Raw genomic sequence first — 56,330 nt, forward strand, 5'->3', positions numbered from 1 at the left:
GCCCAGCCAACCCACGACTCGCCCCGCACCACACCCCCGCCCGCCAAACCGCCCAACACCACACCACCCACCAACCAGCGCCTCAACACTGGTCCAACAACACCCGCTGCACCAGCCCAGCCAACCCACGACTCGCCCCGCACCACACCCCCGCCCGCCAAACCGCCCAACACCACACCACCCACCAACCAGCGCCTCAACACTGGTCCAGCAGCATCTGCTGCGCCAGCCCGGCCAACTCCCGGCTGGCCGGCGACAGCACCTCAGCCCGCCGCCGGACCAGGGCGATGGTGTCGTAGAGGGGCTCGGCGAAGGGCACCGTGTGCACCCCCGCCGGGCAGTTGGAGCTGGTGGCCACCGCCCTCGAGACGATGGTGTCGCCGACTCCCCTGGCGGTCAGCGACAGCGCCGGTTCCACGTGCTCCACCTCGATCCACGGTGCCAGCCGCACCCCGGCCAGCTGCGCGCGCTCGGCCAGCTGCCGCCGGGTCGGGTCCTTCCAGCCGTAGTGGGCGTCGTAGAGGATCAGGCGGGCTTCGGCCAGGCGCTGGATGGTCATCGGCTCGGCCGCGCGTGCCGGGTCCGCGCTGGCGTAGAGCACCTCGTCCCGCAGCAGCGGCGTGACCACCAGGTCGTCGTGCTCCACCGGCAGCACCACCAGCCCGGCCTCCACCGTGCCCGCCGACACCGCCGCGGCCACCTCCACCGAGTTCAGCCCGATCAGCCGGATGCGCACGTCCGGATAACGCGAGTGGAACTGCTGCGCCAGATCCGACAGCAGGTAGTACGCCGCGTTGCGCAGCAGCCCGAAGGTGGCCACCCCACCCTGCAGCGACCGCACCGACCGCAACGCCTGCACCCCGCCGTCAGCCGCGGCCACCGCCTGCTCGGCGAACGGCAGCAGCGCCGTGCCCGCCGCGGTCAGCACCAGCCGCCGGGGCCCCCGGCTGAACACCGCCGCGCCGTGCTCGTCCTCCAGTTTCCGGATCAGCTCCGAGACCGACGCCTGCGCCACCCCCAGCGACCGCGCCGCCGCGCTGAACGAACCGAGGCGGGCGGCGGCCAGGAACGCCCGCAGCTGACGCAGAGTCATAGGGAAACCCTATAGCAAGCACGGGATCCACCGGCCTTGTCCTGTGCTCGAATCTCGCTTACGTTCGCCGCATGCGACTGAGTCCTTCCACTCCGGCCCAGCTCAGCGGCTCGTACCACGTGCTCAAGTCCGCTGTGGACAAACCGCCCGCCCAGCGCGACCCGGCGGTGGTCGAGCGCGTTTCGGCCATGCTGAGCGAGATCGAACGCGGTGGCATGGACGCCGTGCTGCGGTACGCGGCCGAACTCGACGGCACCGAGGGCGACAGCGTCGAACTCACCACCGCCGACCTCGACCGCGCCGCCCGCGGCCTGTCCGCCGAGCTGCGGGACGCGCTGAGCCTGGGTGCCGAGCGCACGGCCGCGTTCGCCCGCGAGCAGCGCTCCCGGCTCACCGACTTCGAGACCCGGCTGGCCCCCGGGCTGGTCACCGGCGTGCGGTACGTGCCGGTCGGCAGCGTCGGCGCCTACCTGCCCGCCGGGCGCTTCCCGCTGCTCGCCGGCGCGTTCATGACGGTGGGCGTGGCCAAGGTGGCCGGCGTGCCGACCGTGCTGGCCTGCACCCCGCCCAGCCGTGGCGGCGGCCCCGACCCGGCGGTCCTGCACGCCGCCCGGCTCTCCGGCGCCGATCGGGTGTTCGTGCTCGGCGGCGTCCAGGCGCTGGCCGCGCTGGCGTTCGGCCTGCTCGGCGACGCCCCGGTGGACATGCTCGTCGGCGCGGGCAACGCCTACGTGGCCGAGGCCAAGCGGCAGCTGTTCGGCAAGGTGGCGATCGACCTGCTCGCCGGGCCGTCGGAGGTGGCCGTGCTGGCCGACGACAGCGCCGATCCGGTGCTGGTGGCCGCCGACCTGCTCGGCCAGGCCGAGCACGGCACCGACTCCCCCGCCGCACTGGTCACCACCTCGCGGCGGCTCGGTGAAGCGGTGATCGAAGAGGCCGAGCGCCAGCTCAAGGACCTGCCGACGGCCGAAATCGCCGGACCGGCCTGGCGCGACCACGGTTCGGTGCTGTGGGCGGCCGACCAGGCCACCGCCGCGCGGCTGATGGACGACCTGGCCCCGGAGCACCTCGAACTGCAGACCGCCGACGACGACTACTACCTGAGCACCCTGCGCAACTACGGCTCGCTGTTCATCGGCCGCTGGAGCACGGTGGCCTACTCGGACAAGGGCATGGCGGGCACGAACCACGTGCTGCCCACCGCCGGCGGCGCCAAGCACAGCGCCGGGCTGTCGGTGTCCCGGTTCCTCAAGCCGCTGACCTACCAGCGGGTCGACCGGGAAGCCACGCGGGAACTGGCCGGTGCGGTGGACGTGATCTCCAGCTACGAGGGCATGGCCGCGCACCGGGCCACCGCGACCCTGCGCCTCGGCGCGCACCAGGAGGGAAAATGACCGAAGAGAACCGCGAGAAACCCACCGGCACGGGCAGTCCGGGTGGCGCGATGGCGCCGGGCAAGCGCACCATGCCCACCGACTTCACCATCTCGCTGCGCCCCGGTTGCGGCGCCGACGCGCCCAACGTCACACCGGGCACGCGGCGCCAGCCGATGCGCGGGTTCGAGGACACCTACACCGACATCGTCGACTACATCGTCCGGATCACCCACCGCATCTGGGAAGACCAGGACGTGGGCTACATCTACGACACCTACAGCCCCGGCTGCCGCCTCTACGACGACAGCGGGTACGCCTTCGGGGTGGAGCAGCTGGTCAGCGGCACGATGCAGAGCATCAACGCCTTCCCCGACTGCCGCCACTACGCCGACGACGTGATCTGGGCGGGCAACGAGGACGAAGGCTTCGTCACCTCGCACCGCGCGATCAACATCGGCCACCACACCGGGCCGTGGCGGTGGAGCCCGCCCACCGGCAAGCGGCTGCACACCTGGGTGATCGCCAACTGCGTGGTCCGCGAGAACGAGATCTACGAGGAGTGGGTGCTCTACAACCTGACCTCGAAGCTGCAGCAGATGGGGCTCGACGTGGTCGCCGCCGCGCGGGCGTTCGGCAACGACACCGCGTTCGTCCCGCTCACCGAGCGCGTGCACACCGAACCCGACCGGCTCACCGGCGGCCGCAAGCCCGCGCTCTACCCGGCGGCGGACCCGGCGGACATCGACCACCTGGTGCGGGCGTTGTTCCACGACACCTACAACCGCCGCGACCTGACCGCCATCGACCGGGCCTACGACCCGGCGGTGCGCTGGCACGGCACCTCCGACCGCACCGGTTACGGCCGGGGTGACGTGCGGGCCCAGGCCCGCAACCTGCTGGCCACCTTCCCCGATCTCGGGGTGCGGGTGGACGAGGTGTACTGGCAGGGCAATCCGGCCGACGGGTTCAGCGTGTCCGCGCGCTGGTCCGGCACCGGCACGCACCGCGGGTACGGCCTGTACGGCAAGCCGACCGGCCGCCGTGCCCACCTGTGGGGCATCACCCAGCTGTACCTGGTCAACGGCCGCATCGTCGAGGAGTGGAACCTGTTCAACGAGTTCGACGTGCTGGCCCAGCTGCTGCGTGACGACCCGCCACCGCGGCTGACGTGACGGTCGTGCACTGCGTCCCGGTGGCTCCGGTCATCGGCGAGCCCGAGGGCAACCGGCGGCGCGTGCTGGCCGCCATCGGCACCGCGGTGGCGGAAGGCGCGCAGGTGGTGGTGCTCCCCGAACTGGCCACCTGCGGTTACGCCTTCACCGACGTGGCCGAGGCACGGGCCGCCGGTGTCGCCGCCGATGACCCGCTGTTCGCCGGATGGGCCGCCGCGGCCGGTTCGGCGGTGGTCATCGGCGGCTTCGCCGAACTGGGTGCCGACGGGCACCTCTACAACAGCGCGGCCCTGGTCGACGGCTCCGGCGTGCGGGCCGTCTACCGGAAGACCCACCTGTGGGACCGCGAGAAGCTGTTGTTCACCCCCGGAGCCGCCGCGCCGCCGATCGTCCACACCGGACACGGCCGGATCGGCGTGCTCATCTGCTACGACCTGGAGTTCCCGGAGGTGACCAGGGACCTCGCCGAACGCGGCGCCGAACTGGTCGCCGCCCCGGTCAACTGGCCGCTGGTCGAGCCGATCGGCGGGCACCCACCGGAAACGGTGATCGCCATGGCCGCCGCCCGCACCAACCGCCTCTGCTTCGCCATCTGCGACCGCACCGGCGTGGAACGCGGGGTCGCCTGGACGGGCGGCAGCACGCTGATCGACGAACGCGGCAGGCCACTGGGGCCCACCGGCGAGCTGGATCTGAGCCGCACCAGGGACAAGTGGCTGTCCGAGCACAACCACGCCTTCGGCGACCGGCGGCCAGGACTGTCGCGGTGACGCCCGGGACGGCACTCGGTGAGCGCCGCCCAGGGCGGGGTGATTACCGGCGTGTGACGCCGTAGCGGGCGGTACCCTCTTCGGCGTCGACGCCGCACCGCTCGAACCCGGCCTTCTCCAGCACCCGGATCGACGGCGGGTTCGACAGCTCCACGTCCGCGCGCACGGTGTGGACCTCGGGTGCGCCGAGCGCGAACTCCGTCAGCACACGGGTGGCCTCGGCGGCATAACCCCGGCCCCGCCGCGACGGCACGATGCCGTAGCCGATCTCGACCGCGCCGTCGCTCGGCGGCCAGAACAGGCCGATGGACCCGGCCACCAGGCCAGTGGCGCGCTCGACGACCAGGCGGTGCCCGTACTGGCCCAGCCAGGCCGGGTTCGCCTCGAACAGGCCCGCGATGACGTGGTCGCCCTCGGCGGGGAAGTCCCCGGCCCAGCCCGGGAGCCGGGTGCCGTCCAGCACGGCGGTGACCGCGGCCGGTGCCCACAACCGCAGCACGAGGCGTTCGGTGGTCAAATCGGTGCTGTTGAGCGAAAAAGACATGGTTGTCTCCTGGTTTTCACAAGAAATGGGAATCCGGTCAGGCGGACCGGATGAGGGCAGGCCGAAGCAGGCTGTGGACAGCCATATTCATCAAGCTCCCTCTGAAACCAGGGTGATCAGCCACGGGACGGTAGCACGCAGACTCCCGCTTTCACCGGACCGGCGCCGGTTTCCAGCCACGAAGCACCTCCGGAACGAGAGCGCGACGGCGGTCGCGTCACCGTCCAGCGCGGAGACGGCCTGAGCGCGGTCGGTGGCGTGCCGCAGGGGCCGGACCGGGTCCCGGTCCCGGCCACACCCGAGGATCGAAGGTCCGCACACCGCCGAACCGCGACCCGGGCTGTCACCGCGGCAGGTGGCGGTGGCCGAGCTGGCGGTCACCGGCTGCGCGAGCCGCACGCAGCTCGCCCTGCGGTGGCGCGGTCAGGACCAGTCGGTCTGGTAGCCGTCGTGGCGCAGCAGGTCCAGGAGTTCGGCGTCGGTGGGCTGGTGCAGGTGGTCGAGGATCTCGCGCAGCCGGGCGGTGTCGGTCAGGTCGCCGCTGCGCACGCTGAGCACCCGGTCGCCGAGGTCGCGGTGGACCTCGAGGCCCGGGTCGCTGTTGTCGGTGTCGCGGACGACGACCTCGGTCAGGCCACCACCGAGGTCGGTGCACGTCCTGGCGATGGTGCCGCACCAGATGACGTCCTCCGTGGTGTCATCGGGCAACGGCTGGGTGATGGTGAACTGGACCACGGGCCCGTGCGCCGGATCGCCGCCGAGCCGGAAGCCGACGCCGAACTCCTGCGAGTTCGCCGAGCCCAGCGCGTCGCTCCCGGCTGCGTCCGGCACCAGGAGTTCGTGCCGGGGCCAGGGCAGCGGGGCGGTGAGGTCGTGCACGTCGCGCTGATCCTTGTCTTCCTGCAATTCGGCGGAGATCCACGCGTAGGCGGCCCAGCAGGCCGCCACCACCAGCACCAGAACCGCCACCATCCTCGACACCCGCACGTGACGATCATGCCAGTGGCGACCACCGACCCGGCCGTGCCGATCAGCCCGGCGGCGAGGCCACCTCACCCACCCGCTGCCGCGGCTGTGCCGCCTCGGGTGTTGGTGAAGCCCAGCAGCACCGGCCCGTCCGGCAGCCGAGTACGGCCGGGTGCCACCGGTACCACGTGCCGTCCGTCGGCGGCGAAGACCGAGGCCGTGCCCGGTTCAGCGGCGTAGAGCCAGCCGCCGCGGACGTGGACCGGGCGGGCCGGGGCCGCGGCGCCCGGCGGCAGGCCCAGCCGGATCGACTGCTCCAGGGTCTGCGGGGAGTCCACCGAAGCCAGTGCCTCCAGCGGCAGCACCGGTTCCGGCGGGTCGATCGGCCGGTCGGGTGGCGGGGTGTAACCGGCCACGGTGGCCCGGCCCCAGCGGTACGGGTCGCCCTGCACCCCGCCCCAGGTCGACCAGCCGATCCGCGTCTGTCCCGTTTTGTCCTGCGTGTCCGAGTCGTAGACCAGCACGTTCACGCCCAGCGCGGCGGGGTCCACCGCACCCGGCAACCGCTCCATCGGCACGGCGACCTCGACGGTGTAGCCGCCTTCACGCGGCGAAGCGGCCACCTCGACACCCGGCGCCGGCCCCTGGGCGTTGTCGGCGTCCCGGAACGCACACGGGCCACCGTCCGCTGTGGACGGAAGGACCGCCAGTTTGTAGGTGGTGGAGGTGTTCTCCGATCGGCCCCGCGGATCGAAGGTCAGTTCCACCGAGTCGGTCCGCCAGTGCCGCTTGCAGTCCGAGGCAGGCAGCTTCGTGCCCACCACGTCGTCGGTGACGTCGACCAGTGCGTACAGCGTGTCGTCGTGCCAGGACAACCGCGCGCTCCCGGAGCAGTCCGCTGCCGAGGTGCAGTTCTCGCCTTCCCAGCGCGCCGAGGTGTCCAGCGTGTCACCGGGGTACTCCCCCGAACCCGCCGCGCCGTCGACCACGGGCGCGGCCTGCGCCTCCGGGATCACCGTGGACGGCACCACTTCCAGCGCGGCCGTGGTGGTCCCCTGCGAGGTGACGAGCTGGTACGGGTGGTCCTTTCCGGGCGGCAGGGACGCGTCGGTGTTGCGGACGCCGAATTTCACCTGGTGCGCGGCACCCGGCGCGAGTTCCGGGTACGGCTGCGCCTCACCGCCGGTGAACCCGGCGGGCAGCGCCAGCGCCACCGTGCCGTGCTGCGGCACCGGGCTTTCGTTGCGCACGGTCACGGAAATGTCCCGGGTGCCACCGGACGGCACGGTCAGCACCGGCAGCACCTCGCCTGCCCGGTCGGGGAAGCCGGTTTCCCGTGCCCAGGCGTCGTACTGGGCCACCTGCGGCAGCGGCTCCGGTGCGGCGGCCACCGGCGGGACCACCTCGACGATCGCCTCCGTGCTGTCCCCGGTGGGCAGGACGGCGCCGATGCGGACCTTGCCGGGCTCGGCATCGGCGGGCACGGTCACCGTGCGGTCGTGCACGGCCCAGCCCTCGGGCGCGGTCAGTTCGACCGCACCGGGCGCCGAGGACCGCACGTCGATGCGCACCCGTTCACCCGGGGTGACCCGGTAGCGGTCGGCCGTGGCGGTCAGCGCCGGGCCCATCGGCACCGCGCCGTCCAGCAGTCCTCGTATCCCACGGGTTTCGGGGCGGTACGGCACCCTGGCGGCCACCTGGGTGAAGTAGTCGCAGCCGATCTGCCGGGGATCGGCCGGCGCGTCCGGGAAGCCCGCCCAGCCCTGGCTGGCGTACTCCCGCTGCGCCTCGCGCTCGATCTGCGCCCAGGTCTTGCCACCCGGCCCGGGGTTCCCGGCCCACACGCCCCACACCCGGTCGGCGGGCTCGGCGGGGGTGAACGCCGATTCGCAGTCCGGCCCGGTGTCCGCGGTGCCCGCCAGGCCGGTGGTGAACAACTTCGCCACCGCCCACGGCTGTCCGGCCGCCGGGAACCGCGCCGGGTCGGCGGCCGCGGTGTAGGCCTCGAAGGCCAGCCGGGCGGCGTACTGGTGGTTGCCGTGATTGCCCGGCGACGGCGCCGGGTTCATGGTGAAGACCAGTTCCGGCCGCGTCTGGCGCACCACCCGCACCAGCTTCTCCAGCGTCGACTCGTGCCCCCACGCCTGCTCGGTCAGCGGTGAGCTGACCGTGTAGTAGAAGTCGGCGCGATCGAGGTTGAACACGTCGGTGACCCCGGCCCGCCCGACGGCCCGGCGTTCCTCGGCTTCACGCAGCAGCCCGAGTGCGGGCCCCTCCTCCGGGCCGACGGCGTTGCCGCCGCCCTCCCCCCGGGTCACCGTCACCACCCCGGCGGTCAACCCCAGCTGCCCGATGGTGGACAACGTCGAGGCTTCGTCGTCGGGATGGGCGCCGACGAACAGCACGTCCAGGTCGGCCCGCGGCGGGTCCGCCGCCGCGGTCGGCTGGACCAGGCCCGCCACGAGAACCCCCAGCACCCCGGCCACCAGTGCGCGCACCACGCCTCCCGAGTGTCAGCCCTTCACCGAACCGTCCACCATGCCCCGGATGAAATGCCGCTGCAGGAACAAATACAGCACGACCACCGGCAGGGCCACCAGTACCGAGGCCGCCGCCAGCAACGGCACCGTGGTCGTCGCCGGACCGGAGAAGAACTGCAGTCCCAGCGGCGCGGTCCGCAGGTCTTCACTGGTGACCATCACCCTGGCCAGCAGGAACTCGTTCCAGGTCCACATGAACACCAGCACCGCGAGGGTGACCAGCGCCGGACGGCCCATCGGCACCAGGATCCGCCACAGCGTCTGCCAGTGCCCGGCACCGTCGAGCCGCGCGGCCTCGACCACACCGCGTGAGACCGAGCGGAAGTAGGTGCGCAGCCAGAACACGCCGAACGCCACCGACTGCGCCACCTGGGGGAAGACCAGCGACGCGTAGGTGTCGGTCAGCCCGAGGTCGCGCAGGTCGAAGTACAGCGGCACCACCACCGACTCGGCAGGCACGGTGATCCCGAGCAGCAGCAGGTAGAACAGCAGGCCGCTGCCGCGGAACCGCATGGTGCCGAAGGCGTAGGCGGCCAGGATCGACAGCAGCAGCGACAACGCGACCACGCAGACCGCCACCACCACGCTGTTGAGCAGGTAGCTGCCGAAACGGGCCTGGCTCCACGCCTCGGCGAGGTTCTCCCAGTGGATGCCGCCCTGCCCGGCGACCTCCGACCGCAGCGCGGTCACCAGGATGGCCACCACCGGGTACAGCGCGAACACGGTGAACACGCCGAGGACGAGGTAGGTGCCGATCCGTTCGGCGGCGGAGGCCCTCATCGGCGCTCCCCGCCCGAGATCCGGGTGATCACGAAGGTGACGGCGAAGGCGAGCAGGGTGATCGCCACCCCCATGGCCGCGGCCGAGCCGACCTGGCCGCCGTGGAAGGCGCGCTGGTAGATCTCGTAGGCGGGCACGGTGGTCGAGCCGCCCGGGCCGCCCTGCGGGGTCATCATGTACACCAGGTCGAAGGTGCGCAGGGCGGCGATCACGGTCAGCGTCAGCGCCACGCCGATCTCCGGGCGCAGCGACGGCAGGATCACCGTGCGGAACTCCCGCACCGGCCCGGCCCCGTCCACCCGGACCGCGTCGAACAGGTCACCGGAGATCTTGCCGATGCCGCCGAGGAACAGCACCATCGCCAGCCCCGTCTGCACCCAGGTGCCGACCACGCCGACCGCGAGCAGCGCGGTGCTCTCGTCACCGAGCCACGCCCGCCCCGGGGTGCCGAGCAGGGTGTTGAGCACCCCGTCCGGTGCGAAGATCCGCTGCCACGCCACCGCGACCACCACCATGGCCACCACCTGCGGCAGGAACAACGCGGTGCGGAAGAAGGGCAGCCCGCGCACCCGCGTCCGGTGCAGCGCGGTGGCCAGCACCAGCCCGATGCCCACCGGCAGCACAGCGAAGAACAGCACCAGCACCGCCACGTGGCCGAAGGCGGCCGCCGCGCCTTCCTCGGTGGCCAGTTCGACGTAGTTGTCCAGGCCGGTCCAGGTGCCCGGGCTCAGCCCGTCCCAGTCGAACAGCGAGAGCCAGCCGCTGTGCAGCAACGGGAACAGCAGGAACAGCCCGTACACCGCCAGCGCGGGCAGCACGTAGAGGTAGCCGGCCCGCCGGGGTTCACCGGCCACCACGGCTCGCATCCAGGTCGGCCTGCAGGGTGCCGAGGAACTCCTCCGGGTCGGCCGCGCCGCTGAGCAGCTGCTCCACCGCGCCGCTGACCACCTCGTAGGCGTTCGGCGTGGCGTAGTCGAGGTAGGGCACCAGACCGGGTGAGGTCGAGGCGGCCTGCCAGGCGTCGAGCACTTCCTTCTGCAGCCCGGTGGCGGGTTGCTGCCCGGCGTCGAGCACCGGCAGGTTCGCCGTTTCGCCGAGCACCTTCATCGCCTCGGGTGAGGTGATGAAGTTCAGGTAGGCGGCGGCCGCGTCGGGGTTCTTGCTCTTGCTGCTGATCGCCCACGGCAGGCCGGTGCCGCCGGTGATCGAACCACCCGGCGGGCGCAGGAAGCCGACCGAATCCCCCATCGCGGCCTTGAGGTCCGGCGTGAGCCAGGTGCCGTTGAGGTGGAAAACGCCTTCACCCTTGGCGAAGTCGGCCCACGAATCGTCGTTCTTGAGCCCGGCGAAGCCCGGGGTGAGATAGCCCTGGTCCGCCCAGTCGCGCACCTGCCGCGCCGCCGCGCGGTTCGCGTCGGTCGGCCAGCTGGCCTCCGGCCGCCCGGTGGCCAGCGCGGTTTCCGCGGCGGGTTCGGAGTGCCGGTGCATGGCCAGGCCGAACAGGTACGGCCCGGCGCTCTTCTCCAGGTTGCCGAACTGGATGGGCAGCTGCCCGGCGCCCTTGGCCGTGGCCAGCGCCGCGTCGAAGGCGGCCCAGTCCGCGGGCGGGGTCAGCCCCAGCTCCGCGAGCTTGGTCTTGTTGTAGAAGATGCCGACCAGCTCGCCGGTCTGCGGTACGCCGTACAGCTTGCCCTCGCCGAGGGTGTCCCCACCGTCCGGATAGGACGCCAGGCGGCGCACCGGTTCGGGGTAGCGGCTGGCCCAGCCGTACGCCTGGGCGTACCCGTCCAGCGGCACCAGCAGCCCGGCCTTGACGAACGCGCCCATGTCCTGCTTGCCGTTGTTGACCTGCGCGACGTCGGGTGCCTCGTTGCCGGTCAGCCCCAGCTTCACGGTGTTGCGCAGGTCGTCGAAGGACCGCGCCACCCGGTTGATCCTGATGTTCGGATAGGTGCGCTGGAACTGCTCGTTGAGCCGGGTGATCTGCTCCTCCTGCCCGGCCCGGGTCTCCTGGTCCCAGACGGTGAGGGTGACCTCGCCCAGTGCGGCGGCGTCGGTGCGGATCTCCCCGGCCGGCCGGTCGGCGGGCCGGTCGGCCGAACCGCCGGGGGTGCAGGCGGCCAGGGCGAGCAGCGCGGTGCCGACGGTCGCGAGACCGCGGGCGGCGGGGGAACGGCGTTTCACGATATGCCTCGCAATCCGATCGTGGCGCTGGCCCGGCGCACCTGGGTGTCGCCCCGGTCGGGCAGCAGCTCGTTGAGGAAGGCGTAGCCGCGCAGGTCGCGCTCGTCGCGGCGGCCGACCAGCCGCCACCACGCGGCGATGTCACCCCAGCCGGGGGCGGACTGGGAACCGCCGAAGTGCTGAACCGAGAGCGCGGCGCACAGGTTGGCGAAGTGCACCCGGTCGGCCAGCGGCCAGCCGGCCAGCGTGCCGAGCACGAACCCGGCGCCGAACACGTCACCGGCGCCGGTCGGGTCCAGCGCCGCCACGTTGAGCCCGCCGACGTCGGCTTCCTCCCCGGTGGCCGAGTCGACGGCGTAGGCCCCCTTGGAGCCCCGGGTGACCACCACGGCAGGCACGATCTCGGCGAGCTTGGCCGCCGCGGTGCGCACGTCGTCGGTGCGGGTGTAGCGGGTGGCTTCGACGCTGTTGGGCAGCACCACGTCGTAGCCGTCGAGCAGCTGGCGCAGCATCGCCGGTTCCCAGCGCTGCGTGGAGTCCCAGCCGACGTCGGCGAACAGCAGGGCGCCGTTGCGCTTGGCGGTGCGGACCCAGGCGTCGTCGTGCAGGTCGACGTGGACGAAGCAGGCGCGGGTGGGCGGGGGCGGGTTGAGCAGTTCGTCGGCGCTGATCGGGGCGGGGTGCCCGTGGGTGACCATGCTGCGGTCCTTCTCCACCGCCATCGACACGGTCAGCGGGGAGTGCCAGCCGTAGAACCGGCGCGAGTGCGACAGGTCCACGCCCTCCTGGTTGGCCAGCACGTCCCAGCAGAAGTCGCCGTAGGCGTCCTCGCCGAACGCCGCGGCCAGGCCGGTGCGCACCTGCAGCCGCGACAGCGCCACGGCCAGGTTCGCGATGCCGCCGGGGCTGGAGCCGAGGCCGGTCGCCCACACCTCGGTGCCCGGTTCGGGCAGTTCGGCGAGGCCGGTGAAGATGATGTCGAGGAACACCGTGCCGGAGAGCAGGATGTCCAGCCTCGGCGGATCGTCCGCGGCCGTTCTCGCCCCGGCGTCGAGATCGATCTTCACTTCCCCGACCAAACCGTCGTCGTTCCCGGGAGCCACCGCCGAGCCTCCTTCGCGCCAGTTCCGGCAGTCTGCACCCTTTTGCAGCCAACTGACAACTACTGCGCACTGCCGGTGCACGAGAATGATTGATAATGTCCTGTTCGTGCTTCCTCAGCGCCGGTACTCCGAGATCGTGCGGTGCCTGACCCGGGACGGGTCGGCCACGATCTCCGCGCTCGCCGAGCAGCTGCAGACCAGCGCCGCCACCATCCGGCGCGACCTGATCTCGCTGGAGCGCGACGGGGTGCTCTCCCGGGTGCACGGCGGGGCGGTGCTCAACCCGGCGGCCGAACTGCCGTTCGACTACGTCGCGGGCACCGGGCAGGACGGCAAGGCGGCGATCGCGGCGGGTGCGGCGGAACTGGTGCGCGACGGCGAGGTGCTGCTGCTCGACATCGGCACCACCGTGCACCAGCTGGCCAAGCACCTGCACGGGCGGCGGATCACCGTGGTCACCAGCAACCTGGCGGTCTACCACGAATTCGCCGACGACCACGCGATCGAACTGCTGCTGCTGGGCGGGCTGGTGCGGCGCAACTACCGGTCGATGGTCGGCTTCCTCACCGAGGACGCGCTGCGGCAGGTGCGCGCCGACCGGCTGTTCGTCTCCGCCTCCGGGGTCGGCCGGGACGGGTCGCTGATGGACGACACGGTGGTCGAGGTGCCGGGCAAGCGCGCCATGCTGGCCGCCGCCGAGCAGGTGGTGCTGCTGGTGGAGGCGCAGAAGTTCCCCGGCACCGGGATGGCGCGGGTGTGCGGGCCGGCCGAGATCGACGTGCTGGTGACCAACGCGGGGGCGAGCCCGGAGACGCTCGCCGTGATGCGGGACGCGGGTGTGGAGGTGCGCGAGGTATGAGGCTGGCGATCCTCGGCGGCGGCGGGTTCCGGGTGCCGCTGGTGCACGCCGCCCTGCTGGCCGATCCCGGGCACCTGGTCGACGAGCTGGTGCTGCACGACGTGCGGCCGGACCGGCTCGCCGCCATCGGTGCCGTGCTCGGCCAGCAGGCGGCGGGCGCGCCGTGGCGGCCACGGCTGACCACCACCACTTCGCTGGCCGAAGCAGTGTCCGATGTGGACTTCGTGTTCTCCGCGATCCGCGTCGGCGGGCTGGAGGGGCGCGCCGCGGACGAGCGGATTCCGCTGCGGCACGGGCTGCCCGGTCAGGAAACCGTCGGGCCGGGCGGGATCTGCTACGCGCTGCGGACCGTGCCGGTGGCGCTGGACATCGCCAGGACCGTGGCCGAACGGGCGCCCGGCGCGTGGGTCATCAACTTCACCAATCCGGCCGGGGTGGTCACCGAGGCGATGTCCGCGGTGCTGGGTGACCGGGTGGTCGGCATCTGCGACTCCCCGGTCGGGCTGTGCCGCCGGGTGGCCAACGCGCTGGGCGTCGACGCTTCGCGGGCTTCGTTCGACTACGTGGGGCTCAACCACCTCGGCTGGCTGCGGCGGGTGCTCGTCGACGGCCGGGACGTGCTGCCACGGCTGTTCGACTCCCCCGCGCTGACCTCGTTCGAGGAGGGCAAGCTCTTCGGCGCGCGGTGGCTGCGAACGCTCGGTGCGGTGCCCAACGAGTACCTGCACTACTACTACTTCGCCAGGGAAACGCTGGCACAGATGGGAAGGCAGGAAAGCACCCGCGGCGAATTCCTGCGGGAGCAGCAAAGCGCCTTCTACGCCGACGCGACCCGTGAGCCGGGGTCGGCGCTGAAGCGCTGGCAGGAAACCCGTGCCGAACGCGAACGCAGCTACCTGGCCGAAGGCCGGGCCGTGGCCGGTTCCGGGGAGCGCGACACCTGCGACACCGAGGGCGGCGGCTACGAGGAGGTCGCGTTGCGGTTGATGAACGCGATCGCGGGCAACCGGGACGCGTCGCTGATCCTGAACGTGCGCAACCGCGGTGCGGTGCCGGGCCTGGACGACGACGCCGTGGTCGAGGTTCCGTGCGCGGTGACCGGCAACGGGCCGCGGCCGCTGGCGGTGGGTGCGGTGCGTGCCGCGGAACTGGGGTTGATGCAGCAGGTCAAGGGGGTCGAGCGGGCCACCGTGGAAGCGGCGGTGACCCGGAGCCGGGCGTCGGCGTTGCGGGCGCTGGGCTCACACCCCCTGGTCGACTCGGTCGCCGCGGCCGCCGGGGTGCTCGACGACTACGCGGCGGCGTTCCCCGAACTGGCCGACCTCGCCTGAGTTCACCCGGACAGGGCGAGGGTGCCCAGCGTCACCAGCCCGGCGACCTTGACCACCTCGAGGGCGATGTAGACCAGGTGCGCGTGGCTGCGGGGGCCTTCTCCCCCGGCCAGCACCCGGTCCGACCGGCGGTTGAGCACCGGGCGCACGGCGAGCAGCTGGATCAGCAGCACCAGGGTGAGCCCGGCGGCGGCCACCAGCGACGCCACCGATCCGGAGCCGGCCAGCAGCGCGGCCCACACCGCCGCCGCGAGCAGCACCTCGACCCGGTTGAGCGCGGCGAACACCAGCCGCCCGATGCCCAGGCCCAGCGGCAGCGTGATGCCGGGAGCCCGGAACTTCAGCGGGGCTTCGAGGAAGGAGATGCCGAGCACCAGGCCGAGCCAGGTGAAGGTGATCGCGGCAGCCACCGTCATGCGTTCCTCCCGAGCCCGCTGGTCCGGTTCAACCTACCGCCCGCACCGCTGGCGGATGCCCGCCGCTCGGTCAGCTCCTGGGGTGGGTGGCCGTGGGGAGCGGACACGGAGCGTGGTGGGCGCCCTCACCGGGACCGGTCACCGGCGAGGGCCGGTTTCGCCGCAGTTACCCCGAATGGGCAGAAAGGAATGGTAATGCGTCACCGGATCCGGGGATAGCGCACGGTGCTCGGCCGGCCACCTCACCCGGTGATCTCGATGAGCAACTTCGCGGCCACCGTCGCGCCGTCGCCGCGGACCTTGCCCGCCACCGCCCCGGCGCGCTCCCGGGTTCCGGCGGTCAGCGCCGTGGTGAGCGCGGCGGACAGCGACTCGACGGTCGGCGCCGGGCCGTCGTGAGCGGCACCGATGCCCAGGTCGGCCACCCGCGACGCCCAGTACGGCTGGTCCGCGATCTGCGGCACGACCACCTGCGGGGCACCGGCCCGCGCCGCCGTGGTCGTGGTGCCCGCGCCACCGTGGTGCACGACGGCGGCCACCCGGCGGAACAGGGCCTGCTGGTTGACCTCACCGACGACGAAGCAGTCATCGGCGTCGTCGATCGAGGAAAGTCCGGCCCAGCCGCGGGCGAGCAGCACGCGGCGGCCCAGCCCGCGCACCGCCTCGATGGCCACCCTGGCGACGTCCTTCGGGGCGTGCGCGGCCATGCTGCCGAAGCCCGCGTACACCGGCGGTTCACCGGCGTCCAGGAACGCCACCAGGTCCGGGGCCAGCGGCCGGTCGTCGGGCAGGAGCCACGGCCCGGTCCGCACCAGGTCGTAGTTCGTCATGCCCTCCGACGGGCACAGCGTCTCGTCCGCCGCCAGCCACGGCCGGTCGGTGAACACGTGATCGCGCACGTTGTCCACCGGCGGCAGGTTCATCGCCGTCCGGTGGCGGTTGAGCGCCTCGCCGTACAGGGCGTTCACCCGCTGGGCGTCCTGCTGCCACAGCACCCGCAGATCGGTTTCCCCGTCGGCGGACGGGGTGCCCGGCCGCGTTCCGGGGCGGAAGTGCGGTGAAGGCAGGCCGAAGAGCTGGAAACACGCGTACACGTAGGGCAAGCCCAGTTCTTCGGCCACGTCCCGCGCACCGGCGGGCAGCAATCCGCTCGCCACCACCACGTCACAGCCTTCGGCCGCCTCGGTGAGCGTTTCGAACCGCGCGTCGACCAGTGCGGGTGCGAGCTGGAAGGCGTCCTCGCCCGTCGGTGGCCTCGGCCCGGCGACCACCGAGTGCACCGTCGGCCCCAACGGCACCAGCGGCACCCCCGCCCGCTCGGCCAGCCGCACGAATTCCCCGTCCGGTGGCGCGCACACCCGCGCCTCGGCCCCGAGTTCGCGCAACGCCACCGCGAGCCCCAACACGGGCTCGACGTCCCCGCGCGATCCCCAAGTCGTCAACAGCACACGCACTGGTGTTTCTCCATTTCCCCAGTTCCCGGTTTTACCGCGGGCAATTCTGGGGCCGGACCCCGGCCTTGCCGCAAGCCCCCCACTCCGCTATAAGTTGAAGGGGGCGGGGAAAGCCGGATTCCGGCGTTTCACCCGCCTGCTTCCGTTCAGCAGGTGATTCCGAAGCCGCCGCGACTTGCCTGCCGCTTCACTTTGTTGCCGGGCACGGAGTTCCGCGGGCCGCTGAAGCCGCCGATGGGTTCTCGCCGCGAGAGCGGTCCAACCGGTGGAGACCTACGGCAACGGCGTGCGCCACGCCGACTCGGTGGACCCGGACGGCAACAGCACCTCCCTCGCCGAAGCGCCGCCCAGGCCGACCGGAAAGGCTCAGGCGGTCAACGCACCCCGCCGCCGCACGAACAGGGAAGTGACCAGAGCCAGCACGCCGACGACCCCGGCCACCACGAACGCCGTGCGCAACCCGGCCGCATCCGGACCGGCCGCACCCACCGCACTGCCCAGCGTGGCCACGCTGACGAAAACCGCCGTGCCGAAAGCACCGGCGACCTGCTGCAGCGTCGCGAGGATCGCGCTGCCGTGGGAGTGGAGGTGTTCCGGCAGCACCCCGAGCGCCTCGGCCATCAGCGGCGTCATCATGAAGCCGAGGCCGCCCATCAGCAGCACGTTGCCGGCGATCACCACGGCCAGCGGCGTGTCCGGGCCGAGGGTGGCGAACAACCACAGCGACGCCGCCATCGCCGCCGCGCCGGGGATCACCAGCGGGCGGGCGCCGTAGCGGTCGAACAACGCGCCGACCGGGCGGCCCAGCAGGCCGAGCACCAGGCCGCCGGGCAGCACGGCGAGGCCGCTGACGAAGGTGCTGGTGTGCAGCACGGTCTGCAGGTACAGCGGCAGCATGATCGAGGCCACGCCGATCAGGCAGACGAACAGCAGCGCGGTCAGCAGCAGCGCCACCACGAAGCTGCGGTGGGTGAACGGGCGCAGGTCGAGCAGCGGCCGGTCCTCGCGCTGCAGCCGGGTCTGGCGCCAGGCGAACACCACGAGCGCGACCACCCCGGCGGTGATCGGGATCCACGGCGGCAGCGCGTGCCCGCCACCGCCTTCGCCGAACGACGCCAGCCCGTAGAGCACCCCGCCGAACCCGACCGCGGACAGCAGCACCGACGCCACGTCCAGCGGGACCTTCCGCGGGTGGCCGTCGAGGCGGAACCAGACCACCCCGGCGAGCAGGGCCAGCACCGCCAGCGGCAGCACGATCCAGAACATCCAGCGCCAGCCCAGCGAGGACAGCACCGCCCCGCCGACGGTCGGCCCGACGGCGGGCGCGACGGCGATGACGATGGTGATCGTGCCCATGGTGGCGCCCCGGCGCTCCGGCGGCACCAGCCGCATCACCGAGGTCATCAGCAGCGGCAGCATCACCGCGGTGCCGCAGGCCTGCACCACCCGCCCGGCCAGCAGCACCTCGAAACCGGGGGCCACCGCGCTGAGCAGCGTGCCCGAGCTGAACAGGACCAGCGACGCCAGCAGGACCCGGCGCGGGCTGAACCGCTCGAGCAGGAAGCCGGTGGTCGGGATGACCACCGCCATGGTCAGCAGGAATCCGCTGGTCAGCCACTGCACGGTGGTGGTGGACACGTTGAGGTCGACGGTCAGGGCACGCAGCGCGACGCTCAGGATCGTCTCGTTGAGGATCATCACGAAGGCGGCGGTGACCATCACGCCGATCAGCAGACCGGCGCGCGGTGGTGGCGGCGTGTCGTGGTCGGGACCTGCCGTGGCGGTCGCGGGGGCGGGCATGCGGAAGAGCACCTCACAGGGAGTCGGGATTTGCAGCACGCCACGATGCGGCCGGCGAAGAGCAGTTTATACGGCGGGCAACCGGCGCCGGTCCACCGTTTATTCCCCATTGAGCGATTCCGGTGCTGAATCCCCGCGGAACCAGGCGTTGGACCGGCGGCGCGGCGGTGGCGACCATGGAGCACGTGCCCGTGAACCCGCCCTCCCCCGAATTGGCCCGGCTGCTGCGGGCGTTCGGGGTGCGCCTCGCGGTCGCCGGGGCCGTGCTGTGCCTCGCGGACGCGCCCCTGTGGGGACTGGCGACGCTGGCGCTGGCCGGGTGGCTGGTCACGAAGGGGTCAGCTGGTGGAGCAGCGCCCGCGCGGCCGGATTGACCTGCTCGCGCCGCCGGCCCGCCAGGTGGATCGTCCTGGCCAGGCCCGGCTGGATCCGCGCGTGCGGCAGCCCGCTGCGCTCGGCGATCGGCTCGGGCACCACGCTCACGCCCAGCCCGGCCGCGATCAGCTCCACCAGCAACGGGATGTGCGTGGCCTCGCAGACCCGCTGGTACCGCACCCCCGCCTCGACGAAACCCCGGTCGACGAGCATTTCCAGGCCGCTGCCGGTGAAGCTGACGAACGGCTCACCGTCGCATTCGGCCAGTCGCACCCGGCGGCGCCGCGCCAGCCGGTGCCCGGGGTGGGTCAGCAGCACCATGCGCTGTTCCCACCGGGCGAAGCTGACCAGCTCACCCGGCAGCTCGCCCTCGGCGGCCAGGTAGGCCAGGTCCAGTTCCCCCTCGGTGACGGCGCGCGCCAGTTCGGGCACCAGCCCGTCCCGCACGTGGATGCGCACCCCGGGGTAGCGCCGCCGGAACTTCCCGAGTTCGCCCGGCAGGTCCACTTCGGTCAGCGTCTGGATGGTGCCGATGGCCACCCGGCCACCGGAGAGCCCGGCGACCGCGGCCACCTCCCCGCGTGCGGTGCCCACGTCGGCGGTGATCCGGTGCGCCACCGGCAGCAGCGCCCGGCCCGCCTCGGTCAGCAGGACCCGCCGCGTGGTGCGTTCGAACAGCGGCGCGCCGAGCGAGGATTCGAGCTTGCGCACCGACGCGCTCAACGCGGACTGCACGATGTGCACCTCCCGCGCGGCGGCGGTGAAGCTCCCGTGCCGCACCACGGCGAGGAAGTGCTCCAGCTGCCGCAGCTCCATCCGGTGATGGTAGCGATCCGGCTTCCCGCGGCGCCCGGTCGGCGTGCACCCGGACGGCGGGGCGGGTGACCACGGTGTCAACAAAGCCGTTCGCGCCACCGCAACGCGCCTGCCGCCACGGTGGGCGCCGTGAAACCAGCCAGATCGCTGCTCGCCGCGGCCGTCGTGACCGCGTTGCTCACCTCGACCTCCGCCGCCGCGGACCCGGAACCCGAAGCCACCGCCCGGCCACCGGCCTGCCAGCCACCGCCGGACACCGAGCCGCCACCGCCGGCCCCGGTCACCGGTACCGCCCGAGGTGCAGCGGCGGCTCGAGGAGGTGCCCGTGCTCATCGCGGCCTGGGCGGTGCCGGTCATGATCGCCGGCCAGTTCGCCGTGCTCGCGGTGCTCCCGGTCGCCGTCGTGCTCGTCGGCACCCTGCGCCACGGGGGGCTCGGCGCGGTCAAGTGGTGGGCCGCCGCCCTGGCCGCGGTCTACGCCGTACCGCTGGCGCTGCGGGCGATCGGCCCCGATCGGGCACCAGCCTGTCGAAGGACATGAGCCCGGCCCTCACCACGGTGGTCGCCGTCACCGGCGTCGTCGTGGCCGTCGCCTGCCACGTGCTGCGCGGACGGCGCTCCACCTGAGCGGCGCCGTCCGGCTCCACCGGTCTCAACGGCCGGTGGAGCCGTCGATCAGTTCACGCAGGATGTCGGCGTGACCCGCGTGCCTGCCGGTCTCCTCGATCAGGTGCACCAGCACCCAACGCAACGACGGACCCCCGTCCCGGATCGGCGCCCCGAGGTCGGCACCAGCCCCGGCCACCCGATTCGCCTGCACGAAGGCAGCCCGGTAGGCGGCCAGCACACCGTCCACTGTGTCCTCCGCCGACAAGCGGAACGTCTGCGCCCAGTCGGCCACCGGTTCTCCGAGCAGGTGGTACCGCTCCACGTGGGTCAGGTGCTTGACCAAGCCGAGCAGGCTGGTGCCCGAAGGCACCCCGGCGGTCCGGGCCTCCGGCTCCCCCACCCCGGAAACCTTCTCCGCGAGAGAACCACGCAGGTAGTCCAGGAAACCGAGCAGCGTCGCCTTTTCGCCGGCGCCGGTGGCCGGGGGTCCGAGGTCCTTCATGCGCGCCTTCCGCTGGATCAACAGCACGTTGTCGACGACGGTGGCCGTCTCGCCGCCGGGGCCGGTGGCCAGGCGCCGGGGTGCGTCGGCACGCCGGACGACCCACCGGCCCGGGTCGAGGGCCAGTTCGGCCGCGACCTCCTCCGGGCTCGGGAAATGCGCGTCCTGGTCCCACGACCACGGCGCGGTGGAACCGTGGTCCACGATCAGCAGCCTGCCACCGGGGCGGAGGGCACGGGCGGCGGTGCGCAGCACTTCGGCGCGGGGAAGGGCGAACGGGGTGTGGAAGTACTGCGCACTCACCAGGTCGAACCGCCCCGCGGGAAAGGTGCGTGACAGGTCGTGCCGTTCGGCGGTGACCCGCTCGCCGAAACCCAGCTCCCCGGCACGCGCCCGCAGCCGTTCGACGGCGGTGGCGGAGATGTCCACGGCCGTCACGCGCCAGCCGTTCCCGGCCAGCCACAACGCGTCCCCGCCCGCGCCGCAGCCCAGGTCCAGGACCTTCCCGGGCCGCAGGGCGCCGGCGGTTTCGGCGAGCACGGGATTGACCCGGGTCTCCCCCACCGGCCGGTCGGCGTACAGCTTTTCCCAGAACAGCGTGGCTTCATCGGTGGTCATTTCGGATTTCCCTTCAGCCGGCGAGGAAAGCCAGCAGCTCGTGGGTGACGAACGCCGGGTTCTCCTCCGGCAACCAGTGCCCCGCCCCCGGCACCTCGACCGCACGGGTCACGTTGCTCATCCGAGGCGCCGTCTGGGCACGCACGGCCTCGAGCGTGCCCTTGGCGGTCATCAGCATCGTCGGCACGCCGATCGGGGCCGCGGCGGTGTTGTCCCGTTCGTCCTCGGGCAGCGTCCGGTACAACTCGAACCCGCCGGTGAGCACCTGGGGCCGGTTGTGGGTGCGGGCGAACTCGTCGACCTGCTCGTCGGTGAACGGCGGTTCGGTCCGGGTGCCGCCGAAGCTTTCACCGCCGAAGGCGAGCTGGGGGTAGAAGTGCGCGAGGTATTCGCGCACCTGCCCGGTGACCACGGTCTCCGGGATCACCTCCTGCTCGTGGAAGGCGATGTGCCAGCTGTGGGTGCGCAGCCGCGCCGCCGGCAGGGCCGGCTCCGGCAGGCTGTAGTCCAGGTGCGCGTACCGGGAAACGTGGTGCGGGAACTGGGCGGCGTACTGGAACCCCACCCCCGCCGCGAGGTCGTGCGCGACCAGGTGAACCGCGGGCAGCCCCAGCTCAACCGCCAGCAGGCCGTGCACGTACCGAGCCAGGGTGGCCTTGTCGTAGCTGGGCGGCGCGCCTTCGCTGTCCCCGAGGCCGGGCAGGTCCACGGCGTGGACGGTGTGCCGCTCGGCCAGCGCGGGCATGATGCCGCGCCACTCGTACCAGGACTGGGGCCAGCCGTGCAGCAGCACCAGCGGGGCGCCCTCGCCGCCGGTGACGTAGTGCATCTTCACCCCGTCCACGTCGGCGAATCCGTGGCGGAACAGGCGGTTGAACTCGCTGTCGTCGGGCGTGACGGCCTCGCGACCGGGAACTTCGGCCGCCGACGGCGCGCACGCCGGGGTCAGCGCGAGCACCGCGCCGCGCTTCCGGAAATTTCTGCTCACTGTTTCAGCACCTCCTCGCCCAGCGTCGCCACCACCGTGCCGAACTTGCAAGAAAAGTTGCTGATCCGCACAATGACGCCATGACCGAGCAGGACGTACTGGCCGGGGTCGGACCGCACCTGCGGGCGCTGCGCCGGGCCCGCGGCACGACGCTGACCGATCTGGCCGCCGAAACCGGCCTCACCGCCAGCACCCTGTCCCGCCTGGAGAACGGCAAGCTCCGGCCGACGCTGGAGCAGCTGCTGCCGCTGGCCCGCGCCCACGGCGTGCCGCTCGACGACCTGGTCCAGGCCCCGCTGACCGGCGACCCGCGCATCCACCTGCGGCCGATGCGGCGCTTCGGCCTGGTCTTCGTTCCGCTGACCCGGCGGCCGGGCGGGATCCAGGCGTACAAGGTGATCTATCCGCCCGCCGGGCAGGAAGCCACCACCCAGCCCCAGACCCACCACGGTTACGAGTGGTTCTTCGTCCTCAATGGACGCGTCCGGCTCGTGCTCGGCGAGGAGGAGTTCGAACTCGGTGCCGGAGAAGCCGCCGAGTTCGACACCCGCGTGCCGCACTGGCTCGGCAGCGCCGGTCGCGAACCCGCGGAACTGCTCACCCTGTTCGGCCCGCAGGGGGAACGCGCCCACCTGTCCTGAGCGCCACCGCACGGGAAGGGGTGGCGCCGGTGAAGCTGTTGCCGCGCAATCGGTTCTGCGGCGGTGGGTGGGACGGGTGGCGGCGGGCTGGGGCGTGCTCAACGCGGCCGTCGCCGGGTACCGGGCGGCCGGTGGTGAACGGGGTTACCCTTCGGCCTGGCCATCGGCACGGTCGGCGCCCTCGCCACCGGATCGCTGGCCAGTCCGCCCGCCCTGCTGTACCAACTGTTCTCGCCAGCGGAGCGCACCACCACGCCCACGTGCCGGAGCTGCCCGGCCGCGCGGAGTTCGGCGGCACCGTGCTGCACTCCGATGACGTGCGAGCGGGGGCCTTCACCGGCAGGCGGGTGGTCGTGGTGGGCGGTGGCAAGTCCGCCCTTGACCTGATCACCCGCGCCGCGCGGACCGCGCGGTCCGCCGTGCTGGTGCAGCGCAGGGTGGACTGGATGATCCCGGAACGGCTCGTGCTCGGCTTGGTCGGGTACAAGTGGATCCTGTTCACCCGGCTCGGCGAAGCGCTGCTCCCGCGGTACCACGCGCCCGCTGCGTCCGGCCGATCGACCGCGTCGACGAACGGGTCAAACGCGTGCTGTGGCGGCTCGTCGAACGAGACATGCTGTTGTCCTCGGGGCTGTACCGGCTGCCGAAGCACCTGCGGCCCGCGCACCCGCTCCCCCACCACCTCGCCCACGCCGGGGTGCTGCCCCGCGGTTACGTCCAGGCCGTCCGCCGTGGGCGGATCACCGCGAAGCTCACCACCGTCGATGCGTTCACCGGCAGCGGCGGGCGCCTGGGCACGGGCGAGGAGCTGGCGGCGGAGGTGGTCGTGTTCGCCACCGGGCACCGCCGGGTCTTCCCGTTCCTGGACCCGGCGGTGCGCGTGCACGACTCCGCCGGGCGGCTGCGGCTCTACCGGGGCATCGTGCCGCCCGGCACCGGGCGGCTCGGGTTCGTCGGCTTCCGGCAGGTCTTCAACAACATCATGGGCGTCGAACTCACCGCGCACCGGCTGGCCCGCCACTTCCTCGGCACCCTGCGCACCAGCCCCGGCGCACGGGAGGTGCGAGACGCCGTCGACGCCCGCCTCGCCTGGCAGGAGCGGGTGCTGCCGGGCTCCGGCGGTTACGACTTCGGCCCGTACGGCATCCACTGCGCGGACGAACTCCTGCGGGACATGGGCCTGCCGGTTCGCCGTACGGCCAATCTTTTCGCCGGGTACCTGCTTCCCGGCGGAGTCGCGCACCGCTGTGCGGGCCTGAGCCACGCTGAATAGGGCGTTATACAACTGACGACCCGAATTTGTGGTTCGTCGCAACAAATTCGGGCGCCCTGTTTTCGCAGGTCAGCTGCGATTGAACGGGGTTACCCAGCGATCATCCGCCGTTACCGCGGGTTGACGCTGCGGTGAGCGGGTTGTTAAGAACTCACCAGGTAGCGCGCTCCCCTCCGACGTCCCCCACCCGTCAGGCAGGACCATGAGAAAACCCGGTTCCCCACCTCGCTGGTACGCGCTCGCCCTCGCCGCCGCCACCGCACTGGGCACGCTCGGTGCCGTCGGCACGACCGGCGCCGCCGAGATCGCGGTGCCCGTCACCGATCCGAGAAATCCCGACTTCGGCCCGAACACCTTCGTCTTCGACCCGTCGACGCCCCAGGCGGAGATCCAGAGCCGGGTGGACACGATCGCCGCCGGGCAGAAGACCAACCAATTCGGGCCGGAGCGCTATGCGGTCCTGTTCAAACCCGGCCAGTACCACGCCGACGTGAACCTGCGGTTCTTCACCCAGGTGGCCGGGCTCGGCCTGCACCCCGACGACGTCAACCTCAACGGCCACGTGCGCGTCGAGGCGGACTGGCTGCAGCAGGGCGACGACCCGGACAACCTCGGCAACGCCACGCAGAACTTCTGGCGGGCGGCGGAAAACCTGTCGGTGACCATCCCGCCGGGACAGATCGAACGCTGGGCCGTGTCGCAGGCCGCCCCCTACCGCCGCATGCACCTGCGTGGGCAGGTGCAGCTGTGGAACGGTTACGACGGCTGGGCTTCGGGCGGCCTGATCGCCGACTCCAAGATCGACGGTTTCACCGAATCCGGTTCCCAGCAGCAGTTCTACACCCGCAACAGCGAACTCGGCGGCGGCTGGGGCGGCTCGGTGTGGAACATGGTCTTCCAGGGCTCGACCGGCACCCCGGCGCAGCACTTCCCGAACCCGTCGCACACGGTGCTCGAAACGACGCCGAAGCTCCGCGAGAAGCCGTTCCTCTACGTCGATGGTTCGGGCAGCTACCACGTTTTCGTCCCGGCGCTGCGCACGGATTCCCGCGGCACCAGCTGGGGCAGCGGGCAGGCGGCCGGGGAGTCGATCTCGCTCAGCGAGTTCCTGGTGGTCCAGCCGGGCACCCCGGTCGCCACCATCAACGCCGCGCTGGAGCAGGGCAGGCACCTGCTGTTCACCCCCGGGGTGCACCACGTCGACGACACGATCCGCGTGACCAGGCCGAACACCGTGGTGCTCGGCCTCGGGCTGGCCACGCTGACCCCGGACACCGGCAGGACGCCGATGACCGTGGCCGACGTGGACGGCGTCAAGGTGGCGGGCCTGATGTTCGACGCCGGTCCGGTCAACGTGCCGTCGCTGATGGAGGTCGGCCAGGCGGGCGCCTCGGCCGGCCACGCGCAGAACCCGACCTCACTGCACGACGTGTTCTTCCGCATCGGCGGCCCCGGGGTCGGCAAGGCGACCACCAGCCTGCAGGTGCACTCGAACGACGTGCTCGGCGACCACATGTGGCTCTGGCGCGGGGACCACGGCGAGGGCATCGGCTGGAACGTCAACACCGCGCGCAACGGCCTGCTCGTCGAAGGCGACAACGTGTCGATGCACGGCTTGTTCGTCGAGCACTACCAGCAGTACAACACCATCTGGAACGGTGAGAACGGGCGGACCTACTTCTACCAGAACGAACTGCCCTACGACCCGCCGGACAACCAGACCTGGGGCAGCCCGGCGCCCGGCACCCAGGGCTGGGCGGCCTACAAGGTCGGCGACCAGGTGAACACGCACGAAGCCCACGGCGTGGGCAGCTACAGCTTCTTCAACGTCAACCCCTCGGTGGTGGCCAGCCGCGGGTTCGAGGTGCCGGACAAGCCGGGGGTGCGCTTCCAGGGCCTGGTCGCGGTGTCCCTCGGCGGCGTCGGCACGATCACCAACGTCATCAACACCACCGGGGCCACCGCGAACGAGCCGAACCAGGTTTCGTACGTGACGCGGTACCCCTGATCCGCGGGCCGGGCTCGTGCCCCCGCGGCACGGGCCCGGTCAGCGCGCCAGGGCGAGCGCGGTGCGGACGAACCGGCCGACGGCCGCCGAACGGCTGCCCGAAGGCCACAGCAGCAGCGTCCGGTACGGCGCCGCGTCGAGCACCGGGCGGTAGGTCACGTCCGGGCGGACGTTGCGTTCGGCCAGCGAACTCGGCACCAGCGCCACGGCCAGGCCCAGGGCCACCACCTCCAGCAGCTGGGCGCTGTCCCGGACCACCGGTCCACCGGCTCGGCGCTCCGGGCGGCCGGTCCACCGGGGCACCGGTTCACCCGCCAGGTCCGCGGTGGTCAGCGCCTCCCGCTCGGCCAGTGCGTGCCCCGGCGCGAGGGCGGCGACGCGGGCTTCGGTGGTCAGGGGTTCGCTGTCCAGGTCGTGGTCGTCGACGCAGGCGGCGATCGCCACGTCCGCGCGCCCGTCGCGGACCAGGTCGGCCTGCTCACCGAAACCGCTCAGCACCACCCGGACCGCCAGTTCCGCCCGGATCCGGTGCAGCAGTTCCGTGGCCACCCCCGGATACGCGGTGACCACCAGCTCACGGCCACGCCGGGTCCGGCGGATCGCCGCGTCGAAGGCGCCGAGCACGGTGGCCGTTTCCGCCAGCAGGACCTCCCCGGCCCCGGTCAGCTCCAGCCGGCTGCCGTCCCGGTCGAACAACGCGACCCCGAGCCGCCGTTCCAGCTGCCGCATCGCCCGGGACAGCGGCGGCTGGGCCATGCCGAGCCGGGCGGCCGCGCGCGTGATGTTCAGTTCCTCCGCGACCGCCTGGAAGTAACGCAGTTCGCGGAGCTCCGGATCAGGCATACCGCCACGGTATGCGGCGAGCACCCGATCGGTCTTGGCCTTCCGGCGACCGGCCCGCTGGACTGGGGGCATGACCGACACCGCACTCGTCACCGGCGCCAACAAGGGCATCGGCCGGGAGATCGCCCGCCTGCTCGCCGACCACGGCCTCACCGTCCACCTCGGCGCCCGCGACCCGGACCGGGGCCGCGCGGCCGCCCGGGAACTCGCCTCGCCGGAGCGGGACATCCGGTTCGTCCGGCTCGACGTGACCGATCCCGCCTCGGTCGAAGCGGCCGTCAGCACGATCGGCCGCCTCGACGTGCTCGTCAACAACGCCGGCGTGGTGAACGAATGGGGCACCCCGCTCACCGAGGTCACCGCCGCACAACTGCGAGAGGTGTACGAAGTCAACGTATTCGGCGTGGTGACGGTGACTTCGGCCTGCCTGCCCCTGCTGCGCCGCTCGGCCAACCCGCGGATCGTCAACATCTCCAGCGGGCTCGGCTCGCTCGGGGTGCTGAGCGAGCCGGGAAACCCGGTCGCGGCCAGGGGGATGCTCGCCTACGGCTCGTCCAAGGCGGCGCTGAACGCGCTGACCCTGCTCTACGCCAACGCCCTGCGCGCCGACGGGTTCAAGGTCAACGCCACCAGTCCCGGGCTGGTGCCGACCGACGGCAACGCCGATGCCGGCTTCCCGCGCGGGGACCGGACCACCGCCGACGGGGCCGTGGTCCCGGTCCAGCTCGCCACCCTGCCCGCCGACGGGCCGACCGGGGTGTTCCGCGGCCCCGATTCGCTGGACCAGGTCATTCCCTGGTGACCAGCGCGCACGCCCGGTCGAACCGGCTCACCTGCCACCCCCACCGGCGGATCGAGCTCGGCCACGGCTTCGCCGAGTGATTCGGCGGCCACCGGATCGCCTCACCGGAGGACAATGGCGGAGATGCAGCGGTTGGAAATTGCCCGACGCGGCCGTGAGCGAGAACCGAGCGGGCCACCAGCGCCGCCGGGTACCGTCGGTTCCGCCGGCTCGGTGCTGGAGCCTCCCACCCGGACCCAACGGGCCCCGACCGAGCCGGCTCGTTCCGTGCCAGGGTGGGGCGCATGAACGTCAACGACTACGACACCTTCGGTGAGGCGTACGCGGCCGACAACGAGACCAGCCTGATCAACGCCTACTACACCCGGCCGGCGATCCTGGACCTGGCCGGCGAGGTGTCCGGCAGGCGCATCCTCGACGCCGGTTGCGGTGCCGGGCCGATCTCGGCGGCGCTGCGCGACCGGGGCGCCGTCGTCAGCGGCTTCGACGCCAGCACGAAGATGGTGGAACTGGCCGCGGCGCGGCTCGGGGCCGGCGCGGACCTGCGGGTGGCCGACCTGGCCGAGCCGCTGCCGTACGCCGACGAGGCGTTCGACGACGTCATCGCCGCCCTGGTGCTGCACTACCTGCGGGACTGGACCGCCCCGCTGGCCGAACTGCGGCGGGTGCTCAAGCCCGGCGGCAGGCTGATCCTCGCCGTCAACCACCCGCTGCTCCACAAACTGGTCCACCCCGAGAGCGACTACTTCGCGGTCACGCAGTGGACCGACGAGTACACCTTCGGCGGCACGCGGGCCGTGCTCAGCTACTGGCACCGGCCGCTGCACGCGATGACCGACGCCTTCGCCGCGGCCGGGTTCCGGACGGCGGTGATCAGCGAACCGCCACCGGCACCGGGTGCGCACGAGCGGTTCCCCGACGAGCTCGCGGGCAAGTCGGCCTTCCTCTGCTTCCTGTTCTTCGTCCTGGAAGCCACCGGGCGTGATTGAGCCGCCGGACCCCCGGGAACCCGGACGCGACGATCTTCGACGCGGGAAGGGCGGGCATGAGCTTTCCGACGCTGCTGGCGTTCACCGGTGTGGTGCTGGTGGCCTACGTCGTGCCGGGGCCGGACTGGGTGGTCGTCCTGCGGCGGTCGGCCGGGGACCGCCGCCGCGGCTTCCTCGCCGCCGCCGGGGTGCAGTGCGGGCTGTGCGTGCACCTGGCCGCGGCGGCGCTCGGGGTGTCGACCGCGTTGCTGCACAGCCCGGTCGCCTTCACCGTGCTCAAGTTCGCCGGCGCCGCCTACCTGGTGTTCCTCGGCGCCCAGGCGTTGTGGCAGTCGTGGCGGGGGCGGCCCGGCGAAGCGGTGCCCGCCGAGCCCGTGGCCGACGCCGGGCCGGGGCGCGTGTTCCGGCAGGCATTTGTCTCGAATGTCCTGAATCCCAAGGCGGCGCTGTTCTTCGTCAGCGTGCTGCCCCAGTTCGTCGATCCCGCCGGTCCGGCCACCACGCAGGTGCTGGTGCTCGGCCTGCTGGACATCGCGCTCGGCGTGCTGTGGTGGGCGGCGTTCGTCCTGCTCACCGGACGGCTGTCCGGTCTCATGCGGCGCCCGCGCCCGCGGAAGGTGCTCGACCGCGTGACCGGTTCGGCGCTGGTCGGCCTCGGCGCCGGGCTGGTGGCCACCGGCTGATGCCCGAGCTGGTCTGGTACGCCACCTACGGCTCGAACATGTACGCCGCCCGCTTCGGCTGCTACCTCACCGGCGGCAGGCCACCCGGTGCCGCCCGCGGTTTCCCGGTGCCCGCGACCCGCGGCCGCCGCGGGCGAGCAGGCCGCTGCTGGTGCCCGGCGGCATCTTCTTCGCCACCGAATCACTGGTCTGGACCGGTGGCCGCGCCTTCTACGACCCCGCGCTGCCGGGCACCGCGGCGATGCGCGCCTACCTGATCACCCGCGGCCAGTTCGCCGACGTGGCCGCCCAGGAGATGTACCGCGCGCCCGGCACCGACCTCGATCTCGCCGGCGTGCTCGCGCTCGGCCGCGCCGCGCTCGGCCCCGGCCGGTACGAAACCCTGCTGCGCCTCCCCGGCCTCCCCGGCCTCCCCGGCCTCCCCGGCCCGCAGGACGGGGTGCAGGTGCCGGTGCTGACCTTCACCTGCCCGTGGGCCGCCGCCGACGAACCCCCGCTGGCACCGTCGGCGGCCTACCTCCGCATGCTCGCCGGCGGTCTGTGCGAAGCACACGGCTGGACCCCGCGGCAGGCCGGTGCCTACCTGGCGGCCGCACCCGGGGCGGCCGGGCACTGGGCCCCGGACGAGATCGCCGCCCTCGTCCAGCCCTGAGCACCCCGATCCCGGCGGACTGGCTACAGTTCCTGCTCGTCGCACGGGGATCCCATCCGGCCGTCACCCCCGTGCGGCGTCAGTCACCCGGCGCGGGGCCCCGGCTCACCGGCTCGCCACGACCGGCTGCCCGGCCACCGCGGCGCGCTGTCGCGTGGCGCTGACCAGCCGGGTTTCGGATTCCGGCGAACCGGGAAAAAGTGGCTGGACGCTGCGTTTCGAGCACCCCGGGAGGTGGGATCGGCGATGGACACCCCCGTGCTGGCCGGAGTGCTGGCCGAGATCGCCCGTGATCTGCAGGCCGAAGCCGATGTCGAAGCCACGCTGGCCGCCATCGTGAAGGCGGCGGTGGACCACGTCGAAGGCGCCGAGTACGCCGGGATCTGCCTGGCCGACCGGCGCTCCCGCTGCCGCACCGTCGCCCCGACCAGCGCCCTGGTCACCGACATCGACCAGTTGCAGTACCGCACCGGTGAGGGCCCGTGCCTCGACGCCCTCGCCAAGCGGGGGAGCTACCGGACCGGCGACCTGAGCCGGGAGACCCGCTGGCCGAAGTTCGCTCCCGCGGCCGCGGCGACCGGGGTGCGCTCGCTGCTGTCCTACCGGCTGTTCACCACCGACTCCACGCTCGGCACGCTCAACCTCTACTCCACCAGGGTCGGCGCCTTCGGCGACCGGACGGTCCAGGACGGTGAGGTGTTCGCCGCCCACGCCGCCATCGCGCTCGCGGACGCGCAGAACGAAGCCCGGCTGCAGGGGGCGCTGGAGCACCGGGACGTGATCGGCATGGCCAAGGGCATCCTGATGCAGCGCCACGACCTCGACCCCGCCCGCGCCTTCCGGATGCTCGTCGAGGCCTCGCAGGCCTCTCACCTGAAACTGCACCAGGTGGCCAACTGGCTGGTCGAGCACCGCCACGGACTGTGACCGCCGAAGGGGTGCGGGCGGGAACCGCCCACCCACACCCCCGGCCGGGTCAGGCGGAGGCCAGGAAGAACATCACGATGCCGATCAGCGCGAGCACCTCGACGATGGTGAAGGTGGCCCACGCCAGGCCGAGCAGTTTGCCCTGCGCTTCCGGCTGGCGGGCGGTGCCGTTGATCACCGCGGCGAAGATCAGCCCCACGCCGATGCCGGGGCCGACGGCCCCCAGCCCGTAACCGATGGCGGCGAGGCCGGGGTTGAGGTCGGCGGCTGCCTGGGCGAGAACCACGTTGCTCAGGGGATTTCCCTTCGCTCGGTTGATCGTCCTGCTTCCAGGGTGGCCGGGCCGCACCGGTGGAGCTACCTCCGAACCGGACTTCTTGTGGGTGTCCAGGTGACCGGGCCACCGACCCGCCGCGCACCGGGGAGTTGCCCAGCAGGAGGTGGTTTTCCTTGCCAGCGAAGGTTTTTCACGAATCGGGTGGCGCATCGATCGGTCGGGTGGAGTGGCCGCGCCGGGCGTTAGACGGCGGGTGCAGCGGAAAACCCCGGCACGTCAAGCAGAACTGGTGCGTCACCGATTCCGGCGAAGGAGGTGCAACACCGATGCGCAAGATCTCGATGAAGGCTCGCAAGGTCAAGCGGACCGACCGCAACGCGGCCCGCTGGATGTGGGAGCACTACAACAGCAAGTAGCGCTGCGGGTGTGCGGGGGCCGGGCGCCGATCCGGGTGCCCGGCCCCGTCCCGATCCCCGCCGGGAAGCCGACTTCCACCTCCCAGGAGTGCCGTCATGCGCCTTCGCCGCGCCAGCTGTGTGGTCTGCTATTGGTACGAGGGCGAGTTCGTCGCCCATCCCTATCCGGGGTCGGGGCCGGCCGCGGTGCACCCGGCGGCCGCGGAGGTCCTGTCCGCGTTCGGCGAGTGGGTCGAACCGGCGAAGGCCGCCGAACTGCTCGACCACCTCACGCCGGGCACCGTCGCCGAAGCGGTGGAAGCCCTGTCCGAGGCGGGGCTGCTGCTCGCCGAGGACAGCCCGGAGGCCATCCGTGACGCCGGAGTGGCCCAGCAGTGGGCCACCTGGGCGCCGGAGGCGTCGTTCTTCCACTACGCCACCCAGGACCTGCCCTACCCCACCGAGGAGGAGCGGCAGCGGCTGCTGGCCGAGGGCGTCGGCCAGGACTTCCCCGACCACGTGCTGTTCACCGGCTACCCCGGCGCCCCGCGGGTGCTGCTGCCGCGCCGTCCCGCCGACCTGCGGCTGCCGTACGACCAGGTGCTCTACGCCCGCCGCACCCACCGCGACTTCACCGCCGAACCCGTCGCGCTGGACACCCTGGCCACGCTGCTGGCCACCGTGTTCGGGCCGGTGGACTTCATCGACAGCGGGCACGAGGTGCTGTTCCGCCGCACCAGCCCCTCCGGCGGCGCGCGGCAGGAACTCGAGCCGTACGTGGCGATCCGCAACGTCGACGGCGTCGATCCGGGGACCTACCACTACAACCTGCGTGAGCACTCGCTGGAACTGCTCTCGCCGGGGTTGACCGGGGCGGAGACCGCGCACCTGTGCGCCGATCAGGAGTGGGCGGGCGGCGCGGCCTTCCTGGTCGTGCTCGCCGCGGTGATCGACCGCATGAGCAGCAAGTACCGCAACGCCCGGTGCTACCGGGTGAGCCTGCTCAACGCCGGGCACCTCGGGCAGACCTTCGCGCTGACCGCCACCGCCCTCGGCCTCGGCCCCGCGCAAACCGGCGCTTTCCACGACACCGCGGTCGCCGAACGCTGTGGTCTGGACAACGTCGGCCACACCCCGGTGTACGTGCTCGCCGCCGGGCACCCGCACCCCGAACCGGAGAACGGGCCGCCACCGGCACGGCTGGACACCTTCCGCGACAGCGTGCTGCAGCGATGACCGGGCTCGCCGCGGTGTGCCTCGTCCCGATGACCGAGGCCGGCTTCGCCGCCTACCGCGGCCGGGCAGTCGCCGACTACGCCGATGACCACGTCCGGACCGGCCATTGGCCACCGGACGGGGCGCGGCAGCGGGCGGAGGCCGAGTTCGCGGCCCTGCTGCCCCGGGGTGCCGCCACCCCGGGGCACCACCTGTGCACCGCGCACGGCGAAGGCGGCCGGATCGGCGTGGCCTGGTACGGCGACGCCCCGGACGGCTCGGGTGCCTGGCTCTACGACGTGCACGTCGACCCGGAGCTGCGGAGCCGGGGTCATGGCACCGCGATCCTGACGGCCATCGAACTCCGGCTGCGCGAGAGCGGCGTGCGCACCGTCCGCGGCCACATCCGCGCCGACAACGCCGCTTCACGGGCGCTGAGCCGCGCACTCGGCTACCGCGAAACCGAGGTGACCGGGTTCGGCGTCACCGTCCTGAAGCAGCTTTGAGCGCGCCGGTGAGCAGGGCGCGCTTGTCCGGTTTGCCGCTGGGCAGGGTGGGCACCTCGCCGACCACGGTGAGGGTGGCGGGGACGGCGGCTTCCCCCAGTTCCCGCCCCACGCGGGCGCGTAGCTCGTCCAGGTCGACCTCACCGCTGGTGACCACGAAGGCGTGGGCGGCCTCCCCCGTTCGCTCGTCCGGGGCGCCGACCACGTAGGACTCCGTCACCCCGGGGTGGCCGGCCAGCGCCCGTTCGATCGCGCCCGCGTAGTGCACGATCGCGTTGACGATGATCACGTCGCGCGCCCGGCCGGTCAGGTACAGGTAGCCGCGCTCGTCGAGGTGGCCCAGGTCCCGCGTCCGCACCCAGCCCTCTCGCAGCAGGTCCGCGGTTTCCGTTTCGTCCCGCCAATAACCGGCCGGCGCGCAGGCGGTGCGCACCCAGACCTCCCCGGTCTTCCCCGCGGGCAGCACGGTTCCCCCGGTGTCCCGGACCTCCAGGTCCACGCCGGACCGGGCCCGGCCGACCGAGGCCAGCGCGGGCGGCCAGGCGGCGACGTCGGCCGCGGTGAGCGCGGTCAGGAAGCCGGTTTCGGTCTGGCCGTACCCCTGCACGATCACCGGGCCGAGGCGGTCGACGGCTTCGGCCATCCGCTGCGGCGACAGCGGTGAACCCGCGACCAGCAGCACCCGGACCGCGCTCAGGTCGACCTCGGTGGTGCGCAGGGCGTCCAGCAGCTGGTGCAGGCGCGGCACGGTGAGCAGGCTCGCGGTGACGCGCAGCCGCTCGAGCACCCGCGGGAAGTCCGGCGGCCCCTCCGGGATCACCGCGGTACCACCGGAGAGCAGGCACAGGCCGAGGTGTTCCTGCATCACCGCGCTGGTGAGCGTGCCGAACAGCAGGAACCGGCCGTACCCGGCGGCGAGGTCCGCGGTTTCGGTGCTCCACTTCGCCGGTTGCCACGACCAGTGCGCGGTCATCGCCGCGTAGGTCAGCGCGACGCCCTTGGGCGCGCCGGTGCTGCCGCTGGTGAAGGTCACCGAGGCGATGTCGTCCGGGCGCCCGCGCACCACCGGTTCCTCCGGAGTGGACAGCAGTTCCGGGCCGATGCGCAGCACCCGGGCCCCGCGGGCGGCGGCGAGCAGTTCCGGACCGGGGTCGTCGGTCACCAGTGCGGCCACGTCCCGGCCGACCACGTGCGGCAGCTGCGCCTCGGTCAGTCCCGGCCGGACACCGACCACCCGGCAGCCGAGCGCCGCCGCGGCGAGCTGGGCGGCGAAGCCCTCCGGGGTGACCGCGGTCGCCAGCGCGACGCCGTCACCGGGGCCGAGCCCGGCAGCGGACAGGCCGCCGGTGAACCGCGCAACCAGGTCCAGCACCTCGGCCCTGGTCACCACCCGGGTGCCGTGTTCGAAAGCCGGAGTACCGGGATCGGCGGCGAACGAGTCGAGCATTGCCTGCGGGTACAGATCCGTCATGGCGTCATCACTACCACCCTTTCCGGTTTCCGGGAAAACCGATAGGAAACCGACAGGTTCACTCACCCCGATAGCGGATTCCCCGGTGTTTCAGTTTTCAACTAACCTCGGAAGCCCCACTGGATGTTGAGGAGTTTCCATTGTCTAGTGCCATTTCCGTCGATTACCTCGTACTCGGCGCCGGACCGGCCGGGCTACAGGCCGGTTACTATCTGGAGCAGGCCGGGCGGAGCTACCTGGTCCTCGAATCGGGCGAAGCGCCCGGCACCTTTTTCACCCGGTTCCCCCGGCACCGGAAGCTGATCTCGATCAACAAGGTCCACACCGGCTGGACCGACCCCGAGCTGCGCCTGCGCACCGACTGGAACTCGCTGCTGTCCAACGGGAACGAGCCGCTGTTCACCAGCTACAGCAAGCGCTACTTCCCACCGGCCGAAGACCTGCTGCGCTACCTGGCCGACTTCGCCGAGATCCACGGGCTGGCCGTGCGCTATGGCACCCGGGTGACCCGCGTCAGCCGTCCGGACGATTTCGAGGCGGTCGACGAGAACGGCAATGTGTTCCGCGCCCGGCGGCTCATCGTGGCCACCGGGGTGAGCAAACCGTTCATTCCGGACATCGACGGTATTGAGCACGCCGAATTCTACAACGACGTTTCGGTCGACCCGGATGACTTCACCGGCAAACGGGTGCTCATCATCGGCCGCGCGAACTCGGCTTTCGAAACCGCGGACAACCTCATCGAAACCGCCGCGGTCATTCACGTGGCGGGCCCCGGTTCGCTGAAGCTGGCCTGGCAAACGCACTTCGTCGGGCATTTGCGCGCGGTGAACAACAACTTCCTCGACACCTACCAGCTGAAGCTGCAGAACGCGCTGCTGGACGGTCACGTGCTCGGCATCCGCCAGGACGGAGACGGCTACCTGGTGCGGGTCAGCTTCTCGCGGGTGAACGAGGTGGTCAAGGAGATCCGGTACGACCGGGTGATCGCGGCCACCGGGTTCCGGTTCGACCCCTCGGTCTTCGCCCCGGAGTGCCGCCCGGAACTGACCATCAACGACCGCTTCCCGGCGCAGACCTCGGCGTGGGAGTCGGTCAACGTGCCGGGCATGCACTTCGCCGGCACGATCACGCAGGCCCGCGACTTCAAGCGGTCGACGAGCGGGTTCATCCACGGCTTCCGGTACGGGGTACGGGCGCTGCACCGGATCCTGGAACAGCGGCACCACGGCGTGCCGTGGCCCGGCCGCGAACTCACCGGGTCCACGGCGGACACCGTCACCGACGCGGTGATCGAGCGGGTCAACCGCACGTCGGCGTTGTTCCAGGTGTTCGGCTTCCTCGGCGACGCGGTGCTGTTCGGCGACTCCGCCCGCTACCTGGAGGAGCTGCCGGTCGACTACCTGCACGAAGCGGTGGCGGCCGGCGAGTTCGGCGACGTGGCGTCCTATCTGGTCGTCACGCTGGACTACGGCGAGGGCCACGACAAGGTCAACCCGTTCGACATCTCGGCGGGGCGCGCGTCGCAGGAGGACACCAGCGGGCTCGACGGCCGGTACCTGCACCCCGTGGTGCGCCTGTACCGCGGTGGCGAACTGGTCGCCGAGCACCACGTGACGGAGAACCTGGAGAACGAATGGGACAGCGAGAAGGTGCACCGCGCCCCGCTGCGCGAGTTCCTCCAGGCCCAGCTGGAAAGTTCCCGGGTGAGCCTCTGATGGACCTGGCCGAGCTGCACGAGCGGGCCAGGGAACGGCTCGATCCGGTGCACTACGACTACTTCGCCGGCGGCGCCGGGAGCGAGACCGTGCTCGCGGGAAACGAGCGAGCGTTCGACCGGCTCGCGCTGCTCCCCCGGGTGCTGCGCGGGCAGCCGCCCGAGGACCTCGCGGTGGACCTGCCCGGTGCCAGGGCGTCGATGCCGATCCTGGTCTCGCCCACCGCCTTCCACCGCCTCGCGCACCCCGATGGCGAGCTGGCCACGGCCAGGGCCACCGCGGCGGCGGGCACCGTGCTGGTCTCCGGCATGGCCGCCACGGTGGCCATCGGCGAGGTGACCGCGGCCGCCCGCGAGGTGGACCCGGACGCCGCCGTGTGGTTCCAGCTCTACCTCCAGCCGGACGCCAAGACCACCGAGTGCCTGGTGCGCCGGGCCGAGGACGCCGGCTGCCCGGCGCTGGTGGTCACCGTGGACTCGCCGGTGTTCGGCAGGCACGCCCGCGACCACCGCAACGGCTTCCACGACCTGCCACCGGGGTTCGCCGCGGAGAACATGCGTGACCTGCCGGGTTCACCCGGCGTCCGCGACATCGAGATGTGCCGGGAGGCCAGCTGGCGCCACGTCGACGCGCTGCGGCGGATGACCGGGCTCCCGGTGCTGCTCAAGGGGATCCTGCACCCCGAGGACGCCAGGACCGCGGTGGACACCGGGATCGACGGCGTTCTGGTGTCCAACCACGGCGGCCGCCAGCTCGACGTGGTGCCCGCGGCGATCGACGCCCTGCCGCGGATCGCCGAGGCGGTCGGCGGCCGGATCCCGGTGCTGGTCGACGGCGGGATCCGGCGTGGCAGCGACGTGGCCGTCGCCAGGGCGCTGGGCGCGGTGGCGGTCGGGGTCGGCAGGCCCGTGCTGTGGGGCCTCGCCGCGGACGGCGAAGCCGGGGTGCGGCGGGTGCTCGGCCTGCTGCGCGACGAGTACGAGCACGTGCTGGCCCTGTGCGGCGGGGTGCCCGCCGCCGACCAGGTGGTGAGCCGGTGCTGAGCCTGCCCGAGCTGGTGGTCGCCCTGCGGGTCAAGGTGTTCGAGGCGGTCAACGCCGACCACGTGATCACCCTGCCCGACCAGGACGGCCGGTTCATGGAGGTCTACGCCCACCCGGCGGCCAACGGCCGCAGCCGCGGCGCGGAGCTGTCGGACCTGTTCTGGTACTGGCTCTCCCCCGGCCCCGAAGTCCACCAGGAGCACCTCGAAGCCGGGCCGCGCTACGACGAGGTCGCCCGGACCACCCTGCGCATCCTCGCCGGGCCGAGCGAGAAGCTCGCCGAAGCGGCGGCCCGGTGCACGGCGGCGGTGCTCGACGCCGAGGTGCCCGGTCGCGCGAAACTGGTGCGCCTGCGCGATCTGATGATGCCGGTGTGGGCGGACTACTGCTACGAACTGGTGTTCCGCGAACCCTGCCCGCCCGAAGCGCGGAAGCTGATCGTCGGCCACGCCGACGACGTGGTGACCGCGTTGAAGTGCACCGGGCTGCGGCACCCGCGCCGCCGGGCGAAGCTGACCCGCTACCTCGCCCGGCGGCTGGGCGACATCCCGCACGAGCTGCCGGAATCGTTGTCGGAGCAGGAAAAGGTGCACTACCTCCAGGGCACCTTCTTCAACACCGCCGTGGTGCAGCTGTCCGAGGCCATGGCGCACCTGCTGCTGGTGCTGGCGCAGCACCCCGGCGTGCAGCGGCGGCTCGCCGAGGAGCCCGCCGACGAACGCTACTTCTCCCGCGTGCTCGACGAAACCATGCGGCTGTACCCGCTGTTCGGCATCGCGCACCGGATCGCCACCGCCGACATCGAGGTCGGCGGCACCACCCTGCCCGAGGGCTCGGTGCTCTGCTTCTCCTACCCCGGCTACCACGCCACCGGTTACCCGGATCCGGAGGAGTTCGACCCCTCCCGCTGGGAACGGCTCTCCGCCCGCGAGGCGCACCACATCCCGTTCGGCGTGGCGGCGAACCGGCCGTGCCCGGCCTGGCGGCTCTCCCCGCTGGCCATGCGGGCCGCGACCACCGAGGTGCTGCGCCGGTTCCGGCTGGACTCCACCGTTTCGCACACCAGGCCCCTCCCCCACCGCGCGCCCTGCCTGCTCAGCCGCCGCGCCGATCCCCTCCCCCCGCGGCGGATCCGCTGGATCGGCCGCTTCCTCCGGACCCGCGACCAGGTGGAAAGCCTGTGGCGCAGCGTGGTCCAGCTGGTGCTCGGCACCTGGATGGTGCTCGACGCCCGGCGGCAGCGGCAGGCGGGCCGCTACTTCGACACCCACGACACCCAGGGCTGCCCGATCAGCCACTAGGCACGGAGGACCCGATATGCCCAACACCCTGCTGGCCCCTGCCTTCTTCCTCGCCGTAGTAGCCATCCTGCTCACCTGCCGCGCCGTCGGCTGGGTGCTGCGCGCCCTCGGCCAGCCGCCCGTGGTGGGCGAAATGGTCGCCGGGGTGGTGCTCGGGCCGTCGGTGCTCGGGCTGCTGGCACCCGGCGTGGAAGCCGCGTTGTTCCCCGAGGAGCTCCGGCCCGTGCTCTACGTGGTCGGCCAGATCGGCCTGGTGGTGTTCATGTTCCAGACCGGGTACGAGTTCCGGGCCGACCGGGTGCGCCGGGTGGCCCGCCCGGCCGCGTTCATCTCCACCGCGGGCATGGTGGTGCCGCTGGTGCTCGGTGCCGCGCTCACCTGGGCCGCACACGGCTGGGTCAACCTGTTCCCGGACGGCGTTTCGCTGGTGGTCTCCATGCTCTTCGTCGGCGTGGCGCTGGCGATCACCGCCTTTCCCATGCTGGCGCGGATCATCACCGAACGCGGGCTGACCGACACCCGGTTCGGCTCGGTCGCGCTGGCCTGCGGCGCACTGGACGACGCGGTGGCCTGGGTGCTGCTGGCCGGGGTGCTCAGCATCGCCGCGGGCAGCGCCGGGCCGGTGGCGCTGACCGCGGGCGGCACCGCGATCCTGGTGCTGCTGCTGGTGGCCGTCCTGCGGACGAACGAGCGCGCCAGGGCACTGGCCGACCGGCTGCCCGCCGAGCACCTGCTGCTGGCGCTGGTGATCGTGTTGTTCCTGGCGGCCTGGTACACCGACGTGATCGGGCTGTACGCGGTGTTCGGCGCGTTCAGCCTCGGGGTGGTGTTCCCGCGGTCGGAACCGGTGGACCGGGTGGTGGCCAAGATCGCGCCGGTCGGCGCGCTGTTCCTGCCGCTGTTTTTCACCTACTCCGGGCTGAACACCGACTTCGGGCTGCTGGTCGACCCCGGGCTGCTGCTGTTCGCCGTGGCCGCGGTGGCCGCCGCGATCGCCGGGAAGCTGGGTGCCTGCTGGGCCGCCGCGCGCTTCGCCGGTGAATCGCCGGAGGTGGCGCTGCGGGTCGGCACGCTGATGAACGCCCGCGGGCTGATGCAGCTGATCGCGATCAACGTCGGGCTGGCCGCCGGGATCGTCACCCCGGAGTTGTTCAGCGTGCTGGTGCTCGTCGCCATCGTCACCACGGTGATGGCCACGCCGGTGCTGCGGCTGTGGGACCGGCTGGACCGGCGCGCGGCCCGGCCACTGGCCGTGGGGACAGGTGATTGACGCCTCCCTCGCCTCGGTAGTAGCTTCTCGCCAGGGCCACAATTGGACTAGACCAGTGGATTGGGCTCCCTTCGACGGAAGAGGGTTATCGTGCCGGAAGGCCAGGCGAGTTCGCGCTCCAGGAGATTGACCGCGCTCACGCTGTCGTGCGCGGGGCTGCTCGGGGCCACCGTGTTGTCCGCCGCCGTTCCCGCGGCCACCGCGGACGACCGCACGCGGGGCACCGACGTGGCAGCCGCCGAGCAGACGCTGCGCGGGTTGTCGCTGGAGCAGAAGATCGGCCAGCTGTTCGTGGTCACCGTCTACGGCAAGTCGGCGGGCGACGCGCACCCGATGAACCAGCAGATGTACGGGGTCGCGACGCCCGCCGAGGTCGTGCGCGAGCACCACGTGGGCGGGGTCATCTACTTCAACAACGACGACGCCGACAACGTCGACGACCCGAAGCAGCTGGCCCGGTTCTCCAACGGGCTGCAGCGCGCGGCGCTGTCCTCCGGGGCGCACCTTCCGCTGATCACCTCCATCGACCAGGAGGGCGGGCAGACCACCCGGATCAGCGCGCCCGCCACCGAGTACCCCAGCAGCATGGCGCTCGGAGCCGGGCGCTCGGCCGACAACGCCGGGCGGCTGGCCGCGATCAACGCCCGTGAACTCCGCGCGATGGGCGTCAACCAGAACTTCGCGCCGGTGGCGGACGTCAACTCGAACCCGCTCAACCCGGTGATCGGCACCCGGTCGTTCTCCTCGCAGCCGGGCCTGTCCAGCGAACTGGTCGCCGCCGAGGTCCACGGGTACCAGGATTCCGGCAAGCGCACCGAAACCGTGTCCACCTCGGCCAAGCACTTCCCCGGCCACGGCGACGCGGACACCGACAGCCACACCGGCCTGCCGATCATCAACCGCAGCGAGGCCGACTGGCGCAAGATCGACCTGCCGCCGTTCCAGGCCGCGATGGCCGGTGGCACGGACTCGATCATGACCGCGCACATCGCGATGCCCAGCCTCGACCCGTCGGGCACGCCCGCCACCCTGTCCAAGCCGATCCTGACCGGGCTGCTGCGGAACGAACTGGGCTACGACGGCGTGGTGGTCACCGACGCGCTGCGCATGGACGCCATCCGCAAGCTCTACCCGGACGCGGAGGTGCCGGTGCTGGCCCTCGAAGCCGGGGTGGACCAGCTGCTGCTGCCGCCGGACTTCACCGCCGCGGTCAAGGGCGTCACCGACGCGGTGCACAGCGGCAGGCTGTCCGAGCAGCGCATCGACCAGAGCGTGCTGCGCATCCTGAAGCTGAAGCTCAAGCGCGGCATCCTGACCAAGCCGCTGGTCGACGAGCGGGCCGTGGGCAAGGTCGTCGGCAGCAAGGCGCACCGCGACGCCATCGCCCGGATCACCGAGCAGGCGCCCACCGTGCTGAGCAACGACGCCGGCCTGCTGCCGCTGGAGAAGCCGGGCAAGGTCGTGGTGGCGGGCTGGCACAAGCCGGACTTCCCGGGCTACCCGGCGGATCCGGTCACCTCGCTGGCGAAGGAACTGCGCGGCACCGCGGTGCCGACCGGGGAGAACCCCGGCCAGGCCGAGATCGGCAAGGCCGTCGCGGCGGCGAAGTCCGCGGACACCGTGGTCGTGCTGGCCAACGGGCTGCGGACCAGCCCGGCGCAGGTGTCGCTGCTGAAGAGCCTGCAGGCGACCGGGAAACCGGTGGTCGCGGTGTCCATCCAGGAGCCGTACGACCCGGCCTTCGCGGCCAACCCGACCTGGGTGGCCACCTACGACTGGCGTGACGTGTCCATGTCGACGCTGGCCAAGGTGCTGCGCGGCAAGCTTTCCCCGGCCGGCAAGCTGCCGGTCGACATCCCCGCGCACGACGACCCGGCGAAGATCCTGTACCCGTTCGGGCACGGGCTGAGCTGGTAACAGCGGAACCCGGCGCCCCGGCTCGGCCACCACCGGGCCGGGGCGCCGTTCGCTTTTTCAGCCGGATCGGCGTTCGCGCTGCGGGACCACCACGTACTTCGGGTCCCGCGTGGACGCCACCCCGGCGGCATACACGCCGAACCGGGTGCACAGGCCCGCGGCCAGGTACGAAGCCCCGGCCAGCACCCCGGCCGCCCGGCTCCGGCCGGCGAACAGGGAGAGCCCGGCACCCGCCGCGGTGAGCACCCGGCTCGCCTTGAGCAGCCTGCCCGCGCGCCCGGTGCGGTAGGGCTCGGAAACCAGGCCGAGACCGTGTTCCAGGCGGGCACCCGCGGCCAGTTCGGCCACCGCACCGGCCACCCCCACCCGGATCGCCGGACCGGCTTCGGCACGCGGCACGGCCAGCAGCGCCACGCCGCTGCCGCCGGTGAGCGCACTGCCCGCGAACAACACCGGCAGGTCGTGGTAGCCCTCGTGCCACGACGGTGTGGCGGTGTCGGCCAGCAGCACCGCGGTGTAGGTGCACATGGCCGGGCCCAGCACCGCGGCCGCGCTCCCGGCCAGCCGCCCGAGCACCGGCAGCCGCCCGGAAAGCTCGCTCGCCGCGGCGATCGCGGTCAGCCCGGAGAACGGCGAGAGGATCCACGAACCCACCGACAGCGGCGACGTCGGCTTGAACACGCGCAGCATGTGCAGGAACCGCTCCGGCCTGCCGAGGTCGTGGATCAGCGCCACCACGCTCGCCAGCGCACCGGCGGAGGCCGCGACCCGGCCCACCCGGACCAGGGCCGGGCGCGCGGTCAGGTCGGCGAAGCCCGCCATGGTCGCCGAGGCACCGGCGAGCCCGCCGAGGAACAGGTACAGCGGCACGTCCGGCTGCTTCCACGCCGGTTCCTTGAGGATCGGCCTGCCGTAGTAGGAGCCGAATTCGGCGGGCTCGACCAGGGTGCGTTCCCGCTTCGGGCTCACCGGCCACCGCCGAGGAAGGACAACGCGACCGCGGCCACCACACCGCAGGCGGTGGCCGCCGCCCGCTTCCACATCGCGGGCAGGTCACGCGTGGTCACCACCGGGTCCGGGGGCAGGCCGTAGACCTCGGGTTCGTCCAGCAGCAGGAAGAACGCGCCGTCCCCGCCGACCCCGTCGTCCGGGTCGCGCCCGTAGAGCCGCGCTTCGGTGACGCCCTCCTCGTGCAGCGTCCGGACCCGTTCGTCCGCCCGTTCCCGCAACTCGTCCAGTTCGCCGAACTGGATGGAATCGGTGGGGCAGGCCTTGGCGCAGGCCGGTTCCATGCCCGAGCTGATCCGGTCGTAGCACAGCGTGCACTTGAACGCGCGGCCGTCTTCCTCGCGCTTGCCGATCACCCCGTACGGGCAGGCGGGCACGCAGTACCCGCAGCCGTTGCAGATGTCGCCCTGCACCACCACCGTCTCGAACTCGGTGCGCCACAGCGCCCCGGTCGGGCAGACGTCGAGGCAGGCGGCGTGGGTGCAGTGCTTGCACACGTCGCTGGACATCAGCCACCGCATCCCGTCGTCGGCCTGCGGCTGCTCGATGAACGCCACGTGCCGCCAGGTGCTCGCGCTCAGCGCCCCGGTGTTGTCGAAGGACATGCCGAGCAGGTCCAGCCCGCCGTCCGGCGGTACCTCGTTCCACTCCTTGCACGCCACCTCGCACGCCTTGCAGCCGATGCAGACCGAGGTGTCGGTGAAAAAGCCCTTCCTGCCGGTCATCCGCCCTCCTTCGCCCGGTACCGCTCGACCAGTTCGCGCAGTGCGGCCCCGCGGGGCCGCCGCCCCGGCCGGATGTCGCAGGTGGTCGCCTTCGACTCCTGGATGTGCGTGTTCGGGTCCAGCACCACCGGCAGCAGGTCGTTCGCCGAATCACCGCGCACCAGGCCGCTGCTGCCCCAGTGGTAGGGCAGGCCGATCTGGTGCACCACCCGCCCGCGCACCCGCAGCGGCCGCATCCGGCGGGTGACGAGCACCCGGGCCTCGATCGCGGTCCGCGCGGAGACGATCGTGGCCCAGCCGCCGTGGGCCAGCCCGCGTTCGGCGGCCAGTTCCGGCGAGACCTCGCAGAAGAACTCCGGCTGCAACTCCGCCAGGTACGGCAGCGTCCGGCTCATCCCGCCCGCGGTGTGGTGCTCGGTGAGCCGGTAGGTGGTGACCACGTACGGGTACACCGCGCTGCCCGCCGGGTGGTACGGGTTGACGGCCAGGTCGTAGGTCTGCACCACCGGGCTGTCCGACTGGCCGTGCAGCGCGTTGTCCACCGCGGACTCGTACGGCTCGTAGTGGGCCGGCAGCGGGCCGTCCACCAGGCCGGACGGCGCGTACAGCCAGGCACGGCCGTCGTGCTGCATGATGAAGGCGTCGCGGCCGCTGAGCGCGTCCTGCGCCTTGGCCCCCGGTGGCGGTTCGTAGTCGGGTGCCTTGTGCGCTTCGAAGTCCGGCACGTCCGGCCCGGTCCAGCTGCGGCTGCCCGGATCCCAGCGCAGGTACGCCTTCCGCTCGCTCCACGGTTTCCCGTCCGGGTCGGCCGACGCGCGGTTGTAGAGGATGCGGCGGTTGGCCGGCCACGCCCAGGCCCAGTCCTTCGCCACCCAGTCCTGTTCCCCGCCGGGGGTGCGGTCGGCCGCGTGGTTGCGGCCACCGGCGTAGACACCGCAGTAGATCCAGCAGCCGCACGAGGTCGTGCCGTCGGCGGTGAGCTGGGTGTAGGCCGACAACGGGCCTTCGGGACCGTGGCCGTTGATCTCGGCCAGCACCGCTTCCGCGCTCGGCTCGGCCAGCGGCCCCTCGGTCGGGTAGTCCCAGGTCAGCTCCTGGACCGGCAGGTCGCGCGGGTCGTCGCTGTCCGCCAGCCGGTCCCGGATGATCCGGCCGAGGTGGTAGTAGAACCACAGGTCGCTGCGTGCCTCGCCCGGCGGTTCCACCGCCTTGTGGTGCCACTGGAGCAGCCGCTGGGTGTTGGTGAAGCTGCCGTCCTTCTCGGTGTGCGCGGCGGCGGGCAGGAAGAACACCTCGGTGCCGATCTGCTCCGCGCTCAGCTCCCCGGTCTCGATCTCCGGGCCGTCCAGCCAGAAGTTCGCGCTCTCGATCAGCTGCAGGTCCCGCACCACCAGCCAGTCCAGGTTGGCCAGGCCGAACCGCTGCATCCGCCCGTTCGCCGAGCCGACCGCCGGGTTCTCCCCGACCAGGAAGTACCCCCGGCACGCACCTTCGAGCTGCGCCTTGATGGTGGTGTAGCTGCCGTGGTCACCGGTGATCCGCGGCAGGTGGCCGAAGCGGAAGTCGTTCGCCGGGGTGGCGTGCTCACCCCAGTACGCCTTGAGCAGGCTGACCGCGTAGGACCGGATGTTGCCCCAGAACCCGGCGTCGCCCTCGTCGTTGGCGACGTAGGCGTCCAGGTCGGGGTGCTGCTCGGCGTGCGGCATCGGCAGGTAGCCGGGCAGCAGGTTGAACAGCGTCGGGATGTCGGTGGAGCCCTGGATGCCGGCGTGCCCGCGCAGGGCCAGGATGCCGCCGCCCGGCCTGCCGATGTTGCCGAGCAGGCTCTGCAGGATCGACGCGGCGCGGATGAACTGGGCACCGGAGCTGTGCTGGGTCCAGCCCACCGAGTACACCCACGCCGTGGTGCGCTCGCGGCCCGAGTTCGCGGTGATGGCTTCGGCGATCTCGGTGAACCGCTCGGCCGGGATGCCGCAGATCTCGGCCACCACCTCCGGGGTGTAGCGGGCGAAGTGCCGTTTGAGCACCTGGTAGACGCACCGGGGGTGGGTCAGCGTCTCGTCCGTCTCCGGTTTCGCGCCGATCGCCGCGCCACCGCTGCCGTAGGACTCCGCGCGCGCCGTCTGCTGGTGGCGTTCGCCGCCGTGCTGACCGCCGGTCCCGGTGTCGTCGTAGGCCCAGGTGGCCGGGTCGTACTGCTGCCGCTGCGGGTCGAAACCGGAGAACAGCCCGTCCAGGTCCTCGGTGTCGGCGAAGTCCTCACGCAGGATGGCCGCGGCGTTGGTGTAGGCCAGCACGTACTCGCGGAAGTCCTTCTCCTCGTCCAGCACGTACTTGATCAGCCCGCCGAGCAGGGCGATGTCGGTACCGGCCCGCACCGGGACGTGGCTGTGCGCGACCGCGCTGGTCCTGGTGAACCGCGGGTCGATGTGGATGATCTTCGCCCCGCGTGCCTTCGCCTCCATCACCCACTGGAAGCCCACCGGGTGGCATTCGGCCATGTTCGAGCCCTGGAGCACGATGCAGTCGGCGTTGGCCAGATCCTGCTGGAACGTCGTGGCCCCGCCACGACCGAAGGAAGCTCCCAGACCGGGAACCGTGGCGGAGTGTCAAATACGCGCCTGGTTCTCGATCTGGATCGCGCCGAGCGCGGTGTAGAGCTTCTTCATCAGGTAGTTCTCTTCGTTGTCCAGGGTCGCGCCGCCCAGGCTGGCGAAGCCGAGGGTGCGGTTGAGCGCCCGGCCGTGCTCGTCGCGGTCCTGCCAGGTCTCGGCACGCGTGCGCAGCACCCGGTCGGCGATCATCTCCATCGCCGTGTCCAGCGGCAGCCGCTCCCACTCGCGGCCGTGGGGGCGCCGGTAGAGCACCTCGGTCACCCGGTCGGGGCTGGTCACCAGCTGCTTGCTGGCCGAGCCCTTGGGGCACAGCCTGCCGCGCGAGATCGGCGAGTCGGGATCGCCTTCGATCTGGGTGATCCGCTCGCCGGCGACGTAGACCTTCTGGCCGCAGCCCACGGCGCAGTAGGGGCAGACCGAGCGCACCACCCGGTCGGCTTCCCCGGTGCGCGCCCGCAGCTGCTCGGACCGCTTCGACTTGGCCGCGGCACCGCGGCCGAGGCGGTCCTCCCCGGTGAGCTGCCGGTAAACCGGCCAGCTCCCCAGCCACGTCCGCAGACCCATGCCCCCACGCTAATCCCTGTCCGGCCGCCGCGCAGAGCGACGGCCGTCCGGGTGACGCACGGTGTGCCCGCGCCGGTCGAGCAGTTCCAGCAACGGCACCGCGACCCGGCGGGTGGTGCCCAGCTCCCGGCGCGCCTCGCTGACGGTGAACGGATCCGGCAACCCGGCCAGCGCTTCCACCGCCAGCCGCACCGCTTCCGGCGTGACGACCACCGTTTCGGCGAGCCGGACCAGGCGTCCGGCGCGTTCGGCCGCCGCCAGTTCCCGGACCCCCAGGCCCAGTCCGGCGAGTTCCTCCGCTTCGGGGGCGCGCAGCGGATCGGCGCGCTGCTCGATCCGGGAAATCGCCCGTTCGAGTCGTTCCGGCAGGCCCGCGCCGGGCCGCCGGACGCGGCCCCCGGCCGTCTCGAAGCCGAGTTCTGCCAGCAGATCCGCCACCACCGCCGCCGCCGGCAGGCCGAGCCGCTGCCGCAGTGCGTCGACCGGCATCCCGGCGGACACCTCGTCCCACGCCGCCAGTTCCGCGCGTGCCTTCTCGCGCAAGGCGGCCCAGTGCCGCTCGTCGAACACCCACGCCCCCACCTGCCGCCCACGCGGGGTCCGGCCCATCGCGCGGAGGTCGGCGATACGCGCGTAACCGTGGTGCAGCCCGTCCGTCCCGGTCTCGAGCCGGTGCACCCGCGCCTTCGCCGCACCACGGCGGCGCAGTGCGGGTGGTGCCACGTCGAGCACCTCGAACCCGGCGGCGATCCGGTGTTCCCCGGGGTCGCGCAGCAGCCCCCGGTCCCCGATCCGCAGCGGCAGCGGCGTGCGCGTGGTCAGCCGCGCGAACTCCGCCCCCAGTGGGCGCACGCGCACCGGCACCGCCGCGGAACCCAGGTGCAGCACCAGCTCACGGTGCAGTTCGGCGGGCCGGTCCAGCCGCACGTCGAACTCCGCGGTGGACCACCACGCGCCGGGGGTCAGCAGCGCGTCGCCGCGGGCGAGCCGGTCGCGCTCGACGCCACGCAGGTTGACCGCCACCCTGGCCACCGCGCCGGCCTCGGCCACCTCCTCGCCGAGCGCCTGCAGCCCGCGCACCCGCACGGGCCCGGCCGAACCGGTGACGGCCAGTTCGTCACCGACACGCAGGTGACCGCCGCTGAGCGTGCCGGTGACCACCGTGCCCGCCCCGCGCACGGTGAACACCCGGTCCAGCCACAACCGCACCCCGGCCGCCCGATCGGGGGCGGGCAAGCCGGTGACCAGGTCCGCCAGGGCCTGCCGCAGGGCGGGCAGCCCGGCCCCGGTGTGCGCGCTGACCGCCACCGCGGGCACCCGCCCGAGCGTGGTCGCGGCCAGGTGGTCCAGCGCTTCGGCCGTCGCCGCGGCGGGATCGGCGCGGTCGGCCTTGGTGATCGCCAGCAGGCCGTGCCGGACACCGAGCGCGTCCAGCGCGGCCAGGTGCTCCGCCGACTGCCGCGACCAGCCTTCGTCGGCCGCCACCACGAAGAGCACCGCGGGCACCGGGCCGATCCCGGCCAGCATGTTCGGCACGAACCGCTCGTGCCCCGGCACGTCGACGAAGGCGAGCCGGTCACCGGCCAGTTCCGTCCAGGCGAAGCCGAGATCGATGGTCAGGCCGCGGCGGCGTTCCTCGGCCCACCGATCGGGCTGGATGCCGGTCAGGCGGTGCACCAGGGTGGATTTGCCGTGGTCGACGTGACCGGCGGTGGCGACTACCCACATCGGCGCACCGCGGCGGCGAGCACCTCGTCGTCTTCGGGCGCGACCGTTCGCAGGTCCAGCAGGCACCGCCCGCGCTCGACCCGGCCCGCCACCGGCGGGTCACCGGTGCGCAGCGCGGCGGCGAAGGACTCCGGCAGGCTGAGCGCGTGGCTGGGCAGTTCGGCCCCCGGTGCTCCCCCGCCGCCGATCACCGACACCGACGCCACCACCGGCACCCCCAGCTGCTCGCCGAGGCGTTCGGCACGGCTCCGCAGCTCCGCTTCGGCGGTTTCGAGCGCGGCACGCACCGGCGGCAGGGGCCCGCGCACGGTCGCTTCGAGCGCGGCCAGGGTCAGCTTGTCGACTCGGAGCGCCCGCGCGGCCGGATGCCGCCGCAGCCGCTCGACGAGCCCGGCCGCCCCCAGCAGCAGGCCCGCCTGCGGACCGCCGAGCAGCTTGTCGCCGCTGGCCGTGACCAGGTCCGCCCCGGCACGCAACGCGGTGGTGGCGTCGGGTTCGCCGGGCAGCGCGGGGTGCGGGGTGAGCAGGCCGGAGCCGATGTCCACCACCAGCGGGACCGGCAGCTCCGCCAGTTCGGCGATACCGGCTTCGGCGGTGAACCCGGTGACGCGGAAGTTGGACGGGTGGACCTTGAGGACGAACCCGGTGTCCGGGCCGATCGCCTCGGCGTAGTCGGCCAGGTGGGTGCGGTTGGTGGTGCCGACCTCACGCAGCCGGGACCCGGTGGCGGCCAGCAGTTCGGGGATGCGGAAGCCGTCGCCGATCTCCACCAGTTCACCGCGGCTGAGCACGATTTCGCGGCCCGGTGCCAAGGTGAGCGCGCAGAGCAGCAGTGCGGCGGCGTTGTTGTTGACCACGTGCACGCCACCGGCCCCGGGCACCGCTTCGGCGAGCGCGGCCAGCGCACCCCGGCCCCGCCGGGCCCGCTGCCCGGTCACCAGGTCGAATTCCACGTCGGTGGTCCCGGCGGCCGCCGCCACCGCGGCCCTCGCCGCGGCCGAGAGCGGGGCCCGGCCCAGATTGGTGTGCACCAGCACGCCGGTCGCGTTGAGCACCGGCCGGGCACCCCGCGACAACTCCGCCCGGGCGGCTTCGGCGACCCGTCCGGGCGGGATCTCCCCGTCGCGCGCCCGCTGCTGGGCCCGGCGAACGGCCGCCTTCACCACGTCCCGGCCCGCCGTCACGTCGGCCAGGGCGGCGAGCAGTTCGTCCGTGCGGGGGATCGCCCGCCGGGGGTCAGCCATGGCGGAGGCGGACGGGAATCGAACCCGCCAGCGGCAGTGCCTGCCGCTCAACGGTTTTGAAGACCGCGCCGGCCACCAGGCCGGATACGCCTCCCTGCATGCCGACATCGTGCCAAGGGTGCGGGCGGCGCGCGACCGGGGCAGCATGGGCCGCATGGCTCACCGGTTGACGCAGTACGCCCACGGCGGCGGATGTGCCTGCAAGATCCCGCCCGGCGAACTGGAGGCGGTGGTGGCCGGGCTGGCCGGGGCGCGGCCGGTCGCCTCGGCGCACGAGCTGCTGGTCGGCCTGGACCACGGGGACGACGCGGCGGCGGTGCGGCTGACCGGTGATCTGGCGTTGATCGCCACCACCGACTTCTTCACCCCGGTCGCCGACGACCCGTACGACTGGGGCCGGATCGCCGCGGCGAACGCGCTGTCCGACGTCTACGCCATGGGCGGCACCCCGGTGGTGGCGGTGAACCTGCTCGGCTGGCCCCGCGGGAAGCTGCCGTTCGAACTGGCCACCGAGGTGCTGCGCGGCGGTTCGGCCGTGTGCGCCGAAGCGGGCTGCCACCTCGCCGGTGGGCACAGCGTGGACGACCCGGAACCCAAGTACGGCCTGGCCGTCACCGGCACGGCGGCCCCGGACCGCCTGCTGCGCAACGACGCCGGGCGGGCCGGTGTCCCGTTGTCGCTGACCAAACCGCTCGGCGTCGGGGTGCTGAACAGCAGGCACAAGGCCACCGGGGAACGCTTCGCGCACGCCGTGGACTCGATGACCGCGCTCAACGCGGACGCGTCGAAGGCGGCGCTGGCCGCCGGGATCCGGTGCGCCACCGACGTCACCGGGTTCGGCCTGCTCGGCCACCTGCACAAGCTGGCCAGGGCCAGCGGGGTGACCGCGGTGGTCGACGCCGCCGCCGTGCCCTACCTGGACGGCGCCAGGGACGCGCTGCGGGCCGGTCACGTCAGCGGCGGCACGCGGCGCAACCTGGACTGGGTGCGCCCGCACACCGACCTGTCCGCGGTCGGTGAGGAGGACGCGCTGCTGCTCGCCGACGCCCAGACCTCCGGTGGCCTGCTGCTCGCCGGGGAGATCCCGGGGGCGCCGGTGATCGGTGAACTGGTGGAACGCGGGGAGCACACCGTCGTCCTCCGGTGACTTTGTTCGCCCTGCTCGACGGCGTGAGCTGTCCGGGCCAACTGGCCGAGCAACTCGAACCCAGCCGGTCCAAGGTGTCGAACCACCTGGCCTGCCTGCGGGGCCGCGGCCTGGCCGTGGCCGCCTGCGAAGGCCGCCAGGTCCGCTAGGCACTGGCCGACGCGCACCTGGCCCGCGCCCTGCGTGAACTGGTGCAGGTCGTGCTCGCGGTGGAACCCGGTGAGCACTGCGATGGGTGAGGACTGCTGTGGTCCGGGTGCGGTGGCCACGGCCCGCCGGGCCGTGTTGTCCCGCCGGGTGCGGTTGCTGGTCGCCGCCACGATCACCTACAACGTGGCCGAGGCGGTCGTCGCCATTTCCGCGGGCACGGCCGCCTCGTCGACCGCGTTGATCGGCTTCGGGCTGGACTCGGTGATCGAGGTCGCCTCGGCCACGGCGGTGGCCTGGCAGTTCTCCGACCGTGACCCCGAGGCCCGCGAACGCACCGCGCTGAAGGTGATCGCCGTGTCGTTCTTCGCGCTGGCCGCCTACGTCACCTTCGAAGCCGTGCGCACGCTGCTCGGCGCCGATCCCGCGGAACACTCCCCCGCCGGCATCGCCCTGGCCGCGGTTTCCCTGCTGGTGCTGCCGTTCCTGTCCCACGCCCAGCGCCACGCGGGCCGTGAACTCGGCTCGGCCAGCGCCCTCGCGGATTCGAAGCAGACGCTGCGGTGCCCGTACCTGTCCGGGGTGCTGCTGCTCGGCCTGCTGCTCAACAGCCTGTTCGGCTGGTACTGGGCCGATCCGCTGGTGGCGCTGGTGATCGCCGTCGTCGCGGTCCGGGAGGGCCGGGAAGCCTGGCGTGGTGAGCACTGCTGCTGACCTGGGCCACCTGGAGCGGCCGGTGCCCCCCGCGGCGTCGACCGGCCCCTCCAGGCGACAAGATCAACGTAACCCCGGGCGGGCCGGGTGCGCGCAGCGAGTTCACCGGAGCAGGGGACGCGGACCGGGTGCGCCCGGCAAAGGAACAGCCGGGTCCCGCGCCTGGGACCCGGCTGCACAGCTGCTCGAACCTCGGGGGGCTGGGATTCGAACACCTTCACTTTAACTAATGAGTAAGTTTCAAGAAAAGCACACGATCCGGGGAATCCGCCGGACCGCCCCGGACGCCGCCACCGCCTTCGACAGCGGCCCCGACGACAGCGCCGCTGCGGCCCTGCGCCGACCGCACTAACCGCGCAGGAACTCCAGAACCGGCTGCGTCTGGCCGACGATCGAGTGCCCCACCCCAGGCAGCAGGCGCACCTCCGCGTGCGGCACCGATTTCCTGACCCGCTCAGCGGTCCCCGGGGAATCGAACATGGCGTCGCGGGTGCCGGCGATGACGAGCAGGGGCATGTCCAGTTCCCTCAGGGCGTCATCGGAGAAGACCGGCAGGCGGTCTTGGCGGGGCCGGAAGTGGGTGAACGTCGTCATCAGGTACTCGGCGATTTCCGGGGTGTCCCGCGGCTCGACCCCCGCCACCGCCTTGATCGACCGGCGCCTGCCCCACCGGCCGAACGGTTTGTACAGCAGCACCTTGACCAGGAAGCCGAGTTTCTGCCGCCCGAGGCCGCCCGGGCACAGCAGCGCGAGCCGCTCGACGCGGTCCGGGCGCCGGGTCGCGTGGTCGAGTGCCAGCCAGCCGCCGAGCGAGGCGCCCGCGAACGCGGCACGCCGCACGCCGAAGTGGTCCAGCACCTCGTCCAGCCAGGCCGCGTGGGCCGGGGAGTCCAGCGCAGGGCGCGACGGCGCGGACAGCCCCGGTTCGCCGATCACGTCGACGGCGTGCACGCGGAAGTGCCGCGCCCACACCGGCACGTCGCCCAGCCACATCGCCGTGTTCGACCCCGAACCGTGCAGCAGCACCAGTGGCGGCGCGTCCCCGGGCCCGCACACCACCACGAACGTCTCGCCCTGGGACGTGGCGATCCGGTGCTGCTCGGCCGGAGCGGGCCAGTGCGCCAGGGTTTCCTGGTAGCGCCGCCGGATCTCACGCTCTCCGGCCTCGGACTTGTAGATCAGCTGCCGCGACACAAGAAGTACCGTAACACTCCCTATCAAGCTGTTTAAAGGGAATGATGGGGAAGGCTCAGGGCTTGGCCAGCGGCCGCGGACCTGGCTGATGTGGGCCCGCATGATCGCCTCGGCGGCGTCCTCGTCCCGCGATTCCAGCGTGTCGACGATCGCCAGGTGCTCCCGCGCGACGTCCACCAGCTCACCGCGCTCCCGCAGCGCCGACAACCCGAACAGCCGGGTGTGCGCCCGCAGGCCGGACACCAGGTTGGTCAGGCGCGGGTTCTCCGGGTAGGAGACCAGCCGCAGGTGGAACACGCGGTCGGCTTCGGTGTACTCGACCAGGTCCCCGGCCTCGGCGCCGGTGACGAGGTGCTGCGCCAGCTCCCGCAGCTCGGCGAAGTCCGCGTCCGGGATGAGCGGCGTGGCCTGCCGCGCGGCGGGTGGCTCGATCAGCAGCCGGATCTCGGTGATCTGGCCGGGATCGGCCTCCCCCACCTCGGTGACCCGGAACCCCTGTTCGGCACGATTTCGACCAGTTCCTCACGCACCAGGTCGAGCATCGCCTCCCGCACGGGGTGGCCGAGACGCCGAACCGCGCGCCGAGCGAGGGCGCCGAGCAGACCACGCCCGGCTCCCATCTCGCCGGAGACGATCGCCGCCCGCAGCGCGCGCCCGACGCGTTCGCGCAGGCTGACCTTCGCCAGCCGGACCAAGCTCGAAGCCACCGCGCTGACCTCCCGGAACGTGTCAGCTCATGACAGGTGAGGAACCGCCGAGCTCCTCGAGCGAGACCGGCGCGGTGAACGACTGCTTGTCGACCTTCGGCTTGCCCGCCTTGCCGGTGGGCTTCTTGGCCGTGGGCTTGCCGTACTTCGACGCGTTGCACGCATCCTCCTTATCGGCCTTCGGCTTCTTCACCGTAGGTTTCTTCGCGGCGGGCTTGCCGTACTCGGCAGCGTGGTAGGCGTCCTCCTTGTCCACCCGGTCCGCCGACTTCGTGCTCGACTTCGGTGGCGCGGCCTCGGCGATCGCCGGGGCGAGGGCGGCGGAGGTCGGGGGCGCCGCCACCGCCACGGCGGGCAACCGGACGGCCGCCCGTCCCAGCAGTCCGGACGAGCCCTTCTCGACAGTGCCTCGGCCGGCGGGCATCGATCGTTCCTTCCAGTCGCGGGAGTTCCCCGGCGGACCGCCGGGGAACGAACCATCGCTTCCCACGCCTGGCGAAAACAACCCCGAACCGGTGTCCCGAACAGCCTCGAAGCCCGGTTCAGCGCCCCACGAGCGTCGCGGCGATCGTCGTGGCCACCGCCTCGTCCAGCACGGACAGATGATCTCCCGGCACCTCCAGCACCTCGGCACCCGGCGCCAGCGCACGCCAGCGGTCGAACTGCGCCCTCGGCCAGTGGCTGTTCTCCGCCCGCAGAACCAGCAGCGGGAACTCGGTGGGCTCCGGCCGGTACCGCCGCTTGGCCCGCTGCAACGCGGTCATCCGCTCCAGCAGCAGGCGCAGTTCCTTGCCGCCCAGCTCCAGCGCCGGGGCACCGACGCCGAGCTCACGCAACCCGGCCAGCACCTCCGCATCGGGTTCGGTGGCGCGCCGGCTCCACGCGACCAGGCCGGCGAGCACCTGGTCCACCTGGCGCTGGGCGGCGGACTCCGGATCGGGCACCGGGGCGTCGATCAGCACGGCCGCAGCCCGCTCCCCCGCCCGGCACAGCCGCCCGGCGACCTCGTAGGCCAGCACCCCGCCCAGCGACCAGCCGCACACGGTGTACGGGCCCGGCCGGTGTGCCCGGATGCGCTCGGTGTGGTGCTCGGCCAGCGTCCGGATCGGATCGTCGCCACGGCACAGTTCGGGGTCCCACGCCACGCCGACCGCTTCCCGGTCCGGTTCCAGCGCCTTGGCCAGCGCGCGGTAACCGATGAGTTCCCCGGCCCCGTCGTGCAGGCAGTACACCGCGTCCGGCGAGTCCGCGGCGTTGAGCGCGACGAGCCCGCGCACGCCGGGCCCGTCCAGGGCCCGCGCCGCCACCCCGGCCACCGTCGGCGCCTCGAACAACGCCCGCAGCGGCACCCGGACCCCGGCTTCGGCCAGTTTCGCCACCACCCGGCCGGCGAGCAGCGAATGCCCGCCCAGCTCGAAGAAGTTGTCGAACACCCCGATGCGGCCGATGCGCAGCTGCCGCCGCCACACCTCGGCGACCACCTCCTCGGTGACCGAGCGCGGCGCGGCGAACAACGCGTCCGCCGTGCGCTGCCCGTCCGCCGCGGGCAACGCCGACCGGTCCACCTTCCCGTTGGGCGTGCGGGGAACGGCGTCGACGAACACGAACCGCCCCGGCACGAACTGCACCGGCAGGGTTTCGCCGAGCCACGCCCGCAGCTCCCCGACCACCGGTCGCTCCCCGCGCGGCACCACGTACGCGACCAAGCCGGTGTCACCCGCGACCACCACGGCCTCGGCGACCCCGGGGTGCGCCGTCAGCCTGGCCTCCACCTCACCCGGCTCCACCCGCACCCCGCGTACCTTGACCTGGTGGTCGACCCGGCCGAGGAACTCCAGCACCCCGTCGGCCGACCACCGGCACCGGTCCCCGGTCCGGTACAACCGGCCACCGCTCGACGAGCCCGTCTCACCGTCACCGAACGGGTCCGGCACGAAGGCCGCCGCGGTGGCCGCCGGGCGCCCGCGGTAACCCCGCGCCACGCCGGGACCGCCGATCAGCAGTTCCCCCGGCACCCCCACCGGGCACGGGTTCATCGCCGCGTCCACCACGTAGACCCGGACGTCGTCGGCGGGCCTGCCGACCTGGTAGGCGGGGCCGTCGGCGGCGGGCAGCGGCAGCCGGGTCGCGGTCATCGTGGTCTCGGTCGGCCCGAACTGGTTGACCACCTTGCCGCGCAGCCACGGGCACCCGGCCAGCCGGTTCGCGCTCAGCCGCTCACCCGCGCACAGCACCAGCCGGAGCCGGTCGAGCGCGCCGGCGGCCACCGGTACCGCGGCGAGTTCGTAGAGCAGCGACGGCACCACGCTC

General features: G+C 72.5%; 51 protein-coding genes, 1 tRNA gene and 3 pseudogenes (1 of these 55 running past the window's edge). 26 read left to right on the forward strand and 29 right to left on the reverse strand.

Going from position 1 to position 56,330, the window contains the following annotated elements:
* Positions 1 to 196: 196 nt before the first annotated feature.
* Complete coding sequence (locus tag AC07EG_RS20850) at positions 197 to 1,093, reverse strand: LysR family transcriptional regulator (RefSeq protein WP_478254790.1); 897 nt, start codon at positions 1,091 to 1,093, stop codon at positions 197 to 199.
* Between the two features lie 71 nt (positions 1,094 to 1,164).
* On the opposite strand from AC07EG_RS20850, the gene hisD reads away from it, so the two are divergent.
* The 3 genes from hisD to AC07EG_RS20865 are packed head-to-tail and all read left to right on the forward strand — an operon-like array spanning position 1,165 to position 4,411.
* A complete protein-coding gene (hisD, locus tag AC07EG_RS20855) occupies positions 1,165 to 2,487 on the forward strand; it encodes a histidinol dehydrogenase (protein WP_478254791.1) in 1,323 nt (440 codons plus the stop codon).
* The gene (locus AC07EG_RS20860; RefSeq protein WP_478254792.1) at positions 2,484 to 3,641 is read left to right on the forward strand and encodes an ester cyclase; all 1,158 of its coding nucleotides are present in this window, start codon (positions 2,484 to 2,486) and stop codon (positions 3,639 to 3,641) included. The genes hisD and AC07EG_RS20860 overlap by 4 nt, the downstream gene beginning before the upstream one ends.
* A complete protein-coding gene (locus AC07EG_RS20865; protein WP_478254793.1) occupies positions 3,638 to 4,411 on the forward strand; it encodes a nitrilase-related carbon-nitrogen hydrolase in 774 nt (257 codons plus the stop codon). Before AC07EG_RS20860 ends, AC07EG_RS20865 begins: the two co-directional genes overlap by 4 nt.
* 43 nt (positions 4,412 to 4,454) lie before the next feature.
* On the opposite strand, the gene AC07EG_RS20870 is transcribed toward AC07EG_RS20865, so the two are convergent.
* The 7 genes from AC07EG_RS20870 to AC07EG_RS20900 all read right to left on the reverse strand — a co-directional run bounded on the left by AC07EG_RS20870 (position 4,455) and on the right by AC07EG_RS20900 (position 12,528).
* Positions 4,455 to 4,955 carry a GNAT family N-acetyltransferase gene (locus AC07EG_RS20870; protein WP_478254794.1) on the reverse strand — a complete coding sequence of 167 codons (501 nt, stop codon included), beginning with the start codon at positions 4,953 to 4,955 and terminating at the stop codon, positions 4,455 to 4,457.
* A gap of 423 nt (positions 4,956 to 5,378) precedes the next feature.
* The gene (locus AC07EG_RS20875) at positions 5,379 to 5,927 is read right to left on the reverse strand and encodes a hypothetical protein (RefSeq protein WP_478254795.1); all 549 of its coding nucleotides are present in this window, start codon (positions 5,925 to 5,927) and stop codon (positions 5,379 to 5,381) included.
* Positions 5,928 to 6,007: 80 nt separating this feature from the next.
* Positions 6,008 to 8,419: a sugar-binding protein gene (locus AC07EG_RS20880; protein ID WP_478254796.1), complete on the reverse strand. Its 2,412-nt coding sequence runs from the start codon at positions 8,417 to 8,419 to the stop codon at positions 6,008 to 6,010.
* A 15-nt stretch (positions 8,420 to 8,434) separates the two neighbouring features.
* A complete protein-coding gene (locus AC07EG_RS20885) occupies positions 8,435 to 9,241 on the reverse strand; it encodes a carbohydrate ABC transporter permease (protein ID WP_478254797.1) in 807 nt (268 codons plus the stop codon).
* Positions 9,238 to 10,107, reverse strand: coding sequence for a carbohydrate ABC transporter permease (locus tag AC07EG_RS20890; RefSeq protein ID WP_478254798.1), 870 nt, complete (start codon positions 10,105 to 10,107; stop codon positions 9,238 to 9,240). The genes AC07EG_RS20885 and AC07EG_RS20890 overlap by 4 nt, the downstream gene beginning before the upstream one ends.
* A complete protein-coding gene (locus tag AC07EG_RS20895; RefSeq protein WP_478254799.1) occupies positions 10,085 to 11,425 on the reverse strand; it encodes an extracellular solute-binding protein in 1,341 nt (446 codons plus the stop codon). Before AC07EG_RS20895 ends, AC07EG_RS20890 begins: the two co-directional genes overlap by 23 nt.
* Complete coding sequence (locus tag AC07EG_RS20900) at positions 11,422 to 12,528, reverse strand: carbohydrate kinase family protein (RefSeq protein ID WP_478254800.1); 1,107 nt, start codon at positions 12,526 to 12,528, stop codon at positions 11,422 to 11,424. Before AC07EG_RS20900 ends, AC07EG_RS20895 begins: the two co-directional genes overlap by 4 nt.
* A gap of 106 nt (positions 12,529 to 12,634) precedes the next feature.
* On the opposite strand from AC07EG_RS20900, the gene AC07EG_RS20905 reads away from it, so the two are divergent.
* Positions 12,635 to 13,387, forward strand: a complete 753-nt coding sequence (locus AC07EG_RS20905) for a DeoR/GlpR family DNA-binding transcription regulator (protein ID WP_478254801.1) — start codon at positions 12,635 to 12,637, stop codon at positions 13,385 to 13,387.
* Positions 13,384 to 14,718, forward strand: a complete 1,335-nt coding sequence (locus AC07EG_RS20910; RefSeq protein ID WP_478254802.1) for a 6-phospho-beta-glucosidase — start codon at positions 13,384 to 13,386, stop codon at positions 14,716 to 14,718. The genes AC07EG_RS20905 and AC07EG_RS20910 overlap by 4 nt, the downstream gene beginning before the upstream one ends.
* A 2-nt stretch (positions 14,719 to 14,720) precedes the next feature.
* Here AC07EG_RS20910 and AC07EG_RS20915 read toward each other — a convergent pair whose 3' ends face one another.
* The 3 genes from AC07EG_RS20915 to AC07EG_RS20925 all read right to left on the reverse strand — a co-directional run bounded on the left by AC07EG_RS20915 (position 14,721) and on the right by AC07EG_RS20925 (position 18,388).
* Complete coding sequence (locus AC07EG_RS20915; protein ID WP_478254803.1) at positions 14,721 to 15,134, reverse strand: hypothetical protein; 414 nt, start codon at positions 15,132 to 15,134, stop codon at positions 14,721 to 14,723.
* 242 nt (positions 15,135 to 15,376) lie between these two features.
* Positions 15,377 to 16,537, reverse strand: coding sequence for a glycosyltransferase (locus tag AC07EG_RS20920; RefSeq protein ID WP_478254957.1), 1,161 nt, complete (start codon positions 16,535 to 16,537; stop codon positions 15,377 to 15,379).
* Positions 16,538 to 16,954: 417 nt separating this feature from the next.
* Positions 16,955 to 18,388, reverse strand: a complete 1,434-nt coding sequence (locus AC07EG_RS20925) for a DHA2 family efflux MFS transporter permease subunit (protein ID WP_478254804.1) — start codon at positions 18,386 to 18,388, stop codon at positions 16,955 to 16,957.
* Between the two features lie 176 nt (positions 18,389 to 18,564).
* Between AC07EG_RS20925 and AC07EG_RS20930 the strand changes: the two genes are divergently transcribed.
* Positions 18,565 to 18,762: a hypothetical protein gene (locus tag AC07EG_RS20930; RefSeq protein WP_478254805.1), complete on the forward strand. Its 198-nt coding sequence runs from the start codon at positions 18,565 to 18,567 to the stop codon at positions 18,760 to 18,762.
* Here AC07EG_RS20930 and AC07EG_RS20935 read toward each other — a convergent pair.
* Positions 18,716 to 19,579, reverse strand: coding sequence for a LysR family transcriptional regulator (locus tag AC07EG_RS20935; protein ID WP_478254806.1), 864 nt, complete (start codon positions 19,577 to 19,579; stop codon positions 18,716 to 18,718). The genes AC07EG_RS20930 and AC07EG_RS20935 overlap by 47 nt on opposite strands.
* 77 nt (positions 19,580 to 19,656) lie before the next feature.
* Positions 19,657 to 19,863, reverse strand: coding sequence for a hypothetical protein (locus AC07EG_RS20940; RefSeq protein ID WP_478254807.1), 207 nt, complete (start codon positions 19,861 to 19,863; stop codon positions 19,657 to 19,659).
* Positions 19,864 to 19,904: 41 nt separating this feature from the next.
* Here AC07EG_RS20940 and AC07EG_RS20945 point away from each other — a divergent pair, with 41 nt between their 5' ends.
* Complete coding sequence (locus AC07EG_RS20945; RefSeq protein WP_478254808.1) at positions 19,905 to 20,120, forward strand: hypothetical protein; 216 nt, start codon at positions 19,905 to 19,907, stop codon at positions 20,118 to 20,120.
* Between the two features lie 111 nt (positions 20,121 to 20,231).
* On the opposite strand, the gene AC07EG_RS20950 is transcribed toward AC07EG_RS20945, so the two are convergent.
* From AC07EG_RS20950 to AC07EG_RS20960, 3 genes and pseudogenes are all read right to left on the reverse strand, one after another.
* Positions 20,232 to 20,690, reverse strand: a complete 459-nt coding sequence (locus tag AC07EG_RS20950) for a DinB family protein (protein WP_478254958.1) — start codon at positions 20,688 to 20,690, stop codon at positions 20,232 to 20,234.
* Between the two features lie 174 nt (positions 20,691 to 20,864).
* A pseudogene (locus tag AC07EG_RS20955) lies at positions 20,865 to 21,308 on the reverse strand (SAM-dependent methyltransferase); the annotation flags it as partial.
* Between the two features lie 13 nt (positions 21,309 to 21,321).
* Positions 21,322 to 22,296, reverse strand: coding sequence for an alpha/beta fold hydrolase (locus AC07EG_RS20960; protein ID WP_478254809.1), 975 nt, complete (start codon positions 22,294 to 22,296; stop codon positions 21,322 to 21,324).
* A gap of 80 nt (positions 22,297 to 22,376) precedes the next feature.
* Between AC07EG_RS20960 and AC07EG_RS20965 the strand changes: the two genes are divergently transcribed.
* From AC07EG_RS20965 to AC07EG_RS20980, 4 genes and pseudogenes are all read left to right on the forward strand, one after another.
* On the forward strand, positions 22,377 to 22,937 hold the full coding sequence (locus tag AC07EG_RS20965; RefSeq protein ID WP_478254810.1) for a helix-turn-helix domain-containing protein: 561 nt from the start codon (positions 22,377 to 22,379) through the stop codon (positions 22,935 to 22,937).
* A 134-nt stretch (positions 22,938 to 23,071) separates the two neighbouring features.
* Positions 23,072 to 23,431, forward strand: a pseudogene (locus AC07EG_RS20970) (FAD-dependent oxidoreductase); the annotation flags it as partial.
* A gap of 119 nt (positions 23,432 to 23,550) precedes the next feature.
* On the forward strand, positions 23,551 to 24,210 hold the full coding sequence (locus AC07EG_RS20975) for an NAD(P)/FAD-dependent oxidoreductase (RefSeq protein WP_478254811.1): 660 nt from the start codon (positions 23,551 to 23,553) through the stop codon (positions 24,208 to 24,210).
* Positions 24,211 to 24,412: 202 nt separating this feature from the next.
* Positions 24,413 to 26,218: a discoidin domain-containing protein gene (locus AC07EG_RS20980; protein ID WP_478254812.1), complete on the forward strand. Its 1,806-nt coding sequence runs from the start codon at positions 24,413 to 24,415 to the stop codon at positions 26,216 to 26,218.
* A gap of 39 nt (positions 26,219 to 26,257) precedes the next feature.
* On the opposite strand, the gene AC07EG_RS20985 is transcribed toward AC07EG_RS20980, so the two are convergent.
* The gene (locus AC07EG_RS20985; protein ID WP_478254813.1) at positions 26,258 to 27,061 is read right to left on the reverse strand and encodes a LysR family transcriptional regulator; all 804 of its coding nucleotides are present in this window, start codon (positions 27,059 to 27,061) and stop codon (positions 26,258 to 26,260) included.
* Positions 27,062 to 27,131: 70 nt separating this feature from the next.
* On the opposite strand from AC07EG_RS20985, the gene AC07EG_RS20990 reads away from it, so the two are divergent.
* From AC07EG_RS20990 to AC07EG_RS21010, 5 genes are all read left to right on the forward strand, one after another.
* Positions 27,132 to 27,863: an SDR family oxidoreductase gene (locus tag AC07EG_RS20990; RefSeq protein ID WP_478254814.1), complete on the forward strand. Its 732-nt coding sequence runs from the start codon at positions 27,132 to 27,134 to the stop codon at positions 27,861 to 27,863.
* Positions 27,864 to 28,147: 284 nt separating this feature from the next.
* Entirely contained in the window at positions 28,148 to 28,852 is a 705-nt protein-coding gene (locus AC07EG_RS20995) for a class I SAM-dependent methyltransferase (protein ID WP_478254815.1), read from the forward strand.
* Between the two features lie 56 nt (positions 28,853 to 28,908).
* A complete protein-coding gene (locus AC07EG_RS21000) occupies positions 28,909 to 29,535 on the forward strand; it encodes a LysE family translocator (protein ID WP_478254816.1) in 627 nt (208 codons plus the stop codon).
* Positions 29,536 to 29,686: 151 nt separating this feature from the next.
* Complete coding sequence (locus AC07EG_RS21005) at positions 29,687 to 30,187, forward strand: histone deacetylase (protein ID WP_478254817.1); 501 nt, start codon at positions 29,687 to 29,689, stop codon at positions 30,185 to 30,187.
* A gap of 246 nt (positions 30,188 to 30,433) precedes the next feature.
* Complete coding sequence (locus AC07EG_RS21010; RefSeq protein WP_478254818.1) at positions 30,434 to 31,114, forward strand: GAF and ANTAR domain-containing protein; 681 nt, start codon at positions 30,434 to 30,436, stop codon at positions 31,112 to 31,114.
* Between the two features lie 49 nt (positions 31,115 to 31,163).
* On the opposite strand, the gene AC07EG_RS21015 is transcribed toward AC07EG_RS21010, so the two are convergent.
* Entirely contained in the window at positions 31,164 to 31,409 is a 246-nt protein-coding gene (locus tag AC07EG_RS21015) for an ATP synthase subunit c family protein (protein WP_478254959.1), read from the reverse strand.
* A gap of 494 nt (positions 31,410 to 31,903) precedes the next feature.
* Here AC07EG_RS21015 and AC07EG_RS21020 point away from each other — a divergent pair, with 494 nt between their 5' ends.
* Together AC07EG_RS21020 and AC07EG_RS21025 are read left to right on the forward strand one after the other, a co-directional pair.
* Positions 31,904 to 33,022 (forward strand): SagB/ThcOx family dehydrogenase, encoded by a 1,119-nt coding sequence (locus AC07EG_RS21020; RefSeq protein WP_478254819.1) that lies wholly within the window; start codon positions 31,904 to 31,906, stop codon positions 33,020 to 33,022.
* Positions 33,019 to 33,507 (forward strand): GNAT family N-acetyltransferase, encoded by a 489-nt coding sequence (locus AC07EG_RS21025; RefSeq protein WP_478254820.1) that lies wholly within the window; start codon positions 33,019 to 33,021, stop codon positions 33,505 to 33,507. The genes AC07EG_RS21020 and AC07EG_RS21025 overlap by 4 nt, the downstream gene beginning before the upstream one ends.
* Here AC07EG_RS21025 and AC07EG_RS21030 read toward each other — a convergent pair.
* Positions 33,485 to 34,978: a class I adenylate-forming enzyme family protein gene (locus tag AC07EG_RS21030; RefSeq protein WP_478254821.1), complete on the reverse strand. Its 1,494-nt coding sequence runs from the start codon at positions 34,976 to 34,978 to the stop codon at positions 33,485 to 33,487. The genes AC07EG_RS21025 and AC07EG_RS21030 overlap by 23 nt on opposite strands.
* Before the next feature lie 140 nt (positions 34,979 to 35,118).
* On the opposite strand from AC07EG_RS21030, the gene AC07EG_RS21035 reads away from it, so the two are divergent.
* The 5 genes from AC07EG_RS21035 to AC07EG_RS21055 all read left to right on the forward strand — a co-directional run bounded on the left by AC07EG_RS21035 (position 35,119) and on the right by AC07EG_RS21055 (position 42,227).
* The gene (locus AC07EG_RS21035) at positions 35,119 to 36,696 is read left to right on the forward strand and encodes an NAD(P)-binding domain-containing protein (RefSeq protein WP_478254822.1); all 1,578 of its coding nucleotides are present in this window, start codon (positions 35,119 to 35,121) and stop codon (positions 36,694 to 36,696) included.
* Complete coding sequence (locus tag AC07EG_RS21040) at positions 36,696 to 37,739, forward strand: alpha-hydroxy acid oxidase (protein ID WP_478254823.1); 1,044 nt, start codon at positions 36,696 to 36,698, stop codon at positions 37,737 to 37,739. Before AC07EG_RS21035 ends, AC07EG_RS21040 begins: the two co-directional genes overlap by 1 nt.
* Positions 37,733 to 39,040, forward strand: coding sequence for a cytochrome P450 (locus tag AC07EG_RS21045; RefSeq protein ID WP_478254824.1), 1,308 nt, complete (start codon positions 37,733 to 37,735; stop codon positions 39,038 to 39,040). The genes AC07EG_RS21040 and AC07EG_RS21045 overlap by 7 nt, the downstream gene beginning before the upstream one ends.
* A 16-nt stretch (positions 39,041 to 39,056) precedes the next feature.
* Positions 39,057 to 40,310, forward strand: coding sequence for a cation:proton antiporter (locus AC07EG_RS21050; protein ID WP_478254825.1), 1,254 nt, complete (start codon positions 39,057 to 39,059; stop codon positions 40,308 to 40,310).
* A 156-nt stretch (positions 40,311 to 40,466) separates the two neighbouring features.
* The gene (locus AC07EG_RS21055) at positions 40,467 to 42,227 is read left to right on the forward strand and encodes a glycoside hydrolase family 3 protein (RefSeq protein ID WP_478254960.1); all 1,761 of its coding nucleotides are present in this window, start codon (positions 40,467 to 40,469) and stop codon (positions 42,225 to 42,227) included.
* A gap of 57 nt (positions 42,228 to 42,284) precedes the next feature.
* Here the strand turns inward: AC07EG_RS21055 and nrfD are convergent, their stop codons facing one another.
* The 6 genes from nrfD to AC07EG_RS21085 form a co-directional block, all read right to left on the reverse strand.
* Entirely contained in the window at positions 42,285 to 43,196 is a 912-nt protein-coding gene (nrfD, locus tag AC07EG_RS21060; RefSeq protein ID WP_478254826.1) for an NrfD/PsrC family molybdoenzyme membrane anchor subunit, read from the reverse strand.
* Positions 43,193 to 43,960 (reverse strand): 4Fe-4S dicluster domain-containing protein, encoded by a 768-nt coding sequence (locus AC07EG_RS21065; protein WP_478254827.1) that lies wholly within the window; start codon positions 43,958 to 43,960, stop codon positions 43,193 to 43,195. Before AC07EG_RS21065 ends, nrfD begins: the two co-directional genes overlap by 4 nt.
* On the reverse strand, positions 43,957 to 47,139 hold the full coding sequence (gene fdh, locus AC07EG_RS21070) for a formate dehydrogenase (protein WP_478254828.1): 3,183 nt from the start codon (positions 47,137 to 47,139) through the stop codon (positions 43,957 to 43,959). Before fdh ends, AC07EG_RS21065 begins: the two co-directional genes overlap by 4 nt.
* A gap of 9 nt (positions 47,140 to 47,148) precedes the next feature.
* Positions 47,149 to 48,867, reverse strand: a complete 1,719-nt coding sequence (gene selB, locus AC07EG_RS21075) for a selenocysteine-specific translation elongation factor (RefSeq protein WP_478254829.1) — start codon at positions 48,865 to 48,867, stop codon at positions 47,149 to 47,151.
* A complete protein-coding gene (gene selA, locus AC07EG_RS21080; protein WP_478254830.1) occupies positions 48,858 to 50,111 on the reverse strand; it encodes an L-seryl-tRNA(Sec) selenium transferase in 1,254 nt (417 codons plus the stop codon). Before selA ends, selB begins: the two co-directional genes overlap by 10 nt.
* Positions 50,111 to 50,205: transfer RNA gene (locus AC07EG_RS21085), tRNA-Sec, on the reverse strand. Before AC07EG_RS21085 ends, selA begins: the two co-directional genes overlap by 1 nt.
* A gap of 60 nt (positions 50,206 to 50,265) precedes the next feature.
* Between AC07EG_RS21085 and selD the strand changes: the two genes are divergently transcribed.
* The 3 genes and pseudogenes from selD to AC07EG_RS21100 all read left to right on the forward strand — a co-directional run bounded on the left by selD (position 50,266) and on the right by AC07EG_RS21100 (position 52,119).
* Entirely contained in the window at positions 50,266 to 51,258 is a 993-nt protein-coding gene (gene selD, locus AC07EG_RS21090) for a selenide, water dikinase SelD (protein ID WP_478254831.1), read from the forward strand.
* Between the two features lie 2 nt (positions 51,259 to 51,260).
* Positions 51,261 to 51,497, forward strand: a pseudogene (locus AC07EG_RS21095) (ArsR/SmtB family transcription factor); the annotation flags it as partial.
* Positions 51,490 to 52,119, forward strand: coding sequence for a cation efflux transmembrane domain-containing protein (locus tag AC07EG_RS21100; RefSeq protein WP_478254961.1), 630 nt, complete (start codon positions 51,490 to 51,492; stop codon positions 52,117 to 52,119). The pseudogene AC07EG_RS21095 and the gene AC07EG_RS21100, both read left to right, overlap by 8 nt.
* A gap of 348 nt (positions 52,120 to 52,467) precedes the next feature.
* On the opposite strand, the gene AC07EG_RS21105 is transcribed toward AC07EG_RS21100, so the two are convergent.
* The 4 genes from AC07EG_RS21105 to AC07EG_RS21120 all read right to left on the reverse strand — a co-directional run.
* Positions 52,468 to 53,790 (reverse strand): alpha/beta fold hydrolase, encoded by a 1,323-nt coding sequence (locus AC07EG_RS21105; RefSeq protein WP_478254832.1) that lies wholly within the window; start codon positions 53,788 to 53,790, stop codon positions 52,468 to 52,470.
* Complete coding sequence (locus AC07EG_RS21110) at positions 53,745 to 54,020, reverse strand: hypothetical protein (protein WP_478254833.1); 276 nt, start codon at positions 54,018 to 54,020, stop codon at positions 53,745 to 53,747. The genes AC07EG_RS21105 and AC07EG_RS21110 overlap by 46 nt, the downstream gene beginning before the upstream one ends.
* A gap of 22 nt (positions 54,021 to 54,042) precedes the next feature.
* A complete protein-coding gene (locus AC07EG_RS21115; RefSeq protein ID WP_478254834.1) occupies positions 54,043 to 54,444 on the reverse strand; it encodes a hypothetical protein in 402 nt (133 codons plus the stop codon).
* 118 nt (positions 54,445 to 54,562) lie between these two features.
* Positions 54,563 to 56,330: the 3' portion of a non-ribosomal peptide synthetase gene (locus AC07EG_RS21120; protein ID WP_478254835.1), read on the reverse strand. 2,054 nt of this gene lie beyond the right edge of the window; the window shows 1,768 of its 3,822 coding nt (coding positions 2,055–3,822); its start codon lies beyond the right edge, outside the window — the gene reads right to left on this strand; the stop codon is at positions 54,563 to 54,565.

Source organism: Amycolatopsis sp. NPDC045836 (assembly GCF_056431745.1).

Coding starts and splice junctions, on each gene's coding strand:
- AC07EG_RS21115 (WP_478254834.1), bottom strand. CDS start 54,444: ATGCCCGCCGGCCGAGGCACTGTCGAGAAGGGCTCGTCCGGACTGCTG.
- AC07EG_RS21100 (WP_478254961.1), top strand. CDS start 51,490: ATGGGTGAGGACTGCTGTGGTCCGGGTGCGGTGGCCACGGCCCGCCGG.
- AC07EG_RS21065 (WP_478254827.1), bottom strand. CDS start 43,960: ATGACCGGCAGGAAGGGCTTTTTCACCGACACCTCGGTCTGCATCGGC.
- AC07EG_RS21030 (WP_478254821.1), bottom strand. CDS start 34,978: ATGACGGATCTGTACCCGCAGGCAATGCTCGACTCGTTCGCCGCCGAT.
- AC07EG_RS20870 (WP_478254794.1), bottom strand. CDS start 4,955: ATGTCTTTTTCGCTCAACAGCACCGATTTGACCACCGAACGCCTCGTG.
- AC07EG_RS20885 (WP_478254797.1), bottom strand. CDS start 9,241: ATGAGGGCCTCCGCCGCCGAACGGATCGGCACCTACCTCGTCCTCGGC.
- AC07EG_RS20910 (WP_478254802.1), top strand. CDS start 13,384: ATGAGGCTGGCGATCCTCGGCGGCGGCGGGTTCCGGGTGCCGCTGGTG.
- AC07EG_RS20995 (WP_478254815.1), top strand. CDS start 28,148: ATGAACGTCAACGACTACGACACCTTCGGTGAGGCGTACGCGGCCGAC.
- AC07EG_RS21000 (WP_478254816.1), top strand. CDS start 28,909: ATGAGCTTTCCGACGCTGCTGGCGTTCACCGGTGTGGTGCTGGTGGCC.
- selA (WP_478254830.1), bottom strand. CDS start 50,111: ATGGCTGACCCCCGGCGGGCGATCCCCCGCACGGACGAACTGCTCGCC.
- AC07EG_RS20890 (WP_478254798.1), bottom strand. CDS start 10,107: ATGCGAGCCGTGGTGGCCGGTGAACCCCGGCGGGCCGGCTACCTCTAC.
- AC07EG_RS21050 (WP_478254825.1), top strand. CDS start 39,057: ATGCCCAACACCCTGCTGGCCCCTGCCTTCTTCCTCGCCGTAGTAGCC.
- selB (WP_478254829.1), bottom strand. CDS start 48,867: ATGTGGGTAGTCGCCACCGCCGGTCACGTCGACCACGGCAAATCCACC.
- AC07EG_RS20930 (WP_478254805.1), top strand. CDS start 18,565: ATGGAGCACGTGCCCGTGAACCCGCCCTCCCCCGAATTGGCCCGGCTG.
- AC07EG_RS20875 (WP_478254795.1), bottom strand. CDS start 5,927: ATGGTGGCGGTTCTGGTGCTGGTGGTGGCGGCCTGCTGGGCCGCCTAC.
- AC07EG_RS21020 (WP_478254819.1), top strand. CDS start 31,904: ATGCGCCTTCGCCGCGCCAGCTGTGTGGTCTGCTATTGGTACGAGGGC.
- AC07EG_RS20860 (WP_478254792.1), top strand. CDS start 2,484: ATGACCGAAGAGAACCGCGAGAAACCCACCGGCACGGGCAGTCCGGGT.
- AC07EG_RS20915 (WP_478254803.1), bottom strand. CDS start 15,134: ATGACGGTGGCTGCCGCGATCACCTTCACCTGGCTCGGCCTGGTGCTC.
- AC07EG_RS20935 (WP_478254806.1), bottom strand. CDS start 19,579: ATGGAGCTGCGGCAGCTGGAGCACTTCCTCGCCGTGGTGCGGCACGGG.
- AC07EG_RS20980 (WP_478254812.1), top strand. CDS start 24,413: ATGAGAAAACCCGGTTCCCCACCTCGCTGGTACGCGCTCGCCCTCGCC.
- AC07EG_RS21025 (WP_478254820.1), top strand. CDS start 33,019: ATGACCGGGCTCGCCGCGGTGTGCCTCGTCCCGATGACCGAGGCCGGC.
- AC07EG_RS20925 (WP_478254804.1), bottom strand. CDS start 18,388: ATGCCCGCCCCCGCGACCGCCACGGCAGGTCCCGACCACGACACGCCG.
- AC07EG_RS20975 (WP_478254811.1), top strand. CDS start 23,551: ATGCTGTTGTCCTCGGGGCTGTACCGGCTGCCGAAGCACCTGCGGCCC.
- AC07EG_RS21010 (WP_478254818.1), top strand. CDS start 30,434: ATGGACACCCCCGTGCTGGCCGGAGTGCTGGCCGAGATCGCCCGTGAT.
- AC07EG_RS20965 (WP_478254810.1), top strand. CDS start 22,377: ATGACCGAGCAGGACGTACTGGCCGGGGTCGGACCGCACCTGCGGGCG.
- selD (WP_478254831.1), top strand. CDS start 50,266: ATGGCTCACCGGTTGACGCAGTACGCCCACGGCGGCGGATGTGCCTGC.
- AC07EG_RS21040 (WP_478254823.1), top strand. CDS start 36,696: ATGGACCTGGCCGAGCTGCACGAGCGGGCCAGGGAACGGCTCGATCCG.
- AC07EG_RS20985 (WP_478254813.1), bottom strand. CDS start 27,061: ATGCCTGATCCGGAGCTCCGCGAACTGCGTTACTTCCAGGCGGTCGCG.
- AC07EG_RS20850 (WP_478254790.1), bottom strand. CDS start 1,093: ATGACTCTGCGTCAGCTGCGGGCGTTCCTGGCCGCCGCCCGCCTCGGT.
- hisD (WP_478254791.1), top strand. CDS start 1,165: ATGCGACTGAGTCCTTCCACTCCGGCCCAGCTCAGCGGCTCGTACCAC.
- AC07EG_RS20990 (WP_478254814.1), top strand. CDS start 27,132: ATGACCGACACCGCACTCGTCACCGGCGCCAACAAGGGCATCGGCCGG.
- AC07EG_RS20950 (WP_478254958.1), bottom strand. CDS start 20,690: ATGAAGGACCTCGGACCCCCGGCCACCGGCGCCGGCGAAAAGGCGACG.